This window comes from Niveispirillum sp. KHB5.9 (assembly GCF_048066115.1).
Lineage (GTDB): Bacteria > Pseudomonadota > Alphaproteobacteria > Azospirillales > Azospirillaceae > Niveispirillum.
This window is the reverse complement of sequence record NZ_JBLTYX010000012.1, coordinates 57,014-114,013: the sequence shown is the minus strand read 5'-3', so window position 1 is coordinate 114,013 and position 57,000 is coordinate 57,014. Positions and strand designations below refer to the sequence as shown.

Genomic DNA, 57,000 nt, shown 5'->3' with positions numbered 1-57,000 from the left:
TGACGCCCTTATTGCCGTGACGACCGGCCATCTTGTCACCGGGCTGCAGCTTGCGCTTCACAGCCACGAAGACCTTGACCATCTTCATCACGCCGGGCGGCAGCTCGTCGCCGCGCTGCAGCTTCTCGACCTTGTTCTCGAACTTCTCCTGCAGGCGCTGGACGCTGTCGTCGAACACCTTGCCGGTCTGCTCGATGAACTCCATCACCCCGTCATCGGCGACGGAGATGTGGCGCCACTGGCCGCGGGTCAGGCCCGACAGCAGCTCGGCATTGATCGTCTCGCCACCGCGCAGGCCCTTGGGACCCGACACGACGGTCTGGCCGACCAGCAGTTCCTTCAGACGGGTGTAGAAGGAGCGCTCCAGGATGCCCTTCTCGTCGTCGCGGTCCTTGGCCAGCTTCTCGATCTCGGCCCGTTCGATGGCCAGGGCGCGCTCGTCCTTGTCGACGCCGCGACGGCTGAACACGCGCACTTCCACGACCGTACCGACGACGCCCGGCGGCAGGCGCAGGGACGTGTCGCGCACGTCCGACGCCTTTTCACCGAAGATGGCGCGCAGCAGCTTCTCTTCCGGCGTCATCGGGCTTTCGCCCTTCGGCGTGACCTTGCCGACCAGGATGTCGCCCGGACGGACTTCGGCGCCGATATAGACGATGCCGGCCTCGTCGAGGTTCTTCAGAGCCTCTTCACCCACGTTGGGAATATCGCGGGTGATTTCCTCCTGGCCCAGCTTGGTATCGCGGGCCATGACCTCGAACTCCTCGATATGGATCGAGGTGAAGACGTCATCGCGCACGATCCGCTCGGAAATCAGGATCGAGTCTTCGAAGTTGTAGCCATTCCAGGGCATGAACGCGACCAGCACGTTGCGGCCCAGGGCCAGCTCGCCCAGATCGGTCGAGGGACCATCGGCGATGATATCGCCCTTGATCACGCGATCGCCCACCTTCACCAGCGGCTTCTGGTTGATGCAGGTGTTCTGGTTGGAACGCTGGAACTTCAGCAGGTTGTAGATATCGACACCGGGGGCGGCCGGATCCGTATCCTCGGTCGCGCGGACCACGATACGGGTGGCGTCCACCTGGTCGACGATGCCGGCGCGACGGGCAACGATGGTCACGCCCGAATCACGGGCAACCGTCGCTTCCATGCCGGTACCGACCAGCGGGCTGTCCGCCTTGATCAGCGGCACGGCCTGACGCTGCATGTTCGAGCCCATGAGCGCGCGATTGGCGTCGTCGTTCTCCAGGAACGGGATCAACGCCGCGGCGACGGACACGACCTGCTTGGGCGACACGTCGATCAGGTCGATCATGTCCGGACGGGCCAGCAGGTATTCGCCGCCCTTGCGGCAGGACACCAGCAGCTCGGCGAACTTGCCATCGGTCTGAAGCGGCGCGTTGGCCTGGGCCACCATGTAGCGGCCTTCTTCCATGGCCGACAGGTACACCACCTCCGACGTCACCTTCTGGTCCACCACCTTGCGGTAGGGGCTTTCGATGAAGCCGTACTGGTTGACGCGGGCATAGGTCGCCAGGCTGTTGATCAGACCGATGTTCGGGCCTTCCGGCGTCTCAATCGGGCAGATACGGCCATAATGGGTCGGATGCACGTCGCGGACTTCGAAGCCGGCGCGCTCGCGGGTCAGACCGCCCGGCCCCAGGGCCGAGAGACGACGCTTGTGCGTGATCTCGGACAGCGGGTTGGTCTGGTCCATGAACTGCGACAGCTGCGAGGACCCGAAGAACTCACGCACAGCGGCGGCGGCCGGCTTGGCGTTGATCAGGTCGTGCGGCATGACCGTGTCGATCTCGACGCTGCTCATGCGCTCGCGGATCGCACGCTCCATGCGCAGCAGGCCGACGCGGTACTGGTTCTCCATCAGCTCGCCCACGGAGCGGACGCGACGATTGCCCAGATGGTCGATATCGTCGATCTCGCCGCGGCCATCCTTCAGTTCCACCAGGATCTTCAGGATCTTCAGGATGTCTTCCTTGCGGAGCACGCGCATCTGGTCGTCCGTCTCGAAATTGAGACGGGCGTTCATCTTGACGCGGCCCACGGCCGACAGGTCGTAGCGTTCCTGGTCGAAGAACAGGCCCTGGAACAGCGCTTCAGCACTTTCCAGCGTCGGCGGCTCGCCCGGACGCATCACGCGATAGATATCGACCAGCGCATCCTCGCGGGATGCGTTACGGTCGGCAGCCATGGTATTGCGGATATAGGGGCCGACATTCAGGTGGTCGATGGCCAGGACCGGCAGATCCTGCACACCCTGCTTCTCCAGCTTGTCGAGCGAAGCGGACGAAATCTCGTCACCGGCCTCGTACAGGACCTCGCCGGTCTTCTCGTCGATGATGTCGACGGCCAGGTAACGGCCGACGATTTCCTCGACGGAAGCCGACACCTCGGTCAGGCCCTGGTCGACCAGGCGCTTCAGGACGCGCGGGGTCATCTTGGTCTCGCGCTGGGCGAGGACCTCGCCCGTTCGGGCGTCGATCAGGTCGTTGACGAGCTTCTGGCCCTTCAGGCGCTCCGGCTCGAACGCGGTCTTCCAACCCGCACCGGCGCGGGTGTAGTTCACGGTCGCATAGAAGGCACCAAGGATTTCCTCCTTGGTCATGCCCTGCGCCTCATAGGGCTGCAGGTCCTTGCCCAACGCCTTGCGGGCGGCGCGGGAGACTTCCGTGTCCAGGCCGTCCAGCGCGTAGAGCAGCGTGGTGGCCGGCAGCTTGCGGCGGCGGTCGATGCGGACATAGACAATGTCCTTGGCATCGAACTCGAAATCCAGCCACGAGCCGCGATAGGGGATTACGCGGGCGGCGAACAGGTACTTGCCCGAGCTGTGGGTCTTGCCCTTGTCATGGTCGAAGAACACACCGGGGCTGCGGTGCATCTGGCTGACGATCACGCGCTCGGTGCCATTGATGATGAAGGTGCCATTGGCCGTCATCAGGGGCATGTCGCCCATGTAGACGTCCTGCTCCTTGATGTCGCGGATCGAGCGCAGGCCCGTATCCTCATCAATGTCGAACACGGTGAGGCGCAGGGTCACCTTCAGCGGGGCGGCGAAGGTCATACCGCGCTGCTGGCATTCCTCGACATCATATTTCGGCTGCTCAAGCTCGTACCGGACGAAGTCCAGCACGGCGCGCTCGGAGAAGTCCTTGATCGGGAATACCGACTTGAAGACTTCCTGGAGACCGAGGACCGCCCGCTTCTCCGGCGCCACGTCCATTTGCAGGAAGTGGTCGTAGGAACTGCGCTGAACCTCGATCAGGTTCGGCATGCGGGTCACCTCGGGGATACGCCCGAAGCTCTTGCGGATACGCTTACGTCCCGTGAACGACTTGGCCATAGAGTGCCTCTCGTGAACTCGCCCGGTGCAGTGCGCGCTCTGGTCAATGCCCAACTTGGGACCACGGGCCTGTTACCCGCCGCCCCAAAACACGAATCGACGCGGGCGCAAATCCGTCAGGATCGGCGCCGGTCCGCGTCGTTGTCACAGGCGCCTCCCGCTTCCGCTGCCGGTGGAAGCCAGGATTTGCCTTGGTTTTTCCCGTCCAAGACAGGGTTTCCCCCGCCTTTTTCGGAACCGCCATGGTCCCGTCCCGGAAAAGCCCGCCATAATAGCGGAACGTTCCGGTTCAGAAAAGACAGACGACGCCGGGCGGCGATCCCCTTTCGGGGGATCACCGTCCAGCGCCCTCTTATGCAGTGACGAAAGCCACCGCCGCTACTTACTTGACGTTGACCTTCGCGCCAGCGTCTTCCAACTGCTTCTTCAGCTTGGCGGCTTCGTCCTTCGTAGCGCCTTCCTTCACGACCTTCGGAGCGCCTTCGACCAGGTCCTTGGCTTCCTTCAGGCCCAGGCCGGTGATGGCGCGGACTTCCTTGATGACGTTGATCTTGTTGGCGCCGGCATCGGCCAGCTCAACAGTGAACTCGGTCTGCTCTTCCACCGGAGCAGCGGCAGCGGCAGCGGCCGGAGCAGCAGCAGCGGCCACCGGAGCGGCGGCGGAAACGCCCCACTTCTCTTCCAGCAGCTTGGACAGTTCGGCCGCCTCGATGACGGTCAGGGCGGACAGGTCTTCAACCAGCTTCTCGAGCTTGGACATGATGGTCTCCTAGATACACTAGATATAAGGATAGATAGAGATGCGGCTCAGGCCGCCTCGTCCTTCTTGGCGTAGGCCGCGAGAACGCGGGCCACTTGGCCACCCGGTGCTTGCAGAATACCGGCGATACGGGTCGCCGGGGTCTGGATCATACCGAGCAGCGACGCACGGAGTTCGCTCAGCGACGGCAGCTTGGACAGGGCGTCGATGCCCGCGGCGTCCAGCGACACGTTACCGATGCTGCCGCCAATGATCTTGAACTTGTCATTGGCCTTAGCGTAGTCGACCGCAACCTTGGCCGCCGAAACCGGGTCCTTGGACCAAGCCAGCGCGGTCGGGCCCTTGAACAGGCCCTCGGTCTTCTCGAACTGCGTGCCCTTGAGGGCGATGACGGCGAGCCGGTTCTTGGTCACTTTGTAGCTCGCGCCCGCGGCCCGCATCTTGCGGCGCAGGTCGGTAACTTCAGCCACCGTCATGCCGGACTGCTTAGTCACGACGACGAGGGCTGCCGACTGCAGCTCAAGATTAAGGGCCGCGATCGTTGCTTCCTTTTGTGAACGATCCACGGTTCGCCTCCAATGGGGACAGGATGACCACTACGGCCATTCCGCCCGGTTACAACACATCCAGGCCGGTTCAAAAGAACCAGCCCGGATCGGGGTTACCTGTCCCAGAAGCTTCAGCCATCATGTCCAGGGCGGCGAACGGCCGTCCCGGCAAATCAATGCTTTTGCTCCTGTCTGCGCCGGCTGGACTATTAAGCGTCAGAAGGGCGAAGCCTTCATCGGCGCGCGGCGGTCTCGGACAGGGTGGGCCTTCCCGAGGGAAGACCCAGTCCCCCACCCGGCCGAGGCCGCGTGGGAGAAACTTGTCACTGAACTTAGGCGTTCAGCGCGGCGACCAGCGTGGCCACATCCAGCTTCAGGCCCGGACCCATCGAGGAGGACAGCGAGACCTTCTCGATATAGGTGCCCTTGGCGCCCGAGGGCTTGGCACGGTTGATCGCGGAAACGAACGCCTTGACGTTCTCTTCCAAGGCTTCGGCCGTGAAGCTGGCCTTGCCGACGCCGGCATGCACGATACCGGTCTTCTCGGCGCGGAACTCGACCGAACCGCCCTTGGCGGCCTTGACGGCCTCACCGACGTTCGGGGTCACGGTACCCAGCTTCGGGTTCGGCATCAGGCCGCGGGGGCCCAGGACCTTACCCAGCTTGCCGACCACGCCCATCATGTCCGGGGTGGCGATGCAGCGGTCGAAATCCATGTTGCCGGCCAGGATGGCTTCAGCCAGATCGTCGGCGCCGACAATGTCGGCACCAGCGGCCTTGGCTTCATCGGCCTTGGCACCGGCGCGGGCGAACACGGCGACGCGGACGGTCTTGCCGGTGCCGTTCGGCAGCACGACCATGCCGCGGACCTGCTGATCGGCGTGACGCGGATCGATGCCCAGGTTCAGGGCGATCTCGACCGTCTCGTCGAACTTGGCGGTGGCGTTGGTCTTCACCGTGGTGACAGCGTCACCCAGGGCGTAGAACTTGGCGCGGTCAACGTTGCCGTTGGCCTTCTTCAGACGCTTACCGATGGCCATGATCAGCCCTCCACCACTTCGAGGCCCATGGAACGGGCGGAACCGATGATCATGCTCATCGCGGCTTCCACGTCGTTCGCGTTCAGGTCGACCATCTTCTGTTCGGCGATGGCGCGGACCTGGCTGGTGGTCACCTTGCCGACGGTGGCGGACTTGCCGACCGTGGGCGACCCCTTGGTGATGCCCGACGCCTTCTTCAGGAAGTAGGTCACCGGCGGGGTCTTGGTCACGAAGGTGAAGGTACGGTCACCATAGGCGGTGATCACGACCGGAATGGGCATGCCCTGTTCCAGCTGGGCCGTCTTCGCATTGAACTGCTTGACGAACTCCATGATGTTCAGACCGCGCTGACCCAGCGCCGGACCGATGGGCGGGCTGGGGTTGGCCTTGCCGGCCGGAACCTGCAGCTTGATGTAGCCGACGATTTTCTTCGCCATGATGATCCTCATAATCTGACGGACGGCCGGGCCGTTCCGTCATGGGATTGCGTGGTGCGGCCGCCCTTGGACTTGCGGGCTGAAGCCTCCCACGCGGGGTAACCGGCCGATGGAGACCACCGGCCGGAAATTCGTCAGATCTTTTCGACCTGGGTATATTCCAGTTCCACCGGGGTGGCGCGGCCGAAGATCGACACCGCGACCTTGAGGCGGGACTTGTCCTCGTCCACTTCTTCCACCAGACCGGTGAAGGACGTGAAGGGACCGTCCGTGACCCGGACATTCTCGCCCACCTCGAAAGTGATGGAGGGCTTGGGCCGCTCCACGCCTTCCTGCACCTGGTTCATGATGCGCAGCGCCTCGGTCTCCGAGATGGCCTGCGGCTTGCCGCCGCCGCCCAGGAAACCGGTCACCTTCGGCGCATTCTTCACCAGATGCCAGGTGTCATCCGTCAGCTCCATCTTCACCAGCACATAGCCGGGGAAGAACTTGCGCTCGGAATTGATCTTGGCGCCGCGGCGAACCTCCACGACCTCTTCGGTCGGGACCAGGATGTCGCCGAACAGCTCTTCCAGACCCTTCTGGGCGGCCTTCTCACGAACAGCCTGCGCGACCTTCTTCTCGAAGCCCGAATAGACGTGGACGACGTACCAACGCATGGCCATGGATCAGCCCCCGATACCGAGAATGAGGCGGATGCCGAATCCAAGGATCTGGTCCACCGTCAGGAAGAAGATGGAAGCCAGGATCACCATCACGAAGACCATGCCGGTGGAGACGAGAGTCTCCTTCCGCGTCGGCCACGTGACCTTGGCGACCTCACGGCGCACCTCGCGCAAGAATTCTGCGGGATTGGTTTTTGCCATGTTGGCGTTGGCCATCATTCCTGAATGCACATACCGTTTCGTCACCCTGGCACTGGCACCGGCTGGAGCCGGACTTCGGCAGGGGGCCATCCTTTTAAGGGGATGGCAGGAGTGGAGGGGCTCGAACCCCCAACCCCCGGTTTTGGAGACCGGTGCTCTACCAGTTGAGCTACACTCCTACACCTCGGAACCGATTGCGGCGTCGATGACAAAACATCACCGTCGCCCCGAGCGGTCCCGGGGAGTGCGGGTTGATAGCGCAATCGCGCCCGCAACGCAACAACCAGTTTGCACCGATCATCGATACGCGTTGCAGGGGATCATTGCACGCCCCGCATTCCCGGAAAGCCTCACCGTCGCCGGCCAAGCCCTTCCATAAAAAGGAAAAGGGCCGCTGTTTCCAGCGGCCCCTCCCCATCCATCCACCCTTTCGGGCGATACGGACTTACTTGACGATCTTCGACACGACGCCGGCGCCGACGGTGCGGCCGCCTTCGCGGATGGCGAAGCGCAGGCCTTCATCCATGGCGATCGGGGCGATCAGCTTGACGGCGAAGCGGATATTGTCGCCCGGCATCACCATCTCCGTGCCTTCCGGCAGGGTCACCGAGCCGGTCACGTCCGTCGTGCGGAAGTAGAACTGCGGACGGTAGTTGGCGAAGAACGGGGTGTGACGGCCGCCCTCTTCCTTGGTCAGGATGTAGGTCTCGGCCTCGAAGTCCGTGTGCGGGTTGATCGAGCCCGGCTTGGCCAGAACCTGGCCGCGCTCGACGTCCTCACGCTTCGTGCCGCGCAGCAGCGCGCCAATGTTGTCGCCGGCCTGGCCCTGGTCCAGCAGCTTGCGGAACATTTCAACGCCCGTGACGGTCGTCTTCACCGTGGCCTTCAGGCCGACGATCTCGACTTCCTCACCGACCTTGACGATGCCCTTCTCGACGCGGCCCGTCACCACGGTGCCACGGCCCGAGATCGAGAACACGTCTTCGATCGGCATCAGGAACGGCTTGTCCACCGGACGGTCGGGCTGCGGGATGTAGCGGTCGACCTCGGCCATCAGCTTCAGAACGGCTTCGCGGCCGATGTTCGGCTGCGTGTCGTTCAGGGCGCAAACGGCGGAGCCGGGGACGATCGGAATGTCGTCGCCGGGGAAGCCATAGCTGGTCAGCAGCTCGCGCAACTCCAGCTCCACCAGCTCCACCAGGTCCGGATCGGCCAGGTCCATCTTGTTCAGGAACACCACCAGGGCCGGCACGCCGACCTGACGGGCCAGCAGGATGTGCTCGCGCGTCTGCGGCATCGGGCCGTCGGCGGCCGAGCACACCAGGATCGCGCCGTCCATCTGCGCGGCACCCGTGATCATGTTCTTCACATAATCGGCGTGGCCGGGGCAGTCGACGTGGGCATAGTGGCGGTTGTCGGTCTCGTACTCGACGTGAGCGGTCGAGATCGTGATACCGCGGGCCTTCTCTTCCGGCGCCTTGTCGATCTGGTCGTAGGCCGTGAAGGTCGCGCCGCCCTTTTCCGCCAGCACCTTCGTGATGGCGGCCGTCAGCGACGTCTTGCCATGGTCAACGTGACCGATCGTGCCGATGTTGCAGTGCGGCTTGTTCCGCTCAAACTTTGCCTTAGCCATGGTATCCTGTGCCCTTGCCTGCTGCGATCTATAGTAGACGCCGGGTCGTGGAAGAGGTTCGGTATGGAGCGGGTGAAGGGAATCGAACCCTCGTCGTAAGCTTGGAAGGCTTCTGCTCTACCATTGAGCTACACCCGCACGGTGCGTTTCGCCCGCTTCACGACAACGTCACCACAAGCAGAACGGCGCGCCCCATATTCTGAGGCGCGCCTGAACTGGTGGAAGGGGCTGGATTCGAACCAGCGTACGCTATGCGGGCAGATTTACAGTCTGCTGCCTTTAACCACTCGGCCACCCTTCCGCGGTGCCGTTCCCGGCCAGCGGCCTGAACGGAGCCCGGGTTATAAGGATTAAATCGGACCTGTCAACGCCATTCTGACATGCGTGTTCATTCTTTCTATCCACTGGCGGAAATGCTGGGTTTGAACGAAAGTGGGCTCCATGAGAAACCGACCCCCCTCCTCCAAGTCAGATCGTCCCGGCAAGGGCGGCGCCAGCAGTGGCGGCGCTTCCCGTTCCGGCGGACGTGGTTCCAACCGTACCGGCGGCGACGATGCGCGCGCCGGCAGCCGTCCGGGCAAGCCCGGTTACGCCAAGGCCGGCCCGGCCAAGTCGGGTTATGGCAAGCCGGCGCGCAGTGGCGCGTCGGGCGAGGGCCCGCGCGGCCCGCGCACGGAAGGGGGGCGCAGCGAACGTCCGGCACGCGCCGGCGATGACCGGCGTTCCGACCGGCCCCAACGCGGCGAAGGTCGCGGGGAGTACCGGGGCGAAGGTCGGGGAGAGTTCCGCGGGGAAGGCCGTGGTGAGTTCCGGCGTGAAAGCCGCCCTGGTGGCGACCGTCCCGCCTATGGTGATCGTGGCGACCGCCGCCCGTCCAACCGCCCGCCGCGTGGCGAGGATCAGGGGGAACGCCGCCGTCCGATGAGTGCGGCGGAGGAACTCGGGCTCGAATCAGCCCCGCCGCTGCGTGCCAGCACCGGCCCGGCGCTGAACAAGCATAATTTGCTGTACGGCGTGCATGCGGTATCGGCCGCCTGGATCAACCCGCGCCGCAAGATCCGCGATCTGTTCGTCACCGAATCCGGGCTGGAAGCCCTGGAAGAGGCGTTCGACAAGGCGTCGGTGGCGGAGCTGGACCGGCCTGAGCCGCGTCTGGTGGAAAAGGACGAGATCGAGAAGCTGCTGCCGCCCGGTTCCGTGCACCAGGGCGTGGCCCTGTCCTGCGCGCCGCTGCCGGAGGTGGAGATCGAGGATATCATCGACGCCGCCGCCGATGATCCGTTGGCCCTGGTGGTCGTGCTGGATCAGGTGACCGACCCGCACAATGTCGGCGCCGTGTTGCGTTCGGCCTCCGCCTTCGGCGCCAAGGCCCTGATCGTGCAAGACCGTCACGCCCCGCCCGTCACCGGCACCCTGGCCAAGACGGCCTCTGGCGCGGTGGAGGCGGTGCCGCTGGTGCGCGTCACCAACCTGGCCCGCGCCATCGACCAGCTGAAGGCCGCCAGCTTCTGGACCGTCGCGCTGGCCGAATCGGGTGCCCGCCACCTGCATGAGGTGGACCTGTCGGGCCGCACGGCCCTGATCCTGGGGTCGGAAGGCGACGGTATCCGCCGCCTGACGGGGGAACGCGCCGACGAGATCGTCAAGCTGCCCACGGGCGGCCCGGTCGGCAGCCTGAATGTGTCCACGGCCGCCGCCGTGGCCCTTTACGAGGTCGCGCGGCGGCGCTAATGTCGCCGCCCGTTCGCCGGAGGGTTACCCTCTCCGGCGAAACGCCCTCCGGGCATGCCGGCTTAGCTCAGTGGTAGAGCAACCGCCTTGTAAGCGGTAGGTCGTCAGTTCAATCCTGACAGCCGGCACCAGCCTTTCCCGATCCGCATGACGTCATCGCCGACGTTTGAAAATTCTACGGTCCCCAAGTGGGAACGTGGCTGCATTTAAACGCAACATCTTCATTTGGAAATTTACCTCGCGGGCAATTTCGAGAAGGGGTCGAACATCAAGTTGGGCTCTGGCAACACGTCGGGTCGCATCACCACCGCTTTCCAGTTTGAAACGCCGGATGGTCAGTTGGTAATCCATAGCCCCGCCGTAAAGCGCGGCGAGTTGCTGGGCAAGAAGCTCTTCAAACACAGGGAGCTGTGCAAGCCGTTCCCGAATTGCCCTGATATCATCTTCCCAATTGTTGAGGGTGATGCCGCGTGACCCAGTCAATGATCCAGTCAAATCGTTAACCGCAATCGTATCATCGGCTCCGAACGCTTCGTCCGCGTATAAGGCAACCTGTTCTAAACCTTGATGAAGCGACTCAACGTTTGGCGAAAGCATCATCGCTAGCGCAAGAGCCTTACTACGCCTCTCTTGCCTTTCGCGCGTCTGAGCCGTCCATGTCTGATAAGCGGGAACTGCAACCGCAATGGCAATACCTGCAACCGATCCGATCGCTTGTATCCATGCCGGCCAATCACCCGCACCATCCGTCGCCATAGCCTTCACCCTCAACCTGTCCACACCATCATGAAGCGGATTTGGCGCCAATTCTGGCGGCAAGAGATGGCTCGCGCCAGAATTGTACGCTTTGATTGAAGGGTCGCGCCATTCTACTCACCTGAATGGGTCGTCCAATGCCGGCCGCCCTTCCGCCCACCCCTTGCGCCCCCGTCCCCAGCGCACTAGCGTGGCGGCACCAATAAAGCTCGCGGGAGCCATAAAGTGTCTGTCAGCCTCCATACTGTTCCCTACCAGGGCGACGCCACCCTGGGCGATCTTCTGCGTGCCGACGGGATCGACCGGTCCGTCGCCGCCATCCGTGACTTGATCGCAGGCGTGAATGCCGCGCCCGATGGCGAGTTGCCCGATGCCTGGCTGGACTTAATCTCCACCCGCCGGTCGGATGCCACATCGGAACAGCTGAACGCCCTGCGCGCCACCATCGACCGCCCGGCCGACCCCGCCAGGGGCGATCATGCCGCAAGGCTGGCCGCCTTGCGCGCCGAACTGAAGCGCCGCGGGCTGGACGGGTTCGTCATTCCGCGCGCCGATGAATATCAGGGCGAATATGTGCCCCTGCGCGGCAGCCGCCTGGCCTGGATCAGCGGTTTCACCGCGTCGGCCGGTGCCGTTGTCGTGCTGCTGGACAAGGCTGCCGTTTTCGCCGATGGCCGCTACACGATCCAGGTGCGCCAGGAGGTCTCGCCCTCGCTGTTCAGCTATCACCATCTGATCGAGGAGTTCCACGGCGACTGGGCGGCGGCGAACCTGCCCGCCGGTGCCAGGCTGGGCTTCGATCCCTGGATGCATACCGGTGGCTGGGCCGACAAGATGCGCGCCAGCCTGACGCCCGCCGGCGTGGAACTGGTGGCCACCGATGGCAGCCCCGTCGATGCGGTCTGGACCGACCAGCCGCCCGCCCCGCTGGGCGTGGTCAATATCCAGCCCCTGTCCGCCGCCGGCCGCTCGGCCAGCGACAAGCGTGGTGATATTGCCGAGGCGCTTTCCAAGCTGAAGGCCGATGCCACCGTCCTGACCCAGCCGGACAGCATCGCCTGGCTGCTGAATGTGCGTGGGGCCGACGTGCCCTGCACGCCGCTGCCTTTGTCCTTCGCCACCATCCGCGCCGACGGCAATGTCGACTGGTTCGTCGACCGCCGCAAGCTGGCGCCGGGCCTGGAGGAGCATCTGGGCAATCAGGTCGCCATCCGCGCGCCCGATGAACTGGCCGCCGCGCTGGACAAGCTGGGGGCCGAGGGCGCCAAGGTCCGCCTGGATGGCGGCACCGCCGCCCTGTGGGTGGTGGAGCGCCTGTCCAAAGCGGGGGCGAAGCTGGACCAGGGCGGCGATCCCTGCGTGCTGCCCAAGGCGGTGAAGAACCAGACGGAGATCGAGGGGGCGAAGGCCGCCCATCGCCGCGACGGGGCCGCCCTGGTGCGGTTCCTGCGCTGGTTCGATGGGGAGGCACCCAAGGGCCAGCTGGACGAGCTGACCGTGGTGGCGAAGCTGCACAAGGCCCGCCAGGGGGCGGCCGATTTCCGTGGCCCCAGCTTCGAGACGATCAGCGGGGCCGGCCCCAACGGTGCCATCGTGCATTACCGCGCGACGGAGGCCACCAATCGCCGCATCGAGAATAACAGCGTCTTCCTGCTGGATAGTGGCGGGCAGTATCTGGACGGCACCACCGACATCACCCGCACGCTCGCGGTCGGCGATGTCGGGCCGCAGGCGCGCCGGCATTTCACCCTGGTGCTGAAAGGCCATATCGCGCTGAACCGTGCCCGTTTCCCCGCCGGCACCGCCGGCAGCCAGCTGGACACGCTGGCCCGGCAGTTCCTGTGGCAGCAGGGGCTGGATTACGACCATGGCACCGGCCATGGCATCGGATCCTACCTGTCGGTGCATGAGGGACCGCAGCGCATCGGCAAGCAGCTGAACGCCGTCACCCTGCTGCCCGGCATGATCCTGTCGAACGAGCCGGGTTATTATCTGGCAGGCTCCTACGGGCTGCGCATGGAGAACCTGGAGCTGGTGGTACCGGTGGCCATTGCCGGTGCGGAACGGCCCATGCTGGGCTTCGAGACGCTGACCGTCTGCCCCATCGACCGCCGCATGATCGATCCCGCCCTGCTGACGGGTGAGGAGCGGGACTGGCTGAACGCCTATCATGCGCGGGTGAGGGCCGAATTGTCGCCGCTGGTGTCGGGTGACGACCTGGCCTGGCTGGAGCAGGCGACGGCGCCGCTGCTGTGATGTGCAACCGGCCGGGGATATGTACCCGGCCGGTATTCATCCCTTCGCGGGATAAGGCGCTTCCAACCCCGCCGTCACATAATCGATGACACGGGCGGCCACCCCATCCAGATCGTCCAGCTGGCAGAGCCCGCCCGACAGGGTTTCCAGCCGCTTCATGTCCGTATAGAGCGAATGCTGCACGCCCATGGCGAAATGCAGCCGCCAATAGACCTCGTTCTGCGGCAGGTGCGGCAGGGCGCGGGCCAGCGACAGGGCGAAGCGCTGCAGATGCCCGACCTCCTTGTCCAGCATCTCCCGCGCTTCCGCCGGGCCGTCGCCGCGCGCGAACGCCACGAACTGGTTGTAGAGCGCCAGGCGGGTGGAGGTGAAGGAATAGCGGATGGCCGGCAGCACCAGGGCCGCCACGATCTCCCGCACCGGCGGGGTGCCGCCATTGGCCTTTTCCTCCGCCTCGCGCAGCAGGCGGGCGCGGGCGCGGTTCAGTTCCATGGCGCCGCGCCGGAACACAGCGATCAGCAGCGCGTCCTTCGACCCGAAATGATAATTCACCGCCGCCAGATTGACGCCCGCCGCCTGCGTCAGCTCGCGCAGCGACACGGCGGAATAGCTTTTTTCGGCGAACAATCGCTCCGCCGCGTCCAGGATCACTTCCTTGGTATCCTGGCGCCCGCCCACCACTTCCGTGTCGGCGGCCGGATCGGCCCCTGCCTTCATCCCGTTTTGTCCCTGCTGCTGCCCTGAACCACCCCTTGCCGGGGTATTTTGCGCGACCGTATCAAACGGCCGTTCATACTTTATCGATGCGATGCATCGCCGCCAACCTTCCTGTAACACCATAAAATCACATGGGTGACGTGACGTAACCTGGAGGGATCGGCATGCATTGACTTAAACACTTGTTTGAAACTAGCATGGGTCCAACGACAATCCCAGCACCATCGGTGCCGGCAGAGAGGGAACGCCAGATGAGCCAGCAGCCTGTCCGTTACGACCGCCAGGGCGCGGTCGGTGTCGTCACCGTGGACAGCCCGCCCGTCAACGCCCTGTCCCAGGCCGTGCGCCAGGGCCTGTGGGACAAGGTGACGGAAGGTTTCAACGATGCCGCCGTGACGTCGCTGGTCATCGTGGGTGCCGGGCGCACTTTCATCGCCGGGGCCGACATCGCCGAATTCCTGACCGGCGGCATGGGTGAACCCGACCTGAACGACGTCAACGACCTGATCGAATCGGGGCCAAAGCCGGTGATCGCCGCCATCCATGGCACGGCCCTGGGCGGCGGACTGGAAGTGGCTTTGTCCTGCCATTACCGCGTGGCCGTGCCCAAGGCGCAGGTGGGTTTGCCGGAAGTGAAGCTGGGCATCCTGCCCGGCGGTGGCGGCACGCAGCGCCTGTCGCGGCTGGTGGGGGCGAAGACCGCCATCGACCTGATCACCACCGGCGTCTTCCTGCCGGCATCCAAGGGGCTGGCCCTGGGCATCCTGGACCATGTGGGCGAGGGCACGGACCCGCTTGCCGTAGCGATTTCCTTCGCCGCCACCCTGCCCGCCGGCCCGCACAAGCGCACCCGCGACCGGGAAGAGAATCTGGTCGCCGACAAGGGCAGCCCGGTCTTTGAGGAGGCGCGCGCCTCCCTGGCCAAATTCGCCCGTGGCCAGTTCGCGCCACAGCGCTGTGTGGACGCCGTGGAAGCCGCCTTCACCCTGCCCTTCGATGCGGGGCTGAAGCGCGAGCGGGAACTGTTCTTCCAATGCATGGCGCATGATCAGGCCAAGGCCCTGATCCATGTGTTCTTCGCCGAGCGTGCGATCTCCAAGATCCCCGATGTGCCGCCCAGCGTCACCCCGCGCAAGATCGCGCAGGTCGCCGTGCTGGGCAGCGGCACCATGGGTGGCGGCATCGCCATGAACTTCGTCAATGCCGGCATCCCCGTGCGCCTGCTGGACCTGGATCAGGCGGCCCTGGATCGCGGCATCGGCGTTATCGCCAAGAATTATGCGGGCACCGTCGCCAAGGGCAAGCTGGCCCAGGCGGACATGGACAAGCGCCTGTCGCTTATCACGCCCACCACCGATTATGCCGATCTGGCCGATGCCGACCTGATCGTCGAGGCGGTGTTCGAGGATGCGGATGTGAAGGCCAAGGTCTTCCGCCGGCTGGACGAGGTGGCGAAGCCGGGCGCCATCCTGGCATCCAACACCTCCACCCTGGACCTGGACGCCATCGCCGCCCATACCAAGCGCCCGGCCGATGTCATCGGCATGCATTTCTTCAGCCCGGCCAATGTGATGAAGCTGCTGGAGGTGGTGCGCGGCAAGGACACGGCGCCGGATGTCATCGCCACCGCCATGGCCGTGGGCAAGCAGATCGGCAAGGTCAGCGTCCTGGTCGGCAACTGCGACGGATTTGTCGGCAACCGCATGGTCCAGTATTACGCCACCGAGGCGCAGCGCCTGGTGATCGAGGGCGCGTCGGTGGAACAGGTGGACAAGGCGGCCCTGGAGTTCGGCCTGGCCATGGGGCCGTTCGCCATGGGCGATCTGGCCGGGCTGGACGTGATGGGCTTCATCCGCGCCCGCCGCGTGGCCGCCGGCCTGATCTATGGCACGCCCTTGTCCGACCGCATCGACCCGGCGCGCAAAGGCCAGAAGAACGGCCGCGGCTGGTACCGGTACGAGCCGGGCAACCGCACCCCCCTGCCCGATCCGGAGATCACCGCCGTCATCGACGCCTATCGTGCGGAGAAGGGCGTGATGCCGCGCGCCATCGGCAACGAGGAAATCGCCAAGCGCCTGATCTACACGCTGGTCAACGAGGGTGCGAAGATCCTGGAGGAAGGGATGGCGCTGCGGGCCGGCGATATCGACATCGTCTATATCTACGGCTACGGCTTCCCCGCCTGGCGCGGCGGTCCGATGAAGTTCGCGGAACTGGCCGGGCTGGACAATGTCCTGGCCGATATCACCCGCTATCACGCCGATGCCGTGAAGGCGGGCGATGCCGACGGCGCCTATTGGGAACCGGCGCCGTTGCTGGCGCGGCTGGTGGCCGACGGGAAGAAGGGATTTTGATGTAGGTCGGGGTGAGCGATCGCAAACCCCGGCATCATCCCGCACCGTCGCCTGTCGGGGTTCGCGATTGCTCACCCCGACCAACGAAATCGAACCCGGAAAGCCCCCGCCATGACCGCCATCTTCGAGATGTCCCCCCGCGCCCGCGACCTGTATGAGCGGGTCATCGCCTTCATGGACGCCCATGTCTATCCCAACGAGGCCGCCCTTTACGCCCAGGTGGCGGAAGGCCCGACCCGGTGGAAGCCCGTGCCCCTGCTGGAAGACCTGAAGGCGAAGGCCCGGCAGGCCGGCCTGTGGAACCTGTTCCTGCCGGATTCGGACCTGGGTGCCGGCCTGACCAACCTGGAATATGCGCCGCTGTGCGAGATCATGGGGCGCAGCCATTGGGCGCCGGAGGTGTTCAACTGCTCCGCCCCCGACACCGGCAATATGGAAGTGCTGGTCCGCTATGGCACGGACGAGCACAAGGAGCGCTGGCTGAAGCCATTGTTGAATGGCGAAATCCGCTCCGCCTTCGCCATGACGGAACCGGCCGTGGCCTCAAGCGACGCCACCAACATCGCCACCCGCATCATCCGCGACGGCGACGATTACGTGATCAATGGCCGCAAATGGTGGATCAGCGGTGCCAGTGACACGCGCTGCAAGATCATGATCGTCATGGGCAAGACCGACCCGGACGGGGAGGATCGCCACCGCCAGCAATCCATGATCCTGGTGCCCACCGACACGCCCGGCGTCACGGTGAAGCGCCCCCTGCCCGTCTTCGGCTATGACGACGCGCCGCACGGCCATTCCGAGGTGCTGTTCGAGAATGTGCGCGTGCCCGCATCCAACCTGCTGCTGGGTGAGGGTCGCGGGTTCGAGATCGCCCAGGGCCGTCTGGGCCCCGGCCGGATCCATCATTGCATGCGCCTGATCGGCGCGTCGGAACGCGCCCTGGAACTGATGTGCAAGCGCCTGTCCAGCCGTGTGGCCTTCGGCAAGCCGATCGCCGCGCAAAGCATCTGGCTGGAGCGCATTGCCGATGCCCGCATTTCCATCGATCAGGCCCGCCTGCTGACCCTGCAGGCCGCGTACATGATGGATACGGTGGGCAACAAGGTGGCCAAGGCCCAGATCGCCATGATCAAGGTGGTGGCCCCCAACGTCGCCTGCCAAATCATCGACATGGCCATCCAGGCCCATGGCGGCGGCGGCGTCTGTGACGATTTCCCCCTGGCCTGGGCCTATGCCAATGCCCGCACCCTGCGTCTGGCCGACGGCCCGGACGAGGTGCATCGCAACCAGATCGGCAAGATGGAACTGGGTAAGTACCGGGGTTAGAGCATGTTTCCGGTCACCGGAAACATGCTCTAGTTTTCGTTTCCTCAATCGCCGGCGCCGCATCCGCGGCTTGGCTTCACGCCGCACGTGCGGCGCGGCGACGGTCGCCGCCGGGGCGGTTTCCGGTCACCCGGAAACCGCTCTGACGCGCCCAAGGGCGCATCAGTTCCCCGGTACACCCTTCGTCGTCGAATATTCGAAATGCATGGGCTGGTCGGGATGGATCAGGCCATGCACGGCGTGGGCGGCCATGGCTGCCTCACTGAACCCGCACAGGATCAGCTTCAGCTTGCCCGGATAATGGGCGATGTCGCCGATGGCATAGATGCCCGGCGCCGACGTGGCCAGCGTGCGCTGATCGGCCAGGATATGGCCCTTCTCCATGTCCAGGCCCCAATCGGCGATGGGGCCGAGATTCATGGCCAGCCCGAAGAAGGGCAGCAGCACGTCGGCCTCCAGCACCTTCTCCTTGTCGTCCAGATCGGCGACGCGCACGCCGGTCAGCTTGCCGCCCGTGCCTTCCAGGCCGGACAGCTGATACGGCACCACCATTTCCACCTTGCCCTCCTTCACCAGGGCATCCAGGCGGGACACGCTTTCGGGGGCGGCACGGAATTTCGGCCGGCGATGGATCAGCATGACATGGGCCGCGACCTCGGCCAGGCTGTTGGCCCAGTCCACGGCACTGTCGCCGCCGCCGGCAATGACGATGCGCTTGCCGGCGAAATCCTGGCGGCGCTTGACCAGATAGAAGACGCCCGTGCCCTCATAGGTCTCCAGCCCTTCCAGCGGCGGCTTGTTGGGGCCGAAGGCGCCCACGCCGGCGGCGATGATCACCGCCTTGGCGTCGATGACCGTGCCCTTGTCGGTGCCCACGCGCCAGCCGCCATCGGTCCTGGTCAGCGTCGTGACCTGCTGGCCCAGATGATAGGTGGGGCTGAACGGGGCGGCCTGTTCGGCCAGCTTGTCGATCAGGTCGGCGCCGTCGATGGCGGGATGGGCCGGGATGTCATAGATCGGCTTTTCCGGATACAACGCCGCGCACTGCCCGCCCACCATGTCCAGCGCGTCCACCACATGGGTGCGCAGCTTCAGCATGCCGCATTCGAACACGGCGAACAGGCCCACGGGCCCAGCGCCGATGATGACGACATCGGTGGAATGGACGGTCTCGGTCGACATGGATCAACGCTCCCAACGGGCGGACATCGTGACGGGTGGGGTTTGGTGCCGCGTTTCGGGACGGATGGCAAGGGTGTGATTGCGTCGCCTATTGCAGTGCGGGGCCTTTTTGTCGGAGTCTGGCACCATGATCCTGGAAAGCCCACCCGCATGACGCTCACCCTTTCCCTTCCCGACGAGGCCGCGACGGCGGCACTCGCCACCCGCATCGCCCCGCATCTGCGCGCCGGCGACGTGGTGACCCTGCGCGGGGACCTGGGTGCGGGCAAGACCGCGCTGGCCCGTGCCATCATCCGCCATCTGGCCGGTGATCCGGCGGAGGAGGTGCCGAGCCCCACCTTCACCCTGGTCCAGACCTACGACCACCTGTCCCCGCCCCTCTGGCATTTCGACCTTTACCGCCTGACCGATCCGGGAGAGGTGGTGGAACTGGGGTGGGAGGAGGCACGGGAGAGCTGCGCCCTGGTGGAATGGCCGGAACGGCTGGGGTCGCTGATGCCGCGCGATCGGCTGGATGTGGAACTGACCCTGGACGGGCCGACGGCACGGCGTGCGGTGCTGACCGGGCATGGTGCCTGGGCGCTTCGGTTGGAAGGGTTTTGATTAGATGCGTGATGATGTGATCCGTACCTTCCTGGACCAGGCCGGTTGGGCCGATGCGACCCGTATCTCCATGGGGGCCGACTGGTCCACAAGGCGGTATGAGCGGCTGACCCGACCCGACGGCACCCGCGCCATCCTGATGGATGCGGCCGGCGACGGGGCGGTGCAGGTCCCACCCTTCCTGCGCATGTGCGCCCTGCTGCGCGACGTGGCCCTGTCGGCGCCGGAGATCTTCGCCGAAGACCCCGCCCAGGGCCTGCTGCTGCTGGAGGATTTCGGCGATGACAGTTTCGCCGCCTTGCTGGAACGCGGCGATGATCCCTGGCCGCTCTATGCCGTGGCCACTGACGTCCTGTCCCACCTGCATAACCGGTTCGACAATGCGTCCGCCCCGGATGTGCAGCGCTATGACCTGGGCCTGTTCACCAGACAGGTGGCCCTGTTCGGTGACGCCTATCTCGATGCCGCCGGCCAGCCTCTGAGTGCGGCCGGGCGGCAGGCGCTGGATGAGACCTGGGTCACCGTCCTGAACCAGGTGCAGGGCCTTGTCCCGGACAGTCTGCTGTTGCGCGATTACCATCCCGGCAACCTGATGGCCCTGCCCACCCGGCCCGGCGTGCGCGCCTGCGGGTTGCTGGATGTGCAGGATGGCGGCATCGGCCCCGTCAGTTACGACCTCCTGTCGCTGCTGCAGGATGCGCGGAGAGACGTGCCGGATACCATCCAGGCCGCGATGATCGACCGCTATCTGGATGCCCGTCCCGGCCTGTCGCGCGACGCGTTCCTGGCGTCATATGCCGTGATGGGCGCCATGCGCCATGCCCGTATCCTGGGCCGCGTGGCACAGCTGGCGGCGGGCGGGGGCAAGGCCAGGCAGCTGGCCTTCCTGCACCGCGTCTGGGGCCAGTTCCAGGCGTCGATCGCCCATCCGCTGCTGTCCCCGTTACAAAGTTTCATGGATCAGCATTTGCCCAGTGATGGGGCCGTGGCCCATATTCTTGGGCGTTAAGTCGAATTGGAGTGAGTAAGATGTCCTTCATGCCCAAGCGGGCGATGGTGCTGGCGGCCGGACTGGGCCTGCGCATGCGCCCGATCACGTTGGAGACGCCCAAGCCGCTGATTTCCGTGGGCGGCCGCACTCTGCTGGACCATGCGCTGGACCGTCTGGAGGCGGCGGGCGTGGAAGAGGCCGTGATCAATGCCCATTGGCTGGGCGACAAGATCGCGGCGCACCTGGATGCCAATCCGCGCCGGAAGCTGAAACTGACCCTGTCGCGCGAAGCGGCGCAGCTGGAAACCGGCGGCGGCGTCAAGCATGCCCTGTCCCTGCTGGGTGACGAGCCGTTCTTCGTAGTCAATGCCGACATCGTCTGGCTGGACGGTCCGGTGCCGGCGCTGAAGCGTCTGGCCGCCGCCTGGAACCCCGACCGGATGGACAGTTTGCTGCTGGTCACGCCCACGGCCACAGCCATCGGCTATGACGGGCGCGGCGATTACCAGATGGACCCGGATGGCCGCCTGTCCACAAGGCCCGATATGGAGGTGTCGCCCTTCGTCATGGCCGGCGTGTCGATCATGAGCGCGGCACAGTTCGCCGACACGCCCACGGGCGCCTTCTCCAACCTGCTGATCTGGCGGCGGGCGGAGGCAGCGGGCCGGCTCTATGGCGTGCGGCACGAGGGCAACTGGTACCATGTCGGTACGCCGGCCGCCGTGCCGCAGGTCGATGCGCATCTGGCGGCCCCCGCCAGCCGCGAGGTCGTGCCCTGATGGATGGGCCGACCGCCCACCCTGCCAGCGTCTTCACGCTGGCCCCCAACCTGCCCTTCGTGGATGCGCTGGCGGCGGGATTGTGGGAACAGGCAGGCGGGGATGCGCTGGCGCTAAACCGGTTCACGGTGCTGCTGCCCACGGCACGCGCAGTGCGGTCCTTGCGGGAGGCGTTCCTGCGCCTGTCGGGCGGGCGGCCCGTGCTGCTGCCGCGCATGGCGCCGCTGGGCGATGTCGACGGGGACGAGGTGTCCTTGATGATGGACGGGGTGACGGGCAAGGCCGGCGGCCTGGACCTGCCCCCCGCCATCGGCCCCTTGCGCCGGCAATTGCTGCTGGCCCGCGCCATCGCGGCGGCCGGCGACCGTTTCGCCAAGACCCGGGCGCAGGCGGCCCGGCTGGCCCGCGAACTGGCCAAGCTGCTGGATCAGACGCAGACGGAGATGGTGGGGTTCGAGCGGCTGCACAGCCTGGTGCCCGCCGATTATGCCGAGCATTGGCAGGTCACCCTGACCTTCCTGTCGATCATCGTCGAACAATGGCCGGTTATCCTGGCGGCCGAGGGGGCGGTGGACCCGGCGCAGGAGCGCAACAACCGCCTGCTGGCCTATGCCGAGGCGTTGCGGGCCGCCCCGCCCAAATACCCGATCATCGCCGCCGGCTCCACCGGTTCCATCCCCGCCACGGCGGAACTGCTGTCCACCATCGCGCGGCTGCCCACCGGCTCCGTCGTTCTGCCCGGCCTTGACCGGAACTGCGACGAGGCCACCTGGGACGCGCTGGATGATGCCCATCCGCAATTCGGCCTGAAGCAGTTGATCGACCGGATCGGCGTGTCGCGGGCGGACGTGGCGGACTGGCCGCTGGCCGCTGGTGTCGCCCCGTCCTGCCCGCCCGCCCGCACGGCGCTGATCGCCGAGGCCCTGCGGCCCGCCGGCACGACGGAGGCCTGGCGCGACCTGGGCGACCTGGACCCGTCGGCGCTCACCGGCCTGACCCGCATCGATGCCGCCACCCCGCAGGAAGAGGCGGGCGTGATCGCCCTGATCCTGCGTCAGGCCCTGGAGATGCCGGAACAGACGGCGGCCCTGGTCACGCCCGACCGCAATCTGGCCCGCCGCGTAGCCACCGAACTGCGCCGCTGGGATATCCGGGTGGATGACAGCGCCGGCCGCCCCCTGGCCCAGACGCCGGTGGGGTCGTATCTGCGCCTGATCATGGATACGGCGGTGCAGGGCGCCCCCATCCCGCTTCTGTCGCTGCTGAAGCACCCGATGGCCGGGGCCGGCTGGCCGGCGGGGCAGCTGCGGCGTCAGGCCCGTCTGCTGGAAACCGCCATCCTGCGGGGCCCCCGTCCCGCCGCCGGTCTGGAGGGTCTGCGCCAGGCCATCCGCTTCATCGCGTCCGATGCCGCCGACAAGCGCCGCCGCCTGCGCAACGACGCCATCCGCGACGACCTGCTGCTGGTCGTTGACCGGCTGGAGGCGGCGATGGGCGAACTGGCCGCCGCTGTCGCGGATGGAGAGGAACGCCCGCTGTCCGACTGGCTGCGCCTGCATGTCGGGGCCGCCGAAGCCCTGGCTGCCTTGGAAGGCGAGGCGGGTGCCGACCGTCTGTGGCGTGACAAGGATGGGGAGGCCGCGGCCAGCTTCATCGATGAGCTGCGCGAGGCCGCCGAGGGCTACCCCCCCCTGGGCGGCAAGGATTATGCCGGCCTGATGGAGGTGCTGATCGCCGGCCGTGCCGTGCGCTCGGCCTTCGGCCTGCATCCGCGCCTGCATGTGCTGGGCCTGATGGAGGCGCGGCTGCAGCAGTTCGACGTCATGGTCCTGGCCGGATTGAACGAGGGCACCTGGCCGCCGGCCCCGCCGCCCGACCCCTGGATGTCGCGCCCCATGCGCCGCGATTTCGGCCTGCCGGCGCCGGAGCGCATGGTGGGGCAGGCGGCCCATGACTTCGCCACATCCTGCGGCGCCAAGACCCTGTACCTGACCCGGTCGGAACGGGTGGAGGGCACACCCACCGTGCCGTCGCGCTGGCTGCTGCGCTTGGACACGGTGCTGGACAAGGCCGGCCTGCGCGGCCGGATCGAGGGCAATGCCGGATATTGGCGCGGCCTGTGGCAGGCGCTGGACCGGCCGGCCCGTGTCCGCCCCTGTCCGGCCCCGGCACCGAAGCCGCCGGTTTCCGCCCGCCCCCGCCGCCTGTCGGTGACCCAGATCGAAACCTGGATGCGCGATCCCTACGCCATCTATGCCGCCAAGGTGCTGGACCTGTCGGCCCTGGACCCGATCGATGCCGATCCGGGGGCGGCGGAACGCGGCGACATCATCCACAAGGCGCTGGATGCCTTCGTCAGGCAATATCCTGATACCCTGCCGCCCGACCCGTTGGCCGAACTGCTGTCCATCGGCCGCGGCGCCTTTGGCGACCTGCTGGACCAGCCGGGCGTGGCCGCCTTCTGGTGGCCTCGCTTTGAAAAGGTGGCCGCCTGGTTCGTGGCGCAGGAGGCGGAGCGCCGCCGCACCATCCGCCCCCTGGTCACCGAGGTGTCGGGGCGCATCACCCTGGCCGGTCCCGCCGGCGACTTCATCCTGACCGCCAAGGCCGACCGCATCGACCGCACGCCCACGGGCGGGCTGGTGCTGATCGATTACAAGACCGGCACGCCACCCGGCGACAAGGAAGTGAAGCTGGGCAAGGCGCCGCAATTGCCGCTGGAAGCGCTGATCGCCGCCCAGGGCGGGTTCGAGCATGTGAAGGGTGCCCGCGTCGACGGGCTGGAATACTGGCGCCTGTCGGGCGGCGATCCCGCCGGCACCATCCGGGTGCTGAAGGAGGACCCGGCGGCACTGGCGCTGGAAGCGCGTGAAGGGCTGCTGGACCTGATCCACCAGTTCGACGATCCCGACATGCCCTATCACAGCCAGCCGCGCCCCGCCTGGGCACCCAAATATACCGACTATGCCCACCTGGCCCGCATCAAGGAATGGTCGGCCGGCGGCGGTGGCGAGGCGGAGGGGTAGTCTCAACCCGAGGATACGGCCATGAACAACGAAATCCGCCAGCTGGCCGAACAGCTCCTGTCCCAGGGTGATGGCGCCCTGACGGAACGGGAACGTCGCGTGCTGTCGCGCATTGCCCATCGCCGCGCCATCACCCGCAACGGCCATTCCGACTATGAGGCGTCGATGACGCTGGGCGACCGGCTGGCCGACAAGGTGGCGGCGGTGGGCGGGTCCTGGAGCTTCGTGATCGGTTTCGCACTGGTCATGGCCGTTTGGATGGTGCTGAACGCGGCTTTCTGGGGCTTCGCCTGGGACCCGTATCCGTTCATCCTGCTGAACCTGATGCTGTCCACCCTGGCGGCGGTGCAGGCCCCCATCATCATGATGTCGCAGAACCGCCAGGCCGCGAAGGACCGCGCCCAGGCTGAGATGGATTACGAGATCAACCTGAAGGCCGAACTGGAGATCATGGCGCTGCATGAGAAGCTGGATCGGCTGCGTACCGATGAGCTGGAAGCCATGCTGCGGCAGCAGCGCGATGAGTTGGCACTGCTGCGCGAGGCAATTGCCAACCTCTCTCCCCGGTAACCCACCATCCACGCATGTCGGCAATATTCCTTCGTGCATTGACCCCGACGCTTGCCGAAAAGCATAAGCGGGGTCTGGATATTGCCGGGATGGGTGCCATGGGTGTGGGTTCGCAGGATCTGGGTTCGGCGCGGCGGCTGATCGTGAAGATCGGGTCGGCGCTGATGGTCGATGCCGCCACCCACCGCATCCGCACCGATTGGCTGGATTCTGTGGCCGACGATGTCGCGGCATTGCGGGCCCGCGGCGTGGAGGTGGTGATCGTCACGTCGGGCGCCGTCGCCTGCGGGCGCGAGCATCTGGGCCTGGTCGGCCGTCCGCTGCGGCTGGAGGAGAAGCAGGCCGCCGCCGCCACCGGCCAGATCCGCCTGGCGCACGCGTACCAGGAGACGCTGGCCCGCCACGGCATCACGGTCGCCCAGGTGCTGCTGACGCTCGATGATACCGAGGATCGCCGCCGCCACCTGAACGGCCGCGCCACCATCGAAACCCTGCTGAAGCTGGGGGCCGTCCCCGTCATCAACGAGAATGACACGGTGGCCACGGCGGAAATCCGCTTCGGCGACAATGACCGGCTGGCCGCCCGCGTGGCGCAGATGATCAGCGCCGACACGCTGGTGCTGCTGTCGGATATCGACGGGCTCTATACCGCCGACCCGCGCAAGGACCCGGAAGCCAGGCACATCCCCATCGTGCAGGAGATCACGCCGGAGATCGTGGGCATGGCCGGCGAACCGCCGCCGGGATACAGCAGCGGCGGCATGGTCACCAAGATCGTGGCCGGGCGCATCGCGCTGGCCGCCGGCTGCCGCATGGCCATCGCCATGGGCAAGCGCGACAATCCGCTGGGCGCACTGGCCCAGCCGGTGGAGCAGGGCGGGGCGCTGGCCACCTGGTTCGTGCCCAGTGCTGAACCGCGCACCGCCCGCAAGCGCTGGATCGCCGGTGCGCTGAAGCCGCTGGGCACCCTGGCCCTGGATGCCGGCGCCGTGGCTGCCTTGCTGAAGGGCGGGTCGCTGCTACCGGCCGGCGTGCGCGGGGTGGAAGGCGAGTTCGAACGTGGCGATCTGGTGCTGATCCAGGGGCCGGACGGGCGCACGGTCGGGCGCGGCCTGTCGGCCTATGGTGCCCCCGACGCCCGCGCCATCGCCGGCCGGCGCAGCGCGGAGATCGAAGCCGTGCTGGGCTATCGCGGCCGGGACGAGATGGTGCATCGCGACGACCTCGTCCTGGGGTGATTGCTGACTTTTCGGGCTGCTTATGCTAGGCTTCCCGTAATCATTGCCACAGCTCCGTCGCATTCGGAGATGGGCCTGAAACGGCTCCGGCCTGTACCGGAAAAACCGTTTCACCCTGTTGCGTGGGAGCGTTCCGAATTCGGAGTTCGTGTGCGACAGCTCCGGTTCGGACCGCAAAAAACGTCGCATGGCGTTTCACAGGCCCTGCGCATTCGGAGTTGGATATGCGACAACTCCGGGTGCAACGGTGAAAAACGTTGCATAGCGTTGCACAGGGCCTGCCCATTCGGAGCGGACGCATCATCGCCTCCGATCGGGACCGCGCCCGAAACCGGAGCCCTGCATGACCGATACCGCCCCCACGGCCGCCTTGCTGATCATCGGCAACGAGATCCTGTCCGGCCGCACGCAGGATGCCAACCTGGCCTTCATCGCCAGGCATCTGGGCGTGCTGGGCATCCGTTTCCGCGAGACGCGCGTGGTCCCGGACGAGGAGGCGGAGATCGTGGCGGCGATCAACGCGCTGCGCGCCCGCTACACCTATGTCTTCACCACCGGCGGCATCGGTCCGACCCATGACGACATCACGGCCGAATGCATCGCCAAGGCCTTCGGCGTTCCCCTGATCCGCCATCCCGAAGCCGTGCGCCGGCTGGAAATCCATTATGCCGGCACCGGCATGCTGAACGAGGCGCGGCTGCGCATGGCCAACACGCCGGAAGGGGCCACCCTGATCGACAATCCGGTCTCCACGGCACCGGGATTCCAGATCGGCAATGTCTTCGTCATGGCCGGCGTGCCGATGATCATGCAGGCCATGCTGACCGGCATCGGCGACCGGCTGGTGGGCGGGCCGGTGGTGCGGACCAAGTCGGTGGCATCGGCCATTCCGGAAGGCAGTTTCGCCGACGCGTTGTGCGCCATCGCCGCCGATTATCCCGCCGTCGATATCGGGTCCTACCCGGCCTTCCGCCAGGGCAGGATTTCCACCTCCCTGGTGCTGCGCGCCACCGATCCAGACCTGCTGGAACGGGCGACGGTCGCGGTGGCGGAGATGCTGCGGGCGCTGGGCGGGGAGCCCGTCGTGCTGGACGGATATGGGGAGTAGCCGCTTCGATGCCACCCTGCCCGACCCGCCGCCAGTTCCTGCCGCTGCTTGCCGGGTTGCCGGCAATGGTCATGGCTGGGCGCGCACAGGCGGGGGCGCTGGTCTGCGGCGTCCTGCTGTCGGAGCCCTGGGTGATGCAGACGGGCAAGGAAGCGGGGCTTGGGCATGATCTGGTGGCGCTGCTGGCACGCGAAGCCGGGATCGCCGTCACGGTCCTGCCGGCACCGCAACCAAGATTGATGCAGGCCCTGCAATCAAGGCAGATCGACCTGATGCTTTTCCTTCAGCATCGGCAGCTTGATGAAATGGCCATAGGCCTGGTCGAGGTGGGCCAGGTGGATATCGGCATCATGAAGGCCCGGAATTTCACCCCCAAGGGGGCGGCCGATTTCGTGGGAAGGCGCGTCGCCCATATGCGCTTCGGTGCGGCACCGACAAGCCTGCCGGAGGGCACGATCCTGGTGGAGGTGAAGGATATCCACCAGGGATTGGCCATGCTGGCCGCGGGGCGGGTGGATGGGTGCCTTGGCGGCAATTTCGGCCTGGAATGGCAGATCCGGCGCTATGGATTCGACCGCGGCCTGTTCGGCGGCTTCCATCTGCTGCGCGCGGAACCGCTGCTCTTCTATGCCGGCGCCAGGGTGGCGGCGGACCCGGATCTGGCCGGGCGGCTGAAGGCGGCGGCACCCGCCGTCGCCGCCGCATTTCCCGGCCTTTGTGCCCGTTACCTGGCACAGGCGGGGCCGGGTGTTCCCCAGGCCCCACGCCTGGAAAGCCAATCCAATTGAGAATGGGGCGGGCGGTGGCGCCCGCCCCATCCCGGGCTATCATCAATCCGCATAGACCCCGGCGGCGGTGATCACCGGCTTCCAGCGGTCGATCTCGGCCGCCACGAAATCGCCCAGCACCTTGGGCGTGGCGCGTTCCTCCGCCACCGGTTCGGTGCCCAGCTCGTTGAAGCGCTGCTTCACCACATCATCCTTCAGCGCCACCTTCAGCGCGTCGGACAGCTTCTTCGTCACCGCGTCCGGCGTGCCCTTGGGGGCATAGATGCCGTGCCAGACGGCAACCTGCACGCCGGGCAGGCCCGCTTCCTTGGTGGTGGGCAGGTCGGGCAGGGACGGCACGCGGGTGGCGGTGGTCACGGCATAGGCCTTGATCGCCCCGCCCTTGATCTGGCCGGTGGTGTTGGTGGTCTGGTCGCACATCAGGTCGACCTGACCGCCGACCAGATCATTCATGGCCGGGCCCGTGCCCTTGTACGGAACAGTGGTCAGCGCCGTGCCCAGCGCCTGCATGAACAGCATGCCGCACAGGTGCGAGGCGGCGCCCACGCCGGCATTGGCCAGGGTCACCTTGTCCGGATTGGCCTTCACATAGGCTACCAGTTCCTTCAGGTCCTTGGCTGGGAAATCCTTCTTGGCGACGATGGTCATCGGCACGTCGGTGACCAAGCCCACGGGCGCGAAATCGGCTTTCGCGTCATAGGGCAGCTTGCGATAGAGCGTGGCGGAGGTCGCCTGGCCGATATGGTGCAGCAGGATCGTGTAGCCGTCGGGATCGGCCTTGGCCACGCGCGCCGCACCGATGGTGCCGCCGGCCCCGCCGACATTCTCCACAATCACCTGCTGGCCCAGCGTCTTGCTCATCGACTGGGCGACGAGGCGGGCCACGGTGTCGGTCGGGCCGCCGGCGGCGAACGGCACCACCATGGTGACGGGCCGGGTCGGATAGGTCTGGGCCTGGGCGGTACCGGCCCCGACCAGCAGGGCGGCGGCAACGGCGATGGATGCGAAGCGCATGGTTCCTCTCCTGATTATCGTTGGTGATTTTGGGACGGGCAGCAGGCGGAGGGATCAATCCTCCTCATGGAACACTTCCTCGCGCCGCTTGCGCACGGACGGCAGCAGCACGATGGCGACCAGGACCAGGGCGATGGCGATCAGGGTGGCCGACAGCGGCCGCGAGACGAAGATCATCGGATCGCCGCGCGCGATCAGGAAGGACCGGCGCAGGTTCTCCTCCATCAGCGGGCCCAGCACGAAGGCCAGCAGCAGCGGTGCCGGTTCGAACCCGTGTTTCAGCAGGAAATAGCCGATGCCCCCGAACAGGGCGACCAGCATCACCTCCACCCCCGATGAATTGATGGAATAGACCCCGATGCAGCAGAACATCAGGATCGCCGGAAACAGGATGCGGTAGGGCACCTTCAGCAGGCGCACCCAGACACCGACCAACGGCAGATTGATGATGACCAGCATGGCGTTGCCGATCCACATGCTGGCGATCATGCCCCAGAACAGGGTCGGGTTCTCGTTCATCACCTGCGGGCCGGGCACGATGCCCTGGATGGTCATGGCGCCGACCATCATCGCCATCACCGCATTGGGCGGGATGCCCAGGGTCAAGAGCGGGATGAAGCTGGTCTGGGCACCGGCATTGTTCGCACTTTCCGGCCCGGCCACGCCCTCGATCGCCCCCTTGCCGAAGCGGGACGGCGTCTTGGAAATCTTCTTTTCCAGGGTATAGGACGCATAGGGCGCCAGCACCGCGCCATTGCCGGGCAGGATGCCCAGGATGGAACCGATGCCGGTGCCGCGCAGCACGGCGGGGAAGCTCTGCTTGATATCGGCCCAGGTCGGCATCAGGCCGGTGATCTTGGCCCCCAGCACGGTACGGTCCTGGGTCTTCTCCAGATTGCGCAGGATTTCCGCCACGCCGAACAGACCCACGGCCAGCGTGGTGAAATTGATGCCCTCCGCGATCTCCGAGATACCGAAGGTCAGGCGCTGTTCACCCGATTCCAGGTCGGACCCGACGCAGCCCAGCAACAGACCGACGATGATCATGGCCACCGCCTTGACCACCGATCCGCTGGCCAGCACGGTGGCACCCACCAATCCCACCAGCATCAGGGCGAAATATTCCGGCGGCCCGAAATTCTGGGCGAAGGCGGCCAGGACCGGACCGAACAGGGCCACCACGAAGGTGGCGACGGAGCCGGCGAAGAACGACCCCAGGGCGGCGATGGCCAGCGCCGGACCGGCGCGGCCCTTGCGCGCCATCTGGTGCCCGTCCAGCGTGGTGACGACCGACGAGGTCTCGCCCGGCATGTTGACCAGGATGGCCGTGGTGCTGCCGCCATACTGGGCACCATAATAGATGCCGGCCAGCATGATCAGGGCACCCAGCGGGTCCAGATAGAAGGTGATGGGCAGCAGGATGGCGATGGTGGCGATGGGGCCTAGGCCGGGCAGCACGCCGATCAGCGTGCCGACCAGGGCGCCGATGAAGCACAGGCCCAGATTGATGGGCGTGGCCGCGGCGCCGAACCCCATGGCCAGGTTGGAAAACACATTGTCCATGGATCACAGCCTCGGCCAGAGGGGGAAGGGCAGGCCCAGGGCCAGCACGAAAAGGCCGACCGCGAACAGGATCAGCGCGGCGCTCACCACCAGCAGTTCACGCCATTTCGTGTCCGGCGACCCCAGCGCCGCGATGCCGAACAGCAGGGCCGAGGCGATGACCAGGCCCAGCGGCCGGATGGCCAGACCGAAGGCTAGGATGGCCCCCAGGATGGGCAGGGCCTGGCGCCAATGCAGCCTTTCCCGGTCCGGCCCGTCCAGTGCCAGCGACCGGCCAGCGATGACCAGACCCATCAGGCCGGTCAGGGCCGACAGCACGGTGGGGAAATAGCCCGGCCCCATGCGGGACGCCGTGCCGAATTTCAATTCGCCGATCTGGCTGAAGGCCAGGATGGACAAGAGGATGAGGGCGATGCCGCCCACGAGATCCTGGGGGCTACGCACGCGCATGGCGGGCCTCCCCAGCGTTGCGGTTGAAACTGGCCGCGGGTCGCCGCATCCGTCCATCCCTCCCCTGTCTGGCCCCCGTGCTTGTCCGGTGTCGCCGGCTGCCGGGTGGTGGCTTTGCGCCATGGTTAACAGTACCAAGGCGCCGATAGGGTCGCAACATCCGCCTTTGGGATCAAGACTTTGGTCGGGTGGTGTCCGGCGTCACCTCCAGCCACAGGTCCTTGTCGTCCAGCGGCGTGGCGGCCGGCAGGTCGGGATTGGTCAGATTGAAGACACGGGCACCCTGGAACCGCGACAGGGGAAAGATCGACGCGGTCGACGGATGCTTTTCCATGAAGCGGCGCAGGCGGCCGTCCTTGGCCATGCTGGTCAGGCCCGTCTCCATGCGCCTGGCCAGTTCCGGCTGCCCGGGGGCCACGAACAGGTACATGGGCAGCGGATAGACCAGCAGCAGCTTGTCATAGACGATGACGCCCTTGTCACCCATGGTCGCCACCTCCCCGTCGATCTCGTTGATGGCGCGGGGAAGATAGTCGCAGCGCCCGTCATGCAGGCCGGGATAGGCCATGTCGATCCAGTCGAATTCCATCACCCGCAGCCCGGCGGCGCGCAGCACCGGCGTGTCGGGCCAATAGGCACCCTGGCAGGCCCTCAGATGGGCCAGCTGTTCCAGCTTGGTGATCTTGTCGAATTCGGCCTTGCGGTCGGCGCGGATGACCAGGGCGCGCTGCCCCGTCAGCCCCATGTCCAGCGGCACGCGGATGGGGGTGACGATGCCCTCGCGCAGCCTGCTGGTCGTGGTCCAGAGCAGGTCCAACTCGTTATGCGCCAGTTGCGCCAGCAGACGGGCCTGGGGCACATCCTCCGGCACCTTGTTCAGGCGGGCGGGGCCGAACGCCGCCTTGGTGTCGGCCAGCACCTGTTCGATCAGGTCCAGATAGAAGGAACGGACATTATGGCCGGCGGGCGAGGCATTGTGTTCCACCCGGTAGGTGCGCACACCATCCTCCGCCGCCAGCGCACCCGGCGGGACCAGTCCCAGCAATGACAGCAGCAGCACCACCAGCCACCGCATGCCCATCCTCCCATCCGCCCGTTGACCGGGCCTCTTGCATGCCAAGGTATGCAACCCAGCACACAATGTTTCCACGACTATGACAAGCGGAAAACCGTGGGGATTTCAACCACCCAATATTCCGAACCTTGGGACAATATGATCGACGAAGGCGCGGATTCGCGGCGAAAGATGACGGCCCGCCGGCCAAAGCAGGTGGAAAAGCCCCACTGGCCGCACGAATTCCGCCAGCACTTCCACCAGCCGCCTATCCTTAAGATACTGCCCGGCCGCAAATGGCGGCACGCAGGCGATGCCCAGCCCTTCGGCCGCCAGGAAGGCACGGGCCTGGGCGGTGCCGGCAATGGCACTGACCGGCAGGTCGAGGGGCAAATCCATGCCGTCGCGCCACAATGGCCAGGGTTCCGGCTTGCCCGTGCCGGGATGGCGGTGATGCAGGCAGGCGTGGAAGGTCAGGTCTTCCGGCACTTGCGGCGTGCCATGGCTGGCCAGATAGGCGGGGGCTGCCAGGATGCGGTGACGGAAGGTGCCCAGACTGCGGCTCATCAGCCGCGAATCGGCCGGGATGCCGGTGCGGATGACGGCATCGAACCCTTCCTCGATGATATCGACCAGCCGGTCGCTGGCATCGATCTCTAGTTGGATGTCCGGCCAGGTGCGCATGAAATCAGCCAGGATCGGCAGCAGCGCCGCCTCCGCCACCGCCGGGATGCCGATACGCAGGGGGCCGCGCGGGGCGGCACCGGCCAGCGATGCCTCCACCGCCGCCATTTCCGCCTGGATACGCTGGCAATGGTCCAGGAACAGGCGGCCTTCAGGCGTCAGGGTGATGCTGCGGGTGGAGCGGTGGAACAGGCGGACGCCCAGCCGTTCCTCCAGTCGCGCCACCGCCTTGCCCACGGCCGAGGCCGATACGCCCGACAGGCGCCCGGCATCGACGAAGCTGCGTGCCTCAGCCGCCTGCATGAACAGATGGATACCGCCAAACCAGTCCATGGCACTCCTCGATTGCGGACATTATTGTCCGGAATATGCGGAACCATAGCCGGTTTCCCCCCACCCTGTCCGCCCCTATCCTGCCGGCCTTTCGGGCAAGGGTGATGACATGGACAAGGTGGGGCGGATCGTCGAATTCGTGCTGGAACTGGACCGGCTGAAGGCGGTGACGCGCAAGGTCAGGCCGCTGGGCCAGGAAAGGTACGAGAATTCGGCCGAGCATAGCTGGCACCTGGCCATGCTGGCCTTGTCCATGGCCCCCTATGCGCCGCCGGGCACCGACATGGACCGGGTTATCCACATGCTGCTGGTCCATGATATCGGGGAGATCGACACCGGCGACACGTTGTTCTTCGTGGAAGCCGGCAGGGTGGAGCGCAAGGCGGCGGAGGAGCAGGCGGCTTCCCGCATCCTGTCGCTGCTGCCCGATGGACAGGGCGCGCCCCTGCTGGACCTGTGGCGGGAGTTCGAGGCGGGCGAAAGCCGGGAGGCACGTTTCGCCCAAGCCATGGACCGGGCGGCCCCCGTGCTGCTGAACCTGGCCAATGACGGCCAGAGCTGGCGGGAGAATGGCGTGCGCCATGAACAGGTGGCGGGTCGTGTCGGCCCGCCGGTGGCGGCGGGGTGCCCTGCCCTGTGGGATCACATCGCAGGGCGCCTGGACGCCGCCCGCGACGCCGGATGGTACGGGATGGGATGAACGCCTACAGCGCCTCGCCCCGTACCAGCCGCGGCAGTTCGCCGACAATGCCCATGGCATGCTGCATGAAGAATTTCTTGGCGGGCTTCAGCGGCGGCAGATTGTTGATCGCCGCCATGCCCAGCCGGCGGGCATGGGCCAGCGGCTTGATATCGTTGCTGAACAGTCGGACCAGGGCATCGGTGGTGGCCAGCAGGGTCACCGTGTCGGCCCGGCGCCAGCGCTGATAGCGCTCCAGGACATCGGCGGCACCGGGGTCCAGACCCACGCGCAGCGCATCCACCACCACTTCCGCCAGAGCCGCGAGATCGCGGATGCCGACATTCAGCCCCTGGCCGGCGATCGGATGCATGCCATGGGCGCTCTCGCTGACCAGGGCCAGACGGGTGTCGATATAGCGGTCGGCATGGGCCAGGCCCAGCGGATAAGCCCAGCGCCCGGCCACGGGCGTCACGTCGCCCAGCCAGTCGCCGACGCGCAGCTGCAATTCCTCCCGGAACCTTTCCTCCGGCAGGCCCATATAGAAATCGACCCGGTCCGACGGCTCGGTCCAGACGATGCTGGTATGGTGACCACCGGCCAGCGGCAGCATGGCGAAGGGGCCGGTGGGCAGGAACTGTTCCACCGCCACGCCGCCATGCGGGCCGTCATGGCGGATGGTGCAGACGATGGCGTGCTGCTTGTAGGACCAGGCGATCTGCCTGATGCCCGCATGCTCGCGGCAGAAGCTTTTCTTGCCGTCGGCCCCCACCACCAGCCGGCCGGCGACGGTCCGCCCGTCGGCCAGGGTGACGCGCACGCCGGACGCGTCGCGCACCATACCGGTGACCGTGGCCGGGGCCAGGTGGGTGACCGAGGGCAGTTGCTTCAGCCGGCGATAGAGCGCGAAGCGCATCACCCGGTTCTCGATGATCCAGCCGAAGGGCCGGTCACCGACCTCCTGGTGGTCATAGTGCAGGAACAAGGGCGATGACTGGTCGGTGACGCGGATATCCAGCATCGGCCCGACATTGCCGTCCAGATGGTCCCAGACGCCGGCCCCCATCAGCACCGTGCCGGCGCCATAGGCGATGGCGGTGGTGCGCCCGTCGAATTCCGGCTGCAACGTGTCTTCCGCCGGCTCCCGGTCGATGACCAGGGTGGAAACACCGGCCGTCCCCAACGCACAGGCCAGCGTCAGGCCGGACAGGCCCCCGCCCACGATGATGATATCGGCCTGATGGTCGGTATTCTGCACGGTCATGATGCGTTTTCCTGGAACTTGGCCGCTCTTTTGGGCGTTGGAGAGCTTGGCGCAACCCCTGTCGCCTGTCCAGACGGCGTCGCGTCGCAGGGGTTGCACAATTTTTAATCAGCATCTGCCCATGTGCGCGCCTATTCTTAACCAATCATCGGCCCGGTTCGGGTTTTTCGCAGCGTACACCTTAGGAAATGGCGCGCGGCACGGTTCTTGTAAGTTAGGATGGCGATGCGCCGGGGCTTCCCGCTCCGGCGCCGGCATCCGTAGTCGTTTCTGTTTCCATGCAGAGGAAGGGAGAGCGCAATGAAGCTCGTCGTGGCCATCATCAAGCCGTTCAAGCTGGACGAGGTGCGCGAGGCCCTGACGGGACTTGGCATCCAGGGCCTGACCGTCTCGGAGGTGAAGGGGTTCGGCCGGCAGAAGGGCCAGACCGAGATTTATCGCGGCGCTGAATATTCCGTCAGCTTCCTGCCCAAGGTGAAGGTGGAAGTGGCCGTCACGGACGAGCTGGTGGACGGTGTCGTCGACGCCATCCAGAAGGCCGCCAATACCGGCCGCATCGGCGACGGCAAGATCTTCGTGCTGGACGTCGTGCAGACCGTGCGCATCCGTACCGGCGAACAGAACGGCGACGCATTGTAAGTTTGTTCCCTCAGGCGCCGGGCGCCCGCATCCGCGGGCTTGGCTTACGCGGCCACGTGGTCGCGGGCCGGCGGTCGCCGGCCTGGGGAATGTTCCTCAGGCTTCGGCTGTAACCCAGGCATTGTCAGGTGTTCAGGCCCGTTCGCGGAAGGTTCCGCGAACGGGTTTTCTTGATTCGTTCATGGAAAATTTCTGATTCGCATCAAGGGCTTACGTAAGTTTTCAACGTTTTTCTCAGCCTTTATCCACAAGCCCTTGTAACAAGGCGATTCTTCGCCGCTGGCCGCCCCGAATGGGTTGCTTGTGCCGGGCGGGAGCGGCGGCTACAATTCGGCGGCACCCATGCTTCGCCAGCCGCCAAGGGCCATGATGTTCGACGCCGCCGCCAATTCCGTCCAGGCGCCCTGCCGCAGTGACCGGCTTTCCGACCTGTCCGAATATCCGTTCCCGCGGCTGCATGCGCTTCTGGCCGATGTCACGCCGCAGGCCAATGTCGCGCCCAGCATCCTGACCATTGGCGAGCCGCAGAACGAACCGCCGCCGATCCTGACCAATACACTGGCGGCAGCACAGCCCCTCGCCTGGGCCAAATACCCGCCCACGGCCGGCACGCCCGCCTTCCGGGCATCGGTGGCCGGCTGGCTGGGCCGCCGCTTCGACCTGCCCCACGGGTTCATCGACGCCGACAAGACCATCCTGCCCGTCTGCGGCACGCGCGAGGCGCTGTATCAGCTGGCCCAGCTTGTCGTGCCCGCGAAAAAGGCCGGCGGACGCCCCGTGGTGCTGATCCCCAATCCTTTCTACGCCGTCTATCAGGGCGCCGCCGTGATGGCGGGGGCGGAACCCGTGTTCCTGGACGGCACGAAGGAGACGGGGTACCTGCCCGACCTGGATGCGGTGCCGGAAGAAGTGTGGGAACGCACCGCCCTGTTCTATCTCTGCACCCCCGCCAATCCGCAGGGGGCCGTGGCCAGCCTGGATTATCTGAAGCGCGCCCTGGTGCTGGCCCGCCGCCACGGATTCACCATCGCGTTCGATGAATGCTATGGCGAGCTGTGGCACGACACGCCGCCGGCCGGTGGCCTGGACGCGGCGCTGGCGCTGGGGGGCGACAAGCCGCTATCCAACCTGCTGAGCTTCCATTCGCTTTCGAAACGATCCAGTGCTGCCGGACTTCGTTCCGGCTTCGTTGTGGGTGATCCTGACCTGATCGTGGGCTTCACGCGGCTGCGCGCCTATTCGCTGGCCGGCATGCCGCTGCCCGTGCTGGATGCGGCGACGGCTTTGTGGGCCGATGATGCGCATGTCGCGATCAACCGCGCCTATTACCGCGCCAATGTCGATGCCGCACAGGCGGTGCTGGATGGCAGGCTGGGCTTCTACCGGCCCGATGCCGGCTTCTTCCTGTGGCTGGACGTCACCGGCGTGGCCGCCAACGGGGCGGAGGCGACGAAGCGCCTGTGGCGCGAGGGCGCCATCAAGGTGCTGCCCGGCGCCTATCTGACACAGCCGCATGCCGATGGCCATAATCCCGGCGACCATTATATCCGCATCGCACTGGTGCAGGATGCCGACAATGTGGCCCGGTCGATGGAACGGCTGGCCCGCATCCTGACGTGACCCTTTCTTTTCCCGCTGACCGGACGAGCCCTTCCATGCCGAGCCGCCCCGCCCAACAGACCCCATCCCCCGGCCGCCCCGCGCCGCGCGGGCCCGTGCCTGCATCCGGCATGGCGGGGGGCATGGGCGGCACCGGCCCACGCAAATCGCGCCTGCTGCCCGACGGCATGATGGCCTTCGCCATGCGCCGGCTGGTGGAGGGCGCGGGGCTGGTCGTGGTGATGCTCGGCCTGGCCCTGCTGCTGTCCTTCCTGTCCTATGACAGCCGCGATCCGTCCTGGAGCACGGCAGTGCCGGGCGACAATATCCCGGTGGGCAACCTGCTGGGCCGCACCGGTGCCTATACGTCGGACCTGCTGCTGCAATCGCTGGGCTATGCCGCCTATCTGCTGCCTTTGTTCCTGCTGGGCTGGGGGTACAGGGTGTTCCGGCACCGCCCGGTGCGCAACATCGCGCTGCGCGTGCCGCTGGCGCTGGCCGCCGTGCTGGTCATGGCCATGGCCATGGTCTGCCTGGCCGCTGGCAATGCCGCCTGGGGCGGACCCGCCGGCGCCATGCTGGTCAAGCCGCTGCTGAAGCTGGTGGTGGCGCTGGCCGGCGGCGTATCCGGGCTGGTCATGGGGCTGGTGCTGCTGGTGCCGGCCCTGTTCCTGTGCCTGTGGGCGCTGGATGTGCGGCTGTGGGAAGTGACGGAGTTCGCCCGCACCCTGGGCAAGCGCGCCAACAGCCTGCGCACTGCCGCCGCCAGGGTGGATGAGGAGGACGAGGTGCCGCCGGCCCCCGCGCCTGTGCATGCCACCCGGTGGAGCGCACCGGCCGAGACCGCCACTGCCGACAAGCCGTCCCTGGGGGCCAAGGCGGGTGCCCTGTTCACCCGCCTGCGCGCCAAGCGCAAGGAGGCCGCCCCCGTCGCGGCACCAGCGCCCAACGCTCCGCGCATGGCCCCGACCCTGGGCGGCACCATGCCGCCCGCCGCCGATGACGACCTGCCCACGGATGAGGCGGCGGCACCGGTGCCGGTGGAGGAACGCCGCCGCCATGCCCCGCCCGTGGTGGGACCCGCGCCGAAGCCCCTGCCCGAGGTGGCGCGCAAGGTGGAGAAGTCGCGCCAGGCCAATCTGCTGCTGGAGCCGGAGGCGCGCGGCGATTACGAGTTGCCGCCCGTCGACATCCTGCAATTGCCGCCGCACGGCATGGGCCCGGCCATGGACGAGGCGTCGCTTCAGCGCAATGCCGAGATGCTGGAAAGCGTGCTGGAGGATTTCGGCGTCCGTGGCCAGATCGTCAAGGTCAGCCCCGGCCCCGTGGTCACGCTCTATGAGCTGGAACCGGCACCCGGCGTGAAGTCGGCCCGCGTCATCGGTCTGGCCGACGATATCGCCCGGTCGATGTCCGCCGTGTCGGTGCGCGTGGCGGTCGTGCCCGGCCGCAATGTCATCGGCATCGAAATGCCCAACCAGAAGCGCGAGACGGTGTATCTGCGCGAACTGCTGATGTCGGACGCCTATGAGAAGAGTCAGCAGAAGCTGGCCCTGGTGCTGGGCAAGGATATCGGCGGCGCCCCGATCATCGCCGATCTGGCCCGCATGCCCCACCTGCTGGTCGCCGGCACCACCGGTTCGGGCAAGTCGGTGGCCATCAACACCATGATCCTGTCCATCCTGTACCGGATGCCGCCGGACAAGTGCCGCTTCATCATGGTCGATCCCAAGATGCTGGAACTGTCCATCTATGAGGGCATTCCGCACCTGCTGGCCCCTGTGGTGACCGACCCCAAGAAGGCCGTCGTGGCGCTGAAATGGGCGGTGCGGGAGATGGAGGACCGGTATCGCAACATGTCCAAGCTGGGCGTGCGCAATATCGATGGCTACAACGCGCGCCTGAAGGAGGCGCGGCAGAATGCCGAAGTGCTGATGCGCCGTGTGCAGACCGGTTTCGACCCCGACACGGGCAAGCCGATCTATGAGGAACAGCCCATCGACCTGACGGAACTGCCCTATATCGTCGTCATCGTCGACGAGATGGCGGACCTGATGCTGGTGGCCGGCAAGGATATCGAAGCCGCCATCCAGCGCCTGGCGCAGATGGCGCGTGCCGCCGGCATCCACCTGATCATGGCCACGCAGCGCCCGTCGGTGGACGTGATCACCGGCACGATCAAGGCCAATTTCCCCACCCGCATCAGCTTCCAGGTGACCAGCAAGATCGACAGCCGCACCATCCTGGGTGAACAGGGGGCCGAACAGCTGCTGGGCCAGGGCGACATGCTGTACATGGCCGGCGGCGGCCGCATCACCCGCGTCCACGGCCCCTTCGTGCGCGACGAGGAGGTGGAGCAGGCGGTGAAGTTCCTGAAGGCCCAGGGCGAGCCGTCCTATATCGACGCGGTGACGGAGGAGGATGAGGAGTTCGACCCGTCATCGTCCGAAGGCGGCGGTGGCGGCGGCGACAAGGGCGGCGAAGCATCGGGCGACGACCTGTACGACCAGGCCGTGGCCGTGGTGACGCGGGAAGGCAAGGCCTCGACCAGCTTCATCCAGCGCCATCTGCGCATCGGCTACAACTCCGCCGCCCGCCTGATCGAGCGGATGGAGAAGGAAGGCGTGATCAGCAAGGCCAACCATGCCGGCAAACGCGAGGTGCTGGCCCGCAGCGCGGATGATCGCGAGAGTTATAATTGAGGGGACGAGGGCGTATCCCCCTCTCGCCGCTGTGAAGCCGTTCATAACCGGATATCGCGCACGCACCGCATAATGTGGTGCGACCGGGCAATGGCCGGCCCCGTCGCGTGCCCGGGTGCCGCCCGGCACCAAGACCGGAGACCTGATCGTGGATTTGTTTGGCAGCGCCGGTAACGACACCCTCTCCCCGCTCAGTGAATATCAGCGTATCTTTGGCCTGGACGGGGCGGATTTTCTAATGCTGGGCAGCGGCTTCGAGGGTGTGCTGCTGTCGGGTGGCAAGGGGGCGGACCGGTATGTCATCACCGCCGCCCTGAGCGGTCTGAATTTCGTCCTCGATGCCGGGGCCAGCGCCAATGACAGTTTCAGCGACAGCGGCTTCCTGCGGGGCGTGAACTATATCGCTGAACTGGATGGCCGCCACCTGATCATGATGGACAGCCGGACCGGGGGCGGCATGCTGTTCATCGACTGGCAATCGGCCGAAAACCGGATCGAGAACTGGAGCATGTCCTTTCTGACCGACGTGGTCTGGAACGACGCCGCGTTCGGGTCGCTGATCCGGAAACAAGCCGCCTACCAGGGCGTGGTCTCGCTCGATACGTTGGGAACGGCCCTGGCGGCCGAAACGCGGCGGGACATCGATCTCAGCATCCTGGCCGCCAATACGGCAGGGGATGCAAGCGCTATCCGCGACCCCGCGCAACAGATGCTGGCCCAGGGCCGGATCGTGACGCCCCAGATCGCGGATGGTTCGTTCGGTCTGCAATGGGTGCTGATCACCGACCAGTCCGATGATGTTATCATCGGCACGACCGGCAATGATTTCATCAATTCAGGCAATGGTAACGACGCCATTGACGGCGGTACCGGCAACGACATCCTGGATGGCGGTGCCGGGTCGAATTTCCTGAGCGGTGGCGCGGGAACCGATAATTTCTTCATCGATGGCCGCAATGCCGATGGCGGAGCGGGCCGGACGGTGTGGAGCACCATCACCGATTTCAATACCGCCTCCGACGAGACGGTGGCGATCTGGGGCTGGGTGGCGGGCACCAGCCGGATCGTGAGCACCGTCATTGACGGCGCCGTCGGGTACAAGGGGGCGACCTGGCATATCGACCTGACCGGTGACGGCACCGTCGATGCCAGCGTCACGCTGGCCAATGTCTCACCCAACAGCATTATGAGCGTGACCGGCGTGTCTGCGGGCAATGGCTATCTGATGCTGGGGTGACAGGGGTCTTGGCTTACTCCCACGGCTCCGTCTCCAGTCCCACCCGCACCACGGCGTCACCCTGCTCGGCCCGCCACTGGCTCCAATGCTGGAAATGGGCCGACGCGTGGTGGGCGCGCATCGCCGCCTCATCCACGAATTCCTCCCAGACATGGAAGATGGCGGGGCCGCCTTCCTTCTCCTCCGACCGGCTCCGCGCCGCGCGGAACTGGATGCAGCCCGGTTCCTCCCGGCTGTGGCGCAGGTTATGGCCGAAATATTCGATGAACCCGTCCAGGTGGGTCAGGGCCACCTCGACCCGGATCAGACGTCCTTCACGCGCCATGGCATTTTCCTTGTGATGATCTCAGGGGCCTTTCGGGGGCTCGACAATACCGGCGGCGCGCATGTCCTTGAGGGCGATGCCACCTTGGCCGTCGAAGCGCACATCCACATTCACGATCCACTTTCCCTGCGCCAGCATGGTCTCCAGCTCCTTGGCCCTTTCCTTCGACTGGTAGAGCCGGACCTCGCGTCCGGGATCGGAAAGCGGCATGGGGCAGGATTTCAGCACCTCGGCCTGGCAGGAGGGCAAGGGGGTGAAGCCGGGACGATCGGGCTGTTCCGGCCGTGGGACCAGACAGATACAATCGGCCGGTCCATAGCGGCGGGGCGGCAAGCCATGGATGTCCAGCCGGGCCGACAGGTAATGGCCGCGCAGCAGGTCGCGCGGGTCGTAACCCAGCAGGCGGATGCGCATGCCGGGATCACCGGCGCTTGAAACAGGCAGCCACAGGGCCCAACCGGCCAGGACCAGGGTGGGAAGCAGCAGCAGGGCAGCAAGCAGCGCGGATTTCCTCATGCCCCCCTCCCCTTGCCCCAGGACATGACCCGGCTGGCCCCGAACGCCAGGGCGATCAGCACCAGGCCCGCCAGCACCAGCCCCAGGCCGGTGGCCATCAGCCCGCCCGCCGCATCCAGATAGGCCACGAAGACCCGCACGGCGATCAGCGCCACGGCCAGACGGAACCAATTGGTCTGATGCGCCATCAGCGCCAGCCGTGCCAGCCCGATCCAGTAGAGGCAGAAGGCCACGCCGGTGATGATGGCCCCGGTGACACCGGAGAGCAGCAGCGGCAGGATGGAAAGCGGCGGCGCCAAAGCCAGGGCCAGGCCCAGCCCGATCCGCAAGCTGCCACGCCGGTCGGACGGCACCAGCAGGTGCGCCGCCACCAGGGCCAGCAGGCCGATACCCGCACCGATGAGCGCGTCGATCTGCGTTTCCGCCGATGCCGCGTGGCCGTGCAAGGGCTGCACGATCAGCAGCATGATGGTCAGGCCGGCGATCACAGCCCCGACCGACACCTGCCCGCAATACCGGGCCCAGGCCGGCGGCAGCGGCGGGCAGGCGGCACGCAACGCGTAAAACGCCGCCGCGGACAACGCCACGCAGCTTGTCATCAAGTGATGGCGATTCAGCCAATGGTGATGCTCGTCCAGTGTCGCCAGGAGCCAGCCGAACAGGCCCAGGGTCCAGACCCAGCGGTTCAGGCCGCCGCGCGCCAGGGCCCAGGTGAAGGGGGTGGCCAGCAGCAGCCAGCCGCCCAGTAGGCCAGCCGTCGTGCCCTGCAACTGGAAGCTCTGCCCGATATGGGCGATCAGGCCCAGGGTGGACAGCGATAGCAGCAGCACCCCACCTTCCACGCGCGCCTCCAGATCGGGGCTATGCTGTCGTGCCCAATACCAGATGGTGCCGCCCAGACCCAGATTGACGGCCACATGCAGGCCCAGGCGCAGGCTGATCGGGATCTCGTCCCAGTTGGCGGCGATGATGGCGATGATGCCGACGCCGATGGTGAAGGCCCCCAGCACGGCCAGCGCCAAAGCCAGCTTCGGCCGGCCGCGCCCCGCCTCGAACGCGGCGATGCGTTCGGCCTGGTCGGCATCGATGAACCCCTCGCGCCGCCAGTCGGCCAGCTTGCCCTGCAACCCGAAAACCGGACCCATGCCGCCTTCCTGTCTTGGTTTCCCGCCAGGGTGGGCCAAAGCCACCCCGGATACAAGTTCGATGCGCCCTCAGGCGCCGGGCGCCGCCATCCGGCGGCTTGGCTTACGCGCCCACGTGGGCGCGGGCCGGCAGTCGCCGGCCACCGATGGGACACGCTGTCTCCCATCGGATCAATCAGGCAAACGCGGCAGCAGCAAGGCCGCCACCCCCAGCGTCTGCACGATCGCCACGGCCAGGGTCAGCGCCGGCAATCCCAGGGTGATGAACGGGGCCAGCAGCGCGGTTCCGGCGGATGAAATGCCGGTGATGAACAGGATGACCAGGGCCGAGGCGCGGTCGTCATCCCCGCGCCCCGCCATGATGGCGCGCAGGAAACCCGGCGGGCCGCGCAGGCCCAGCCCGATATTCATCGGTGCGAACAGCACCGACAGCACCCAGACCGGCCCACCGCCGGTCCAGCCATAAGCAAGCAGCAGCAGGCCCGACAGGAAAGCCAGGACGGTGCCGATCCAGATCATCCGTTCCACACCGAACCGCCTGGCCAGCCCGCCGGCCAGATTGGCGGCAATGGCGAACAGGGTGACGCCGATGGCCTGCATCACCACGAAATCACCCATGGTTCCGCCCATGCCGACGGTGATGGTGACGGGTGCCCCGAACACGAAGATCAGCAGCCCGCCCAGCACACCGCCATGCGACAGGCCATAGCGCAGGAAGACGGGATCGCGCAGCAGCCGCAGATACGATCCTTCCCGCCGCTTTTCCACCCGCCCGCCGGGCAGGATACGCAGACCCGCACCCAGACAGGTCAGTACGATCAGCGACGCCAGCGCCACCACCAGGAACGGCGCCTGCCACCCGGCCCAGGCGATCAGCGCGGCCCCGGCCAAGGGGGCCGCACCCGGTGCGATGGCTTCGATCGAGCCCAACAGGGCAAGCGCGCGCATGGCCCCGACCTCGTCAAACAGGCGGCGGATGATGCCCGGCGCGAAGACGGCGGGGGCCGATCCCACCAGCCCCTGACCGAAACGCAGCGCGATCAACTGGTCCAGGTCCTGGACCAGCACCGACAGACCCATCAGCACACCGAAGCCGGCAATGGCCAGCATCAGCAGCAGGCGGCGGTCGAACCGCGCGGCCAGTGTGCCGAACAGCAGCATGCCGCCCATGGCGCCGGCCACATAGGCGGCGATCACCAGCTGTGCCCGCGGCACGTCACCGCCGGGCAAGGTCGCCAGCACAGGCAGGGCCGGCAGGATCAGGTCGATCCCGGCCATGCCCAGCAGCGTGCCCATCACCAGCAGGGCGCAGATCAAGGTCCGCGTCATGCCCAATCCCCCTTCACGATATTTCGCGCCAATAAATCCGAGATTGCATCTATTCCGATAGCACCTTCTCCGGAGCCCAGGCATGCGCCGGGATCAACCGAGTGCCACGATAGAGTTTGATTGCAAATTGTGCGATTCCGGGTCAGAAAACAGGCATCGTTTGCACAGGTTTTGCCCATGCCGCGCCACCTGCTTGTCCGCCATGAACCGCGCCATCCCCATCTGACCGCCCATGTGAAGGCGGGTCTGGGGGCGGCGGTCTCCATCGCGGCGGCGGGCTGGCTGGCGGGGATCACGCATCTGCCGCTGCTGCTGGCGCCGTTCGGGGCCAGCGCCGTGCTGCTGTTCGCGCAAGCCGCCAGCCCCCTGGCCCAACCGGTCAATGTCATCGGCGGCTATTTGCTGGCGGGGCTGGTGACCTTGCTGGCCCATATGGCCCTGCCCGGCGATTGGTGGGTGGTGGGGCTGACCGTGGGTGCGTCGATCACCGCCATGTCACTGGCCCGGCTGACCCATCCGCCGGCAGGCGCCATGCCCGTGGTCGTCGCGGGATCATCGGCGATGCCCGCCCTGGAACTGCTGTCCATCGCCGTGGTCGGGGCCGTGGTGATGACGATTTATGCGGCCGTTCATCACCGGCTGCCGCCGCGCTTCGATTATCCCAAGCGGCCGGCCCCCGCCGTCAGGTGACGCCCAGCGCCGCCAGATCGGCATCCAGCAGGGTCAACTGGGTTTCCGCCGGCCAAGTCTCCGGATCGAAGAAGGCCTGACTGGCCACGCCATAGATGGTGATCAGCAGGCGCCGCGCACCTTCCTTTGCCGCCGCATCGTCCAGCCCGCGGTCGCGCAGCAGGGCGGTGAAACGGTTGGTGACCTGACGCGATCGCTGCTGCTGTTCTTCCGACAGGCGCTGTTCCGCGATGGCCATGGTCCAGAAGGCGAACCAGACCAGCCAGTCGCGCCGTTGTTCGTCATTCAGCGGCAGCAGGGCAGCCAGATAGGCGCGCAGCCCCCCCGCCGCCAGCGCCGCCTCCATCCGCCGGTGCGCGCGCAGCACCGTGGCGCGGTAGGTGTAGAACAGCAGTTCCACCTTGGACGCGAAATAATGGCTGACGATTGCCGTGCTGTAGCCGGCGGCCTGCGCCACCTCGCGCACCGTCACCGCCTCGATCCCCGCCTTGGCGATCAGATCCGCCGTCACTTCCGCCACGGCGCGTCGGCGCGCCTCGTGATCCACCACGGCCGGCATTGATTTTCCCATAACAACTGTTATAAATAACACCCGTTATATAACGGGCGTTAGGTCATGATGCCGTGTGGGAGGCAAAGATGGAAGGGCTGGTCGAGACGGATGTCGTGGTCCTGGGCAGCGGGGCGGCAGGCCTGGTCGCGGCCCTGGCGGCGGCCGACGCCGGGGCGCGGGTGGCGGTGCTGGAAAAGGCAGATGCGGTGGGCGGCACGACGGCCCTGTCGGGCGGGGTGTTCTGGCTGCCGGCCAACCGGTTCGGGGCCGAGGCCGGGATCACGGACGGGCGCGAACAGGCTCTGGCCTATCTGGATGCGCTATCGCTGGGTCTGATCGATCCGGCGATGGCGACGACTTATGTGGACAGTGTGGCGCCGCTGCTGGACTGGCTGACCGGGTCGGCGGGGATGCAGGTGCGGCTGGTGCCGGGCTTTCCCGATTATCACCCCGAGCATCCGGGCGGCATGAAGGATGGTGGACGGTCGCTGGAACCCGGCCCCTTCCCCATGCCGTCACTGGGGCCCTGGGCGGAAAGGGTGCTGCGCGGGCGGGCCAATCCCTGGACCATGATCGGCGAACGCCCCCGCGGCGACGGCAGCGGCGGGGTGGATGGCGACACGATCGCCGCGCGGCGCCGGGACGGCATCGAATGCTGCGGGCGGGCCCTGGTCGGCTGGCTGCTGAAAGCCTGCCTGGACAGGGGGATCGAGCCGATGCTGGATCAGCCGGTGACCGACCTGCTGCACGATGAGAACGGCCGGGTCACGGGCGTGCGGGCCGGCGACCTTGTGGTGAAGGCGCGGCGCGGGGTGATCATCGCCACGGGCGGGTTCGAATGGGATCGTGAACTGGCGCGCGATTTCCTGCGCGGCCCCGTCGGCCATATGCCCACGGCCAGAAGTTGCACCGGCGATGGCTTGCGCATGGCGATGCGGGCGGGGGCAGCGCTGACCAACATGGCGGAGGCGTGGTGGGTGCCGACCATCGCCTGGGGCGGGCCCGAGGCGGCAGGCGACGACCCCACCCGCCATTTCCTGCTGCTGCGCGAACGTACCCTGCCCGGCTCGATCATGGTCAACAGGATGGGCCGGCGCTTCGCCAATGAGGCGACGAATTACAACGCCTTCGGCGCCGTGTTGCATGAATTCGATCCGGTGGGCTTCACTTACGCCAACCAACCCTGCTGGCTGGTCTTCGGCCAGAATTTCCTGGACCGCTACGGCTTCTTCGGGCTGGCGCCGGGGGATGCGGTGCCGGACTGGATCGCGCGGGGCGACAGCGTGGAGGCGCTGGCGGATGTGCTGGGCCTGCCGCCGGCGGCACTGGCCGACACGGTCGCGCGTTGGAACCGCATGATGGAAGCGGGCCGCGACGATGATTTCGGGCGCGGGACCAGCGCCTATGACAGCTGGAACGGCGACGTGCAGCAACCGGCGGGCTCGGCCCGCACCCTAGGCCCGCTGGATCGCGGCCCCTTCTACGCCGTGCCCGTGCATGCCAGCACCTTGGGCACCAAGGGCGGGCCCAAGACCGATGGGGACGGGGCCGTGCTGGACCTGTCGGGCCGGGTCATTCCCGGCCTCTATGCCGCCGGCAATGCCATGGGCGGGGTGACAGGCAAGGTCTATGGCGGGGCGGGGGGCACGCTGGGCCCGGCCATGATCTTCGGCTGGCGCGCCGGCCGCGCCGCCGCCCTATCCAACGATAAGAACTGAGGCACGCCATGGGTACCGGATATGATCATCTGTTCCGCCCGCTTACCGTGGGCGACATGAAGCTGCGCAACCGCGTGATGCTGCCGCCCCATGCCAGTGCCGTGGGCAATCTCTGGGGGACGGAGGCGGAGGCGGAGCGCAACATCGCCTATTGGGCCTCGCGCGCCAATGCCGGGGCCGGCTGGATCGACGGCATCACCGGCTTCATCGAAAACCCGCTGCCGCCGGGGTTCGAACCGACGGGGGTGGGCGCCATGAAGCATGGCGTCTTCCGCCTGCCGCATTATCTGGAGCGGGCCGGGGCTTATGCGGCGGCGGTGCATGCCGAAGGGGCGGCGGCCACCACCCAGATGGTGATCCAGGGCGGCATGCCGCACGCGCCCGGCACCGGCCTGTCCGGTCCCCTGATCAATCAGGTGCCGCATGCCCTGGATCGGGACGAAATCCGCTGGTTCGTCAAAGAATACCGATTCTCCGCGTCGCAGGCGCAGAAAGCCGGGCTGGACGGGGTGGAACTGCACGCCAACCATGATGATCTGATGGAATGGTTCCTCTCGCCGCTGACCAACCGACGCGAGGATGCGTATGGTGGGTCGTTCGACCGGCGCATGCGTTTCATCACGGAAATCCTGACCGAAATCCGCGACGTCACGGGACCCGGCTTCACAATCGGCATCCGTATGAATATGAGCGAGGGGGAACCGGGCGGGTACGATCTGGAGGGCGGGGCGGCCATCGCCGGCTGGCTGGCCGATCGGAAGCTGGTCGATTACGTGCATCTTGTGATGGGCAGCCCCTGGGGCGATCCATCCTATATCCAGCCACACCATTATCCCGATGGCGGCTGGGCGGCACAGACGGCGGCCTATCGCCGGGCCCTGTCCATCCCCATCGTCTATACCGGCCGCATCACCGCGCCGGACGTGGCGGAGCGGGCACTGGCGGCCGGCCATGCCGACGTGCTGGGCATGGCGCGGGCGCATTTCGCCGACGGCGAATTGCTGGCCAAGGCCAAAGCCGGCCGCACGGCGGATATCCGCCCCTGCATCGGCTGCAACGAATGCATCAGCCGGCGCTATGTGGAGAACCTGCCGTTTGCCTGCGCCGTCAATCCCGACGCGGGACGGGAGGTGGAGGGCAGGTTGCCGCGCGTGGCGGAGCCCAGGCGCCTGCTGGTGGTGGGCGGCGGGCCGGCCGGCCTGGAACTGGCCATGCGCGCGGCTGAACGCGGGCACAGGGTCAGCCTGTGGGAGGCGGCAGACCGGCTGGGCGGGCAGGTCAGGCTGGCGGCGAAACTGCCGACGCAGGAGGGGTTCCTGGACTGGATCGAGTATCTGGAGCGGCGGCTGGCGCAACTGGATGTGGATGTCAGGCTGAACCACCACGCCGATACCGACAATGTGCTGGCCGCCGGCATGGACATGGTGGCAGTGGCCACGGGGGCCGGTGCCCGCTGGCCGGATATCGAGGGGTTGGACCAGCCCTTCGTGCATGATGTCCGCGCCGTACTGGCGGGTGGGGTGGAACTGGGGCGGCGGGTGCATGTCATCGTGCAGGATGACCATTCCACGCCCCTGGCCCTGGCCGACCTGTTGGCCGGGCGCGGGCATGATGTGACGCTGCTGTACCAGACGCCGGGGCCGGCGCCGCTGGTCGGACGCTATACGCTGGGCGCGTTCCTGGCCCGGCTGTCGCGCGGCGGGGTGCGGTTCCGCCATCAGGCCCAGGCGCTGGCGATCGAGCCGGGGTGCATACGCCTGCGCAATGTCTTCTCCTTCCAGGAGGAGGCAGCGGAAGACGTGGACAGCGTGGTTCTGGCCTGCGGGTCGGTGGCCGAGGCGGGGCTTTATGCCGACCTGAAGGGACGGCAGAGGGGGCTGCACCTGCTGGGCGACGCGTTCGCGCCCCGGCGGATCGTCTTCGCCACCCAGCAGGCCTATGCGCTGGCGGCGCGGCTTTAACCGCCCGCCGCCAAGGTCAGCGCCCGGATGATGGATTTCCAATCGTCCACCACGCGGGGCAGGCGCGACTTGACCATCAGCAGGATGGACAGGTCGCGCCCCCGGTCGATGCGCGGCCAGGTGCCGAAGGCGCCGGGGCTGGAGATGATCGGGCAGGACCCGTCACCCTCGATCGCCTCACACCACAGGCCGATGCCATAGCCCTTCATGGCATCGGCCGCATCCGGCTGTTCGCGCCGTTCGGCCGTGCCGATGCGGTCATGTTCCATGGCGGGGAAAAGGTCGGGCGGCAGCAGGCGGCGCTCATCCTGCGTCAGCCCCTGGCGGGTGATCAGCAGCAGGATGCGTTCATAATCATCGGGGCTGGCGATCAGGCCGCCGGCCACGCCCCACTGGTCGCCCCAGCGACAGACGGGCGACAGGCCCAGCGGATCGGCGATCAACCGACGGAACAGGCTGTTCCAGTCGGCCCCACCCGCCTGTTCGGCCAGATAGGCGGCCACCTGCATCGACACGCCGGCATAGGCGAAGACCTGCCCCGGCTGCCCGATCAGGTCCATCTCCGCCAGCCCCTTCGCGGCGGCCGTGGGCGTGGGATAGCGCCGATCCTGGCGGATGGGGCCGATGGCGGACAGGGCGGAGGTGTGGCTCATCAGCTGCGCCAGGGTGATGGCGGATGCCGGACCGGACGCTACCAGCCCGGCTTGGCCCAGGGTCAGGTCCAGGCGCAGCTTGCCCTGCCCCACAAGGGCCATGATCACCAGCCCCGCCACCCATTTGCTGGCCGAGGCCACTTGGATCGCCGTGCCCGGCCCGATAGTGCCGAAATAGCCCCGGTAAAGCACCTTGCCGCGGTGATGGGCCACAGCCGCCACCCCGTCCAGCCGGTGGCGGCGGATGGCGCCCTGGATCAGGCTTGTCACCTGCGGCAGGTCGGGCGATGTGGGATCGATCGGGGCAGCGCCCGCCCGTGCCAAGGGCAGGAACGGGCTTGCAGCCAGCAGGGACAGGATCAGGCGGCGGCTGTGCATGAGGACACCTCGGCTGAGCGACTATCCTGATACGCGCCGCCGCCGGAACCCCTGCCTCAGCCACCCACCGTCGTGGTCAGCGTCTGGTCGCCGCGGCGCACGGCGATCGTCCAGCGACGAACCTGGGCGACCAGGGCCGAATCCAGATCACCCACGCGGCGGATATCGGCATTGTTGACCGACAGCACCACGTCGCCGGGCCGCAGGCCCAGGCTGGCCGCGGGCGTGCCGCGCCCGACCTCCAGCACCACCACGCCACTGTCGGCCCCGTCGAAGCGCAGTTCCTCCACCAGAGCCGGGTTCAGGTTGGCAACCTTGGCGCCGGACAGCGGGTTGCGGCCGGCCAGCGTGGTCTCCTGACGCGCCGGTTCCTCCGGCGGACCGATCAGGCGCAGGGGAAGGCTGGTTTCCCGCCCATTGCGCAGCACGGTGATGGTGGTATTGCCGCCCACGCCCAGCGTGGCCACGCGGTAGCGCATGCTGTCCGGGTCGTCCACGGCCTTGCCATTGACGGCGGTGACCACGTCACCGACCTTCAGCCCCGCCTGATCGGCAGGGCCACCCTTGCGCACCTGGTTGATCAGCACGCCGGCCGGGCGCGGCAGCCCCATGGAGGCGGCGATGTCGCTGGTCACCGGCTGGCCGCCGGCACCGATCCAGGGACGGACCAGCTTGCCGCCATTGCGCACAGCCTCCACGACGGTGCGCACCATGTTGGCGGGGATGGCGAAACCGATGCCGATGGACCCGCCCGACCGGCTGTAGATGGCGGTATTGATGCCGACCAGCCGCCCATCCATGCCGATCAGGGCGCCGCCGGAATTACCGGGATTGATGGCGGCATCGGTCTGGATGAAGAAGTTGTAGTCGGAGATGCCCACGGCGGTGCGGGCCACGGCCGACACGATGCCGCTGGTCACCGTCTGGCCCACGCCGAACGGGTTGCCGATGGCCAGGACCAGGTCCCCCACCTCCAGATCGTCGCTGTCATGCATCTCCAATACGGGCAGCTTTTCCTTGCCCGGATCGATGCGCAGGACGGCCAGATCCACCTGTTCGTCCGTGGTCACCAGCCTGGCGGCGAATTCGCGGCGGTCGGCCAGGACCACGGTGATCTCGTCACTATCCTTGATGACATGGGCATTGGTGACGATCAGCCCGTCCGCCCCCAGGATCACGCCCGAGCCCAGGCTGCTTTCCACCCGTTCGCGCGGGATGCCGGACAAGGCCTCCCCGAAGAAGCGCTGGAACAGGGGGTCCTGCAACAGGGGGGAGATGCGCTGCTGCACCCGGCGCTTGGTGTAGATGTTCACGACCGCCGGGCCGGACTGCTTCACCAGGGGGGAGAAGGACATCATCATGTCGGCGCGGCTGGCCGGCACGGTCTGGGCCAGAGCCGGAACGGGGGCCAGCAGCAGGGCGGCCAGCGACAGGGCCGCCAGAGGGGGGGCGAGAAACTTCATCATCACATCCCGGAGAATGGGTCGCGCATCAGCTCAGCAACGGGCCTGGCAGCTCTGCAGTTCCGCCTTGCAGGTGGCACCCATGCCGTAATCGGTGCGCCCGACCTGGGAAGTGTTGCCGGGGCTGGCCGATTGCTGGTCCATGCAGATGTTGTTGTCGCGGTTGCACTGCGCCAGGCAGGCGCGGCGCGGGTCCAGCCCCTCGCGGGATTCGCGCTGGGCGGGGGCGGCCATGCAGCCGGCTAGGCTGGCCAGGGCCAGCAGGGCGGTGGCGACGCGGACGGCGTTGTTCATGATGGGGCTTCCAAGAGGGGACCTGGGCGGCATCCTAGGCCGATCGGCCCAGCGCGCAACAGGGATGGTTGTCGCGGGCAAAGATGGCGGCTGTGGGGCGGGCCCATCGGCCTCATCACAATATCGTGCACAAGTTTATGCAATTTCCCTTAAACGGAATATGAATTTCTGTCAGAAACGAAAACGGCGGCCCGGATTGGCCGGACCGCCGTCAACGGAGGTAAAGAGGCATGACTAAGCTGCCCTTTATCCTGTTGCTCCGGGTTCCGATCTGGGGGCGGCATGTGTTGCACGTCACCATCCTGATCAACCGGGCATAAGGAGGGTGGGCCGGTGTTAGCACCACCGTCCCACCTTCTCCCGACTATAAGACAAATCTTCCCGTCTGACCAGAAAGACCTTCAACCAGCACACCAATATCACCGACGGGGCGCAAGAGGGCTCAGGCCGCCATGCCCGCCGCATGGCCGCTGGACCAGGCCCATTGGAAGTTATACCCGCCCAGCCAGCCGGTGACGTCCACCGCCTCCCCCACCACATAGAGGCCGGGGATTTTCTTCGCTTCCATGGTCTTGGATGACAGCTCGGCCGTATCCACCCCGCCCAGCGTCACCTCCGCCGTGCGATAGCCTTCGGTGCCATCCGGATGCACCGTCCAGGCATGCAGGGCAGCTGCCACGGCCATCAGGTCGGCATCCTTCAGGTCGGCCATCGGCCGGCTGATCAGTGGCGCCGGGCCGATCAGGGCCGTCTCGAACAGCCGCTCGGCAAAGCGACGCGGCAGCAGTTCGCCCAGTACCGTCTTCAGTTCCGCCTTGTGCCGGGTGCGCTTCAGGCCCTTCAGATGCTCGGCCAGGGGCAGGTCGGGCGACAGATCGATGGCGACCCCCTGCTCCGGCCGCCAATAGGAGGATATCTGCAGGATCGACGGGCCGGACAGGCCGCGATGGGTGATCAGCAGCGCTTCGCGGAACCGTCCCTTGCCGCAGGAAACCGTGGCCTCCAGCGGCACGCCGGACAGGTCCTTCAGCTTTTCCAGTTCCGCCGGAGCGAAGGTCAGCGGCACCAGGGCCGGGCGCGGTTCCACCAGCGACAGGCCCCATTTGCGGGCCAGGATGAAGGCGAAATCGGTCGCCCCCATCTTGGGGATCGACGGACCGCCCGTGGCCAGGATGAAGCTGTCGGATGTGAAACTGCCTTGACTGGTAGTGAGAGAGAACCCGCCTTCCCCCTTCGCCACATCGTCGATGTGGCAGGATGTCCGTATCTCCACCCCGGCATCGGCGCATTCATCCAGCAGCATGCCCAGAATGCGGCCAGCGCCATCGTCGCAGAACAGCTGGCCCAGCTTCTTCTCATGCCAGCCGATGCCGTGGCGTTCGACCAATCCGATGAAATCATGCTGCGTATGCCGCTTCAGCGCGGAGATGCAGAAATGCGGGTTGGCGGAGAGATACCGGTCGGGCCTGGCATCCAGGTTGGTGAAGTTGCAGCGCCCGCCGCCGGAGATCAGGATCTTCTTCCCCACCTTCTCCGCATGGTCGATGACCAGCACGCGCCGCCCGCGGCGCCCGGCGAAGATGGCGGCGTAAAGTCCGGCAGCCCCACCACCGGCGATGATGATGTCGTAATGGGTATTCATCACGGCTCGGTACCAGGGAACGGAACCGGGATCAATCGTCCCCTTCCAGATCGTCCAGATCGGGCAGGCCCTTGGCGTTGGCCAGCTTGCACTTGGCAAAATCCACGCCACGCAGGTCGGCATTGGTCAGGTTGGCGTCCGACAGGTCCGCGCCCTTGATGGAAACGTTGCGGATCTGGGCCTGGCGCAGATCGGCACCCGACAGGTTGGCACCCGACAGATCGGCGCCGACCAGGATGGCCTTGCCCAGCCGGGCACGTTCCATGTTGGTCTGCCAGTCATGGCCCTGGATATTGATGGGCGAGGCCAGCACGCCGGTCATGTCCGCGCCCACCATCATGGTACGGATCATGCGGGCGCCCCGCATGTTGGAATTGCGCAGATTGGCCCCGCGCAGGTCGGCCGACGACAGGTCCGCCATCAGCAGGGCCGAACGCGACAGGTTGGCGTTGCGCAACACGGCGCCGCGGAAGATGCCGGCCGACAGGGTCATGCGCGACAGATCCAGGCCCGTCAGGTCCTTGCCCGACAGGTCCAGCTGCTTGCCCGCCGCACCGTTGGTTTCGATCCATTTGGCGTGTGCCGTCAGCATGTCGGCCAGGCTTTCCTCCATCCCGGCCAGCTGCTCGATGGTCTTCACATCTTCCAGATTGGCCAGCGTCAGATCGACCCCGTCCAGGATGGCACCGATCAGGTTGGCACCCTTCAGGTTGGCGTGGCGCAGGATGGCGCCGGTCATGATGGCGCCCTCCAGGTTCGCGCCCTCCAGGTTCGCCTCCGTCAGGTCGCAGCTGGTCAGGTCGCAGCCGGTCAGGTTGCTGTCGGCCAGGTTGGCCTTGACCAGGATCGACCCACGCAGATCGGCGTCGCGCAGGTCGGTCTGCATCACGAAACTATCGGACAGCCGCGCCTTGGACAGGGTGGCGCGCATGATGACGGCCTTGGACAGGTCCGCCTCCGCCGTGGCCTGCACCGACACCAGTTCGCCATTGCGGGCCAGCGCCAGGGTGCCGTTGCGGAAATCGCAGGAGGTCAGGTTGCAGCTGATCATGACGGCACCGCGCAGGATGGCGCCACGCATGTCGGCCGCCGTCAGGTCGGCATGCATCAGATCGGCCTCCGCCAGATCGGCGGCATAGAAATTGGTCATGCGCAGGTCGGCTCCGCGCAGCAGCGTGTTGTGCAGCTTGGCCCCGGTGAAATCGGCCGATGCCAGCACCGCCCCCGACAGGTCCAGGTTGGACAGTTCGCACAGCTTGAAATGCGCCCGCACGCCGGTGACGCGCTGTTCCACGAAGGCCTGATGCTGCTTCAGCATCACGTCCAGGTCGTTCTGCACGATCTTGTTGCGATAGACGCCCAGACGTTCATCCAGGAGCGAGGGCGATTTCTGGATCGCCACCTTGCTGAGGTCGGTCCTGGAGGAATTGTCGGTACGGGTGAACTTCGACATGGATGGGGCAAAGCCTGGAAACCGGGCCGGAAACGCCCGGCCGCCCTTGTGAACGCATTAAGACATGAGCCTTGCCTGACGCAAAGGGGTATTGCTGATGGTTAGGGCCGCGTCACGAGAAGATCACGCAGGTCAATCCATCGAAACCTTGCCGCGCATCTTCTTGACGTCCGAGCGCGTGGCCTTGCCGTCCAGCCGCCGGGTCTTCGATGCCAGGGTGGGCCGCGTCGGCCTGCGCGGCGCCTGGCGTTCCGCCGCCTTGGCCAATATCTCCACCAGCCGGGTCCGCGCATCCTCGCGATTACGCTCCTGGCTGCGGTGGGATTGGGCCACCAGGACCAGCACGCCGTCGGCCGTCAGCTTGCGTCCCGCTACCCCGCGCACCCGCTGTTTCAGCCAATCGGGCAGGGAGGGCGAATTGGCCACGTCGAAACGCAGCTGCACCGCCGTTTCCACCTTGTTGACATTCTGCCCGCCCGGACCGCCGGCGCGCAGGAAACTCTCCTGCAGCTCCTCCTCGTCAATGGCGATATAGGGGGTGATGGGGATCATGGTTCCGGTTCCGTGCATCTTCCCGCCAACAACAGGAAAGATGGGCTGTCGTCAAGGCCCCGGCGGCGGGGGCGGCTTGCGCGCCGGCACGGGTGAGGATTGCGCCGGGGTCGGCGCGCCCTTCTTGCGACCATGGGTGATGCGCGGTTCCGGCGGATCGATGCGCGGCGGGGCCGGGCCGTCCACTGTCGCGGCGGGCGGCATGGACGGTGGCGGGTCCTGCAGGGCGCGCTGTGCGCGGTTGGCATCCAGGCGCAGGCTGTTCGCCTCGCGCTGGCGCATCGGATCGGGGTTGGGGCGGAGCGACAGGTCGGACTGGCCGCGCAGACTGTCCACCCGCATCCGGTCCTGCTCGGCCTGTGCCGGGCTGGGGGGCGTGCCGATCTGGGGCGGTGGCGACAGCAGCGGGTTCTCCTGCGCCCCGGCGGCAACCGGGGACAGGGCGGAAAGGGCGGAAAGCGCCAGCGGGAGAAGCATTCTGCGCATGGTCAGCATATAGGCCGGACTGTCCCGCCCGCACAGGGGTGGAGACAGATATGCGGAAGAGGGGGAAATCGACCCTTGCGCACCCGCGCATTCGCATGGATAAGATTATTTCACGACGCACCCGCACGTGCCCCTGGCCCTTGGCCATGCAACGACGTCAGGCGTCCTTTTTGGCAGCACCGGTCGACAGTGGGCCGGTACCCCGAGAGGGATAGTCACATGAACGCCGTTACGCCTTTCAAGGCCATGGTCCGGTAAGGACCCATCTGGCCCGCCTCGTCCGTTGACGCTTTGGGTCCCCCAGGCCCGGCAATCACGACGCGGAACCAGAACTCCAGATCACCGCAATGCCGGCCGGCAGGTCCGTACCGCCGCCGCCATCTTTCCATATTCACGCCCCATATTCCGCCATGGATCGCGCACATTGCCCGCGCATCCTGTTGGCTTGGGGTGTCTGTCCCTGGGGGACGTCGTACATGGCCAAGATCCGTTTCCGCACCCCAAGCCGTTTCCGCACCGCCGTTGCACCGCTGCGCCGCAGCCATACCCGC

50 protein-coding genes and 4 tRNA genes (2 of these 54 only partly in view) are annotated in these 57,000 nt (G+C 66.6%); 22 read left to right on the top strand and 32 right to left on the bottom strand.

Annotated elements, in window-relative coordinates; genetic code table 11:
• From rpoB to ACM9HJ_RS19200, 11 genes are all read right to left on the bottom strand, one after another.
• Positions 1-3,361 carry the 5' portion of a DNA-directed RNA polymerase subunit beta gene (gene rpoB / locus ACM9HJ_RS19250; protein ID WP_416573378.1) on the bottom strand. Its footprint begins 833 nt before the window's first position, so the window shows 3,361 of its 4,194 coding nt (coding positions 1-3,361); its start codon is at positions 3,359-3,361; its stop codon lies off the left edge, out of view.
• Positions 3,362-3,743: 382 nt separating this feature from the next.
• Entirely contained in the window at positions 3,744-4,121 is a 378-nt protein-coding gene (rplL, locus tag ACM9HJ_RS19245) for a 50S ribosomal protein L7/L12 (RefSeq protein WP_416573377.1), read from the bottom strand.
• Between the two features lie 47 nt (positions 4,122-4,168).
• A complete protein-coding gene (gene rplJ / locus ACM9HJ_RS19240) occupies positions 4,169-4,687 on the bottom strand; it encodes a 50S ribosomal protein L10 (RefSeq protein ID WP_416573376.1) in 519 nt (172 codons plus the stop codon).
• Positions 4,688-5,001: 314 nt separating this feature from the next.
• On the bottom strand, positions 5,002-5,712 hold the full coding sequence (rplA, locus tag ACM9HJ_RS19235; RefSeq protein ID WP_416573464.1) for a 50S ribosomal protein L1: 711 nt from the start codon (positions 5,710-5,712) through the stop codon (positions 5,002-5,004).
• Entirely contained in the window at positions 5,712-6,146 is a 435-nt protein-coding gene (gene rplK, locus ACM9HJ_RS19230) for a 50S ribosomal protein L11 (RefSeq protein ID WP_416573375.1), read from the bottom strand. The genes rplA and rplK overlap by 1 nt, the downstream gene beginning before the upstream one ends.
• Before the next feature lie 134 nt (positions 6,147-6,280).
• A complete protein-coding gene (gene nusG / locus ACM9HJ_RS19225; protein WP_054169727.1) occupies positions 6,281-6,811 on the bottom strand; it encodes a transcription termination/antitermination protein NusG in 531 nt (176 codons plus the stop codon).
• Between the two features lie 3 nt (positions 6,812-6,814).
• On the bottom strand, positions 6,815-7,030 hold the full coding sequence (gene secE / locus ACM9HJ_RS19220) for a preprotein translocase subunit SecE (protein ID WP_416573374.1): 216 nt from the start codon (positions 7,028-7,030) through the stop codon (positions 6,815-6,817).
• An 85-nt stretch (positions 7,031-7,115) separates the two neighbouring features.
• Positions 7,116-7,191 (bottom strand) — tRNA-Trp (locus ACM9HJ_RS19215).
• 266 nt (positions 7,192-7,457) lie between these two features.
• The gene (gene tuf / locus ACM9HJ_RS19210; RefSeq protein WP_416573373.1) at positions 7,458-8,645 is read right to left on the bottom strand and encodes an elongation factor Tu; all 1,188 of its coding nucleotides are present in this window, start codon (positions 8,643-8,645) and stop codon (positions 7,458-7,460) included.
• A gap of 64 nt (positions 8,646-8,709) precedes the next feature.
• Positions 8,710-8,783 (bottom strand) — tRNA-Gly (locus ACM9HJ_RS19205).
• Positions 8,784-8,861: 78 nt separating this feature from the next.
• Positions 8,862-8,946 (bottom strand) — tRNA-Tyr (locus ACM9HJ_RS19200).
• Between the two features lie 140 nt (positions 8,947-9,086).
• Here ACM9HJ_RS19200 and rlmB point away from each other — a divergent pair.
• Both rlmB and ACM9HJ_RS19190 read left to right on the top strand, forming a co-directional pair.
• Complete coding sequence (rlmB, locus tag ACM9HJ_RS19195) at positions 9,087-10,376, top strand: 23S rRNA (guanosine(2251)-2'-O)-methyltransferase RlmB (protein ID WP_416573372.1); 1,290 nt, start codon at positions 9,087-9,089, stop codon at positions 10,374-10,376.
• A 56-nt stretch (positions 10,377-10,432) separates the two neighbouring features.
• Positions 10,433-10,507 (top strand) — tRNA-Thr (locus tag ACM9HJ_RS19190).
• Positions 10,508-10,529: 22 nt separating this feature from the next.
• Here ACM9HJ_RS19190 and ACM9HJ_RS19185 read toward each other — a convergent pair.
• A complete protein-coding gene (locus tag ACM9HJ_RS19185) occupies positions 10,530-11,132 on the bottom strand; it encodes a hypothetical protein (RefSeq protein WP_416573371.1) in 603 nt (200 codons plus the stop codon).
• A 225-nt stretch (positions 11,133-11,357) separates the two neighbouring features.
• On the opposite strand from ACM9HJ_RS19185, the gene ACM9HJ_RS19180 reads away from it, so the two are divergent.
• Positions 11,358-13,388, top strand: coding sequence for an aminopeptidase P family protein (locus ACM9HJ_RS19180; RefSeq protein WP_416573370.1), 2,031 nt, complete (start codon positions 11,358-11,360; stop codon positions 13,386-13,388).
• Positions 13,389-13,424: 36 nt separating this feature from the next.
• Here ACM9HJ_RS19180 and ACM9HJ_RS19175 read toward each other — a convergent pair whose 3' ends face one another.
• Positions 13,425-14,105, bottom strand: a complete 681-nt coding sequence (locus ACM9HJ_RS19175) for a TetR/AcrR family transcriptional regulator (protein ID WP_416573369.1) — start codon at positions 14,103-14,105, stop codon at positions 13,425-13,427.
• A 251-nt stretch (positions 14,106-14,356) separates the two neighbouring features.
• On the opposite strand from ACM9HJ_RS19175, the gene ACM9HJ_RS19170 reads away from it, so the two are divergent.
• Together ACM9HJ_RS19170 and ACM9HJ_RS19165 are read left to right on the top strand one after the other, a co-directional pair.
• Positions 14,357-16,459, top strand: coding sequence for a 3-hydroxyacyl-CoA dehydrogenase NAD-binding domain-containing protein (locus tag ACM9HJ_RS19170; RefSeq protein WP_416573368.1), 2,103 nt, complete (start codon positions 14,357-14,359; stop codon positions 16,457-16,459).
• Positions 16,460-16,570: 111 nt separating this feature from the next.
• On the top strand, positions 16,571-17,788 hold the full coding sequence (locus tag ACM9HJ_RS19165) for an acyl-CoA dehydrogenase family protein (RefSeq protein WP_416573367.1): 1,218 nt from the start codon (positions 16,571-16,573) through the stop codon (positions 17,786-17,788).
• Between the two features lie 162 nt (positions 17,789-17,950).
• On the opposite strand, the gene ACM9HJ_RS19160 is transcribed toward ACM9HJ_RS19165, so the two are convergent.
• The gene (locus ACM9HJ_RS19160; RefSeq protein WP_416573366.1) at positions 17,951-18,970 is read right to left on the bottom strand and encodes an NAD(P)/FAD-dependent oxidoreductase; all 1,020 of its coding nucleotides are present in this window, start codon (positions 18,968-18,970) and stop codon (positions 17,951-17,953) included.
• 150 nt (positions 18,971-19,120) lie between these two features.
• Here ACM9HJ_RS19160 and tsaE point away from each other — a divergent pair, with 150 nt between their 5' ends.
• From tsaE to ACM9HJ_RS19120, 8 genes are all read left to right on the top strand, one after another.
• Positions 19,121-19,573, top strand: a complete 453-nt coding sequence (gene tsaE, locus ACM9HJ_RS19155) for a tRNA (adenosine(37)-N6)-threonylcarbamoyltransferase complex ATPase subunit type 1 TsaE (protein ID WP_416573365.1) — start codon at positions 19,121-19,123, stop codon at positions 19,571-19,573.
• A 4-nt stretch (positions 19,574-19,577) separates the two neighbouring features.
• Entirely contained in the window at positions 19,578-20,582 is a 1,005-nt protein-coding gene (locus ACM9HJ_RS19150) for an aminoglycoside phosphotransferase family protein (RefSeq protein ID WP_416573364.1), read from the top strand.
• Positions 20,583-20,602: 20 nt separating this feature from the next.
• On the top strand, positions 20,603-21,343 hold the full coding sequence (locus ACM9HJ_RS19145) for a nucleotidyltransferase family protein (RefSeq protein WP_416573363.1): 741 nt from the start codon (positions 20,603-20,605) through the stop codon (positions 21,341-21,343).
• Positions 21,343-24,369, top strand: coding sequence for a double-strand break repair protein AddB (addB, locus tag ACM9HJ_RS19140; protein ID WP_416573362.1), 3,027 nt, complete (start codon positions 21,343-21,345; stop codon positions 24,367-24,369). The genes ACM9HJ_RS19145 and addB overlap by 1 nt, the downstream gene beginning before the upstream one ends.
• Positions 24,370-24,390: 21 nt before the next feature.
• On the top strand, positions 24,391-24,939 hold the full coding sequence (locus ACM9HJ_RS19135; RefSeq protein ID WP_416573361.1) for a DUF1003 domain-containing protein: 549 nt from the start codon (positions 24,391-24,393) through the stop codon (positions 24,937-24,939).
• A 98-nt stretch (positions 24,940-25,037) separates the two neighbouring features.
• Positions 25,038-26,177: a glutamate 5-kinase gene (gene proB / locus ACM9HJ_RS19130; RefSeq protein ID WP_416573360.1), complete on the top strand. Its 1,140-nt coding sequence runs from the start codon at positions 25,038-25,040 to the stop codon at positions 26,175-26,177.
• A gap of 343 nt (positions 26,178-26,520) precedes the next feature.
• Positions 26,521-27,285, top strand: a complete 765-nt coding sequence (locus ACM9HJ_RS19125; RefSeq protein WP_416573359.1) for a competence/damage-inducible protein A — start codon at positions 26,521-26,523, stop codon at positions 27,283-27,285.
• Between the two features lie 8 nt (positions 27,286-27,293).
• Positions 27,294-28,073 carry a substrate-binding periplasmic protein gene (locus tag ACM9HJ_RS19120; protein WP_416573358.1) on the top strand — a complete coding sequence of 260 codons (780 nt, stop codon included), beginning with the start codon at positions 27,294-27,296 and terminating at the stop codon, positions 28,071-28,073.
• 42 nt (positions 28,074-28,115) lie between these two features.
• Here ACM9HJ_RS19120 and ACM9HJ_RS19115 read toward each other — a convergent pair whose 3' ends face one another.
• The 5 genes from ACM9HJ_RS19115 to ACM9HJ_RS19095 form a co-directional block, all read right to left on the bottom strand.
• A complete protein-coding gene (locus tag ACM9HJ_RS19115; RefSeq protein WP_416573357.1) occupies positions 28,116-29,087 on the bottom strand; it encodes a tripartite tricarboxylate transporter substrate binding protein BugD in 972 nt (323 codons plus the stop codon).
• 54 nt (positions 29,088-29,141) lie between these two features.
• Positions 29,142-30,650: a tripartite tricarboxylate transporter permease gene (locus ACM9HJ_RS19110; protein WP_416573356.1), complete on the bottom strand. Its 1,509-nt coding sequence runs from the start codon at positions 30,648-30,650 to the stop codon at positions 29,142-29,144.
• 3 nt (positions 30,651-30,653) lie between these two features.
• Positions 30,654-31,100, bottom strand: coding sequence for a tripartite tricarboxylate transporter TctB family protein (locus tag ACM9HJ_RS19105; protein WP_416573355.1), 447 nt, complete (start codon positions 31,098-31,100; stop codon positions 30,654-30,656).
• A 172-nt stretch (positions 31,101-31,272) separates the two neighbouring features.
• The gene (locus tag ACM9HJ_RS19100) at positions 31,273-32,175 is read right to left on the bottom strand and encodes a hypothetical protein (RefSeq protein ID WP_416573354.1); all 903 of its coding nucleotides are present in this window, start codon (positions 32,173-32,175) and stop codon (positions 31,273-31,275) included.
• A 105-nt stretch (positions 32,176-32,280) separates the two neighbouring features.
• Entirely contained in the window at positions 32,281-33,171 is an 891-nt protein-coding gene (locus ACM9HJ_RS19095; RefSeq protein WP_416573353.1) for a LysR family transcriptional regulator, read from the bottom strand.
• 109 nt (positions 33,172-33,280) lie between these two features.
• Between ACM9HJ_RS19095 and ACM9HJ_RS19090 the strand changes: the two genes are divergently transcribed.
• Positions 33,281-33,871, top strand: a complete 591-nt coding sequence (locus ACM9HJ_RS19090; RefSeq protein ID WP_416573352.1) for an HD domain-containing protein — start codon at positions 33,281-33,283, stop codon at positions 33,869-33,871.
• Between the two features lie 4 nt (positions 33,872-33,875).
• Here ACM9HJ_RS19090 and ACM9HJ_RS19085 read toward each other — a convergent pair whose 3' ends face one another.
• On the bottom strand, positions 33,876-35,114 hold the full coding sequence (locus tag ACM9HJ_RS19085; protein WP_416573351.1) for a UbiH/UbiF/VisC/COQ6 family ubiquinone biosynthesis hydroxylase: 1,239 nt from the start codon (positions 35,112-35,114) through the stop codon (positions 33,876-33,878).
• Between the two features lie 300 nt (positions 35,115-35,414).
• Here ACM9HJ_RS19085 and ACM9HJ_RS19080 point away from each other — a divergent pair, with 300 nt between their 5' ends.
• The 4 genes from ACM9HJ_RS19080 (at position 35,415) to ACM9HJ_RS19065 (ending at position 41,291) form a co-directional block, all read left to right on the top strand.
• A complete protein-coding gene (locus ACM9HJ_RS19080; RefSeq protein ID WP_094452794.1) occupies positions 35,415-35,753 on the top strand; it encodes a P-II family nitrogen regulator in 339 nt (112 codons plus the stop codon).
• A 342-nt stretch (positions 35,754-36,095) separates the two neighbouring features.
• On the top strand, positions 36,096-37,373 hold the full coding sequence (locus ACM9HJ_RS19075) for an aminotransferase class I/II-fold pyridoxal phosphate-dependent enzyme (RefSeq protein WP_416573350.1): 1,278 nt from the start codon (positions 36,096-36,098) through the stop codon (positions 37,371-37,373).
• Positions 37,374-37,408: 35 nt separating this feature from the next.
• Positions 37,409-40,054 (top strand): DNA translocase FtsK, encoded by a 2,646-nt coding sequence (locus ACM9HJ_RS19070; protein ID WP_416573349.1) that lies wholly within the window; start codon positions 37,409-37,411, stop codon positions 40,052-40,054.
• A gap of 148 nt (positions 40,055-40,202) precedes the next feature.
• Positions 40,203-41,291, top strand: coding sequence for a calcium-binding protein (locus tag ACM9HJ_RS19065; RefSeq protein WP_416573348.1), 1,089 nt, complete (start codon positions 40,203-40,205; stop codon positions 41,289-41,291).
• Between the two features lie 13 nt (positions 41,292-41,304).
• Here the strand turns inward: ACM9HJ_RS19065 and ACM9HJ_RS19060 are convergent, their stop codons facing one another.
• The 4 genes from ACM9HJ_RS19060 to ACM9HJ_RS19045 form a co-directional block, all read right to left on the bottom strand.
• A complete protein-coding gene (locus tag ACM9HJ_RS19060; RefSeq protein ID WP_416573347.1) occupies positions 41,305-41,616 on the bottom strand; it encodes a putative quinol monooxygenase in 312 nt (103 codons plus the stop codon).
• A 21-nt stretch (positions 41,617-41,637) separates the two neighbouring features.
• Positions 41,638-42,132 carry a hypothetical protein gene (locus tag ACM9HJ_RS19055; protein ID WP_416573346.1) on the bottom strand — a complete coding sequence of 165 codons (495 nt, stop codon included), beginning with the start codon at positions 42,130-42,132 and terminating at the stop codon, positions 41,638-41,640.
• Positions 42,129-43,277, bottom strand: coding sequence for a DUF2157 domain-containing protein (locus ACM9HJ_RS19050; RefSeq protein ID WP_416573345.1), 1,149 nt, complete (start codon positions 43,275-43,277; stop codon positions 42,129-42,131). Before ACM9HJ_RS19050 ends, ACM9HJ_RS19055 begins: the two co-directional genes overlap by 4 nt.
• A gap of 171 nt (positions 43,278-43,448) precedes the next feature.
• A complete protein-coding gene (locus ACM9HJ_RS19045; protein WP_416573344.1) occupies positions 43,449-44,606 on the bottom strand; it encodes an MFS transporter in 1,158 nt (385 codons plus the stop codon).
• Positions 44,607-44,783: 177 nt separating this feature from the next.
• Here ACM9HJ_RS19045 and ACM9HJ_RS19040 point away from each other — a divergent pair, with 177 nt between their 5' ends.
• Positions 44,784-45,296 (top strand): HPP family protein, encoded by a 513-nt coding sequence (locus ACM9HJ_RS19040; RefSeq protein ID WP_416573343.1) that lies wholly within the window; start codon positions 44,784-44,786, stop codon positions 45,294-45,296.
• Here the strand turns inward: ACM9HJ_RS19040 and ACM9HJ_RS19035 are convergent.
• Positions 45,289-45,855 (bottom strand): TetR/AcrR family transcriptional regulator, encoded by a 567-nt coding sequence (locus ACM9HJ_RS19035; protein ID WP_416573342.1) that lies wholly within the window; start codon positions 45,853-45,855, stop codon positions 45,289-45,291. The two genes, ACM9HJ_RS19040 and ACM9HJ_RS19035, sit on opposite strands and share 8 nt — an antisense overlap.
• A gap of 80 nt (positions 45,856-45,935) precedes the next feature.
• Between ACM9HJ_RS19035 and ACM9HJ_RS19030 the strand changes: the two genes are divergently transcribed.
• Both ACM9HJ_RS19030 and ACM9HJ_RS19025 read left to right on the top strand, forming a co-directional pair.
• The gene (locus ACM9HJ_RS19030; RefSeq protein WP_416573341.1) at positions 45,936-47,567 is read left to right on the top strand and encodes an FAD-dependent oxidoreductase; all 1,632 of its coding nucleotides are present in this window, start codon (positions 45,936-45,938) and stop codon (positions 47,565-47,567) included.
• 8 nt (positions 47,568-47,575) lie between these two features.
• Complete coding sequence (locus tag ACM9HJ_RS19025) at positions 47,576-49,528, top strand: FAD-dependent oxidoreductase (protein ID WP_416573340.1); 1,953 nt, start codon at positions 47,576-47,578, stop codon at positions 49,526-49,528.
• Here ACM9HJ_RS19025 and ACM9HJ_RS19020 read toward each other — a convergent pair.
• The 7 genes from ACM9HJ_RS19020 to ACM9HJ_RS18990 all read right to left on the bottom strand — a co-directional run bounded on the left by ACM9HJ_RS19020 (position 49,525) and on the right by ACM9HJ_RS18990 (position 56,440).
• Entirely contained in the window at positions 49,525-50,559 is a 1,035-nt protein-coding gene (locus ACM9HJ_RS19020; protein WP_416573339.1) for a serine hydrolase domain-containing protein, read from the bottom strand. The genes ACM9HJ_RS19025 and ACM9HJ_RS19020 overlap by 4 nt on opposite strands.
• A gap of 56 nt (positions 50,560-50,615) precedes the next feature.
• A complete protein-coding gene (locus tag ACM9HJ_RS19015) occupies positions 50,616-52,025 on the bottom strand; it encodes a DegQ family serine endoprotease (protein ID WP_416573338.1) in 1,410 nt (469 codons plus the stop codon).
• Between the two features lie 30 nt (positions 52,026-52,055).
• The gene (locus ACM9HJ_RS19010; protein WP_416573337.1) at positions 52,056-52,316 is read right to left on the bottom strand and encodes a hypothetical protein; all 261 of its coding nucleotides are present in this window, start codon (positions 52,314-52,316) and stop codon (positions 52,056-52,058) included.
• 442 nt (positions 52,317-52,758) lie between these two features.
• On the bottom strand, positions 52,759-53,958 hold the full coding sequence (locus tag ACM9HJ_RS19005) for an NAD(P)/FAD-dependent oxidoreductase (protein ID WP_416573463.1): 1,200 nt from the start codon (positions 53,956-53,958) through the stop codon (positions 52,759-52,761).
• Between the two features lie 31 nt (positions 53,959-53,989).
• A complete protein-coding gene (locus ACM9HJ_RS19000; RefSeq protein ID WP_416573336.1) occupies positions 53,990-55,411 on the bottom strand; it encodes a pentapeptide repeat-containing protein in 1,422 nt (473 codons plus the stop codon).
• Between the two features lie 132 nt (positions 55,412-55,543).
• Positions 55,544-55,963: an alternative ribosome rescue aminoacyl-tRNA hydrolase ArfB gene (gene arfB, locus ACM9HJ_RS18995; RefSeq protein WP_416573335.1), complete on the bottom strand. Its 420-nt coding sequence runs from the start codon at positions 55,961-55,963 to the stop codon at positions 55,544-55,546.
• Between the two features lie 51 nt (positions 55,964-56,014).
• Positions 56,015-56,440 carry a hypothetical protein gene (locus ACM9HJ_RS18990; RefSeq protein ID WP_416573334.1) on the bottom strand — a complete coding sequence of 142 codons (426 nt, stop codon included), beginning with the start codon at positions 56,438-56,440 and terminating at the stop codon, positions 56,015-56,017.
• A gap of 485 nt (positions 56,441-56,925) precedes the next feature.
• Between ACM9HJ_RS18990 and ACM9HJ_RS18985 the strand changes: the two genes are divergently transcribed.
• A protein-coding gene (locus ACM9HJ_RS18985; RefSeq protein ID WP_416573333.1) for a type III PLP-dependent enzyme crosses the window boundary here: on the top strand, positions 56,926-57,000 show its start. Its footprint extends 1,200 nt past the window's final position; only the first 75 of its 1,275 coding nucleotides appear in the window; its start codon is at positions 56,926-56,928; its stop codon lies off the right edge, out of view.

Coding starts and splice junctions, on each gene's coding strand:
- rplL (WP_416573377.1), bottom strand. CDS start 4,121: ATGTCCAAGCTCGAGAAGCTGGTTGAAGACCTGTCCGCCCTGACCGTC.
- rplK (WP_416573375.1), bottom strand. CDS start 6,146: ATGGCGAAGAAAATCGTCGGCTACATCAAGCTGCAGGTTCCGGCCGGC.
- nusG (WP_054169727.1), bottom strand. CDS start 6,811: ATGGCCATGCGTTGGTACGTCGTCCACGTCTATTCGGGCTTCGAGAAG.
- secE (WP_416573374.1), bottom strand. CDS start 7,030: ATGATGGCCAACGCCAACATGGCAAAAACCAATCCCGCAGAATTCTTG.
- tuf (WP_416573373.1), bottom strand. CDS start 8,645: ATGGCTAAGGCAAAGTTTGAGCGGAACAAGCCGCACTGCAACATCGGC.
- rlmB (WP_416573372.1), top strand. CDS start 9,087: ATGAGAAACCGACCCCCCTCCTCCAAGTCAGATCGTCCCGGCAAGGGC.
- ACM9HJ_RS19185 (WP_416573371.1), bottom strand. CDS start 11,132: ATGGCGACGGATGGTGCGGGTGATTGGCCGGCATGGATACAAGCGATC.
- ACM9HJ_RS19175 (WP_416573369.1), bottom strand. CDS start 14,105: ATGAAGGCAGGGGCCGATCCGGCCGCCGACACGGAAGTGGTGGGCGGG.
- ACM9HJ_RS19170 (WP_416573368.1), top strand. CDS start 14,357: ATGAGCCAGCAGCCTGTCCGTTACGACCGCCAGGGCGCGGTCGGTGTC.
- ACM9HJ_RS19165 (WP_416573367.1), top strand. CDS start 16,571: ATGACCGCCATCTTCGAGATGTCCCCCCGCGCCCGCGACCTGTATGAG.
- ACM9HJ_RS19160 (WP_416573366.1), bottom strand. CDS start 18,970: ATGTCGACCGAGACCGTCCATTCCACCGATGTCGTCATCATCGGCGCT.
- tsaE (WP_416573365.1), top strand. CDS start 19,121: ATGACGCTCACCCTTTCCCTTCCCGACGAGGCCGCGACGGCGGCACTC.
- ACM9HJ_RS19150 (WP_416573364.1), top strand. CDS start 19,578: ATGCGTGATGATGTGATCCGTACCTTCCTGGACCAGGCCGGTTGGGCC.
- ACM9HJ_RS19145 (WP_416573363.1), top strand. CDS start 20,603: ATGTCCTTCATGCCCAAGCGGGCGATGGTGCTGGCGGCCGGACTGGGC.
- addB (WP_416573362.1), top strand. CDS start 21,343: ATGGATGGGCCGACCGCCCACCCTGCCAGCGTCTTCACGCTGGCCCCC.
- ACM9HJ_RS19135 (WP_416573361.1), top strand. CDS start 24,391: ATGAACAACGAAATCCGCCAGCTGGCCGAACAGCTCCTGTCCCAGGGT.
- proB (WP_416573360.1), top strand. CDS start 25,038: ATGGGTGTGGGTTCGCAGGATCTGGGTTCGGCGCGGCGGCTGATCGTG.
- ACM9HJ_RS19125 (WP_416573359.1), top strand. CDS start 26,521: ATGACCGATACCGCCCCCACGGCCGCCTTGCTGATCATCGGCAACGAG.
- ACM9HJ_RS19120 (WP_416573358.1), top strand. CDS start 27,294: ATGCCACCCTGCCCGACCCGCCGCCAGTTCCTGCCGCTGCTTGCCGGG.
- ACM9HJ_RS19115 (WP_416573357.1), bottom strand. CDS start 29,087: ATGCGCTTCGCATCCATCGCCGTTGCCGCCGCCCTGCTGGTCGGGGCC.
- ACM9HJ_RS19110 (WP_416573356.1), bottom strand. CDS start 30,650: ATGGACAATGTGTTTTCCAACCTGGCCATGGGGTTCGGCGCCGCGGCC.
- ACM9HJ_RS19105 (WP_416573355.1), bottom strand. CDS start 31,100: ATGCGCGTGCGTAGCCCCCAGGATCTCGTGGGCGGCATCGCCCTCATC.
- ACM9HJ_RS19100 (WP_416573354.1), bottom strand. CDS start 32,175: ATGCGGTGGCTGGTGGTGCTGCTGCTGTCATTGCTGGGACTGGTCCCG.
- ACM9HJ_RS19095 (WP_416573353.1), bottom strand. CDS start 33,171: ATGGACTGGTTTGGCGGTATCCATCTGTTCATGCAGGCGGCTGAGGCA.
- ACM9HJ_RS19090 (WP_416573352.1), top strand. CDS start 33,281: ATGGACAAGGTGGGGCGGATCGTCGAATTCGTGCTGGAACTGGACCGG.
- ACM9HJ_RS19085 (WP_416573351.1), bottom strand. CDS start 35,114: ATGACCGTGCAGAATACCGACCATCAGGCCGATATCATCATCGTGGGC.
- ACM9HJ_RS19080 (WP_094452794.1), top strand. CDS start 35,415: ATGAAGCTCGTCGTGGCCATCATCAAGCCGTTCAAGCTGGACGAGGTG.
- ACM9HJ_RS19075 (WP_416573350.1), top strand. CDS start 36,096: ATGCTTCGCCAGCCGCCAAGGGCCATGATGTTCGACGCCGCCGCCAAT.
- ACM9HJ_RS19070 (WP_416573349.1), top strand. CDS start 37,409: ATGCCGAGCCGCCCCGCCCAACAGACCCCATCCCCCGGCCGCCCCGCG.
- ACM9HJ_RS19060 (WP_416573347.1), bottom strand. CDS start 41,616: ATGGCGCGTGAAGGACGTCTGATCCGGGTCGAGGTGGCCCTGACCCAC.
- ACM9HJ_RS19055 (WP_416573346.1), bottom strand. CDS start 42,132: ATGAGGAAATCCGCGCTGCTTGCTGCCCTGCTGCTGCTTCCCACCCTG.
- ACM9HJ_RS19050 (WP_416573345.1), bottom strand. CDS start 43,277: ATGGGTCCGGTTTTCGGGTTGCAGGGCAAGCTGGCCGACTGGCGGCGC.
- ACM9HJ_RS19045 (WP_416573344.1), bottom strand. CDS start 44,606: ATGACGCGGACCTTGATCTGCGCCCTGCTGGTGATGGGCACGCTGCTG.
- ACM9HJ_RS19040 (WP_416573343.1), top strand. CDS start 44,784: ATGCCGCGCCACCTGCTTGTCCGCCATGAACCGCGCCATCCCCATCTG.
- ACM9HJ_RS19035 (WP_416573342.1), bottom strand. CDS start 45,855: ATGCCGGCCGTGGTGGATCACGAGGCGCGCCGACGCGCCGTGGCGGAA.
- ACM9HJ_RS19030 (WP_416573341.1), top strand. CDS start 45,936: ATGGAAGGGCTGGTCGAGACGGATGTCGTGGTCCTGGGCAGCGGGGCG.
- ACM9HJ_RS19025 (WP_416573340.1), top strand. CDS start 47,576: ATGGGTACCGGATATGATCATCTGTTCCGCCCGCTTACCGTGGGCGAC.
- ACM9HJ_RS19020 (WP_416573339.1), bottom strand. CDS start 50,559: ATGCACAGCCGCCGCCTGATCCTGTCCCTGCTGGCTGCAAGCCCGTTC.
- ACM9HJ_RS19015 (WP_416573338.1), bottom strand. CDS start 52,025: ATGATGAAGTTTCTCGCCCCCCCTCTGGCGGCCCTGTCGCTGGCCGCC.
- ACM9HJ_RS19010 (WP_416573337.1), bottom strand. CDS start 52,316: ATGAACAACGCCGTCCGCGTCGCCACCGCCCTGCTGGCCCTGGCCAGC.
- ACM9HJ_RS19005 (WP_416573463.1), bottom strand. CDS start 53,958: ATGAATACCCATTACGACATCATCATCGCCGGTGGTGGGGCTGCCGGA.
- ACM9HJ_RS19000 (WP_416573336.1), bottom strand. CDS start 55,411: ATGTCGAAGTTCACCCGTACCGACAATTCCTCCAGGACCGACCTCAGC.
- arfB (WP_416573335.1), bottom strand. CDS start 55,963: ATGATCCCCATCACCCCCTATATCGCCATTGACGAGGAGGAGCTGCAG.
- ACM9HJ_RS18990 (WP_416573334.1), bottom strand. CDS start 56,440: ATGCTTCTCCCGCTGGCGCTTTCCGCCCTTTCCGCCCTGTCCCCGGTT.